Consider the following 57,671-nt stretch of genomic DNA (forward strand, 5'->3'; position numbering starts at 1 on the left):
GCTGATTGGCTTGGTGGCACACTGGTATGAGTCTGACCAATGGTATGGTTTTTTTTTCATGGCATTGATTTTTGCGCCATTTATCCGCTACCTCTGGTTGGCCGACAAACAGTACCATTATCGACTCACCACCGAGGGTTTAGTTACCACCTATCATGATGCGATTCCGGATGCCGCCTACGCGGTAGTGCGGGGGCTGGCTTGGTTTGGGGTAGTGGTTTGTATTGTCGGGGTGGCCTTTTTAGGCCCGGCAGCGCTGGTTGGTGCAGGTGGAATGGCTCTGGGGGCATTTTTCTTTACTGGTTTTAAAAATGTAGAAACCACCTCAATAAGTGCTATCAAGCGTGGACACCCCCATATGATAAAAGTGACCCACAAGAGGCCATATATATCGTGTGATACAGACAGGTTTTATTTCGGATATTATTCAAATCTCGACTGTTATTGTCATCCCGAAGATATGCATAAAGTGTTGTCGCTACTGATGAAGCAATTACCGGGGTCGGAACTCTTTTTATTGAAAAATGAACGAATAGTTGGCCTCTCTAAAGTTGGCACCCGTGACGGCGAACCAGTCCAATTGTCAGATTTTGCCCCTGAGAATCCCCTGCCCAGTTAACGTTTTTTCTCGCGCCTGTTACTGGCGCTAATTACGACCATTATCTGGATGCAGGCTAACAGACCTTTAGCGGCGAGGTCGTCAAGGGTGAGAAGACATTAAGTACGAGCTGTGTGGGTAGGTTAACGATGACCGTGCAGTCGGTGGGCACAGCAAAGGGATAACTAAATGAATAAGAAAGCAACGGTGCAGCCGTCGGCGTCAACAGAACAAGCGCCCCCCCCATTGGACGACAGCCGGTATGAAGACCTGCCGCGCAGTGAGTTCCTGCAATTACCCAAAGAGGAGCAAGACCGGCTCTATCAGTTGCGTCAGCAGCGGGTGCGGGAGGCGCCCACGCTTTATGAGTGGGATATTCAGGTGGCGACTGTGTATGGCATGGGGTGGATCATGGTCCTTATTCCGTGCGGGATTACGGCTCTAGTTGGGTTGGTGACACGCTGGTATGGATTTGAACAATGGTATTATTTTCTCATCATAGTGATGATTTTTGGGCCATTTATGCGCTATCTCTGGTTGGCCGACAAACAGTACCACTATCGGCTCACCACAGAGGGGCTGGTCACCACTTATCATGATGCGATTCCGGATGCAGCCTACGCGGTAGTGCGGGGGCTGGCTTGGTTTGGGGTGGTGGTTTGTATTGTCGGGGTGGCCTTTTTAGGCCCGGCCGTCTTAGTCGGCGCGGGTGGTTTTGCCGTGATGGCATTTTTCTTCACAGGTTTTAAAAATATAGAGACAACTTATGAGAGTCCTATAAAAAATGGGCATCGTCATTTGATTAAGGTAACGCGGAATCGTCCATTTATTGCCTGCCAATCGGATGTACGAACAATGGGCTTACGTGCAAGTATCCGTCTTCATTGCCCATTGGATAAGATGCACATTATCTTGTCATTGCTGATGACGCAGTTACCTGATTCTGAAATCCGTGTATTTAAAAATGAGCGCGTGTTAGATGGCGTACCATTTGCGTCATTTGAGTCAGGCGAACCTGCCCAGCTGGTAGATTTCGCCCCTGAGAATACCCATGCCGTCTAACGCTTTCTTTCGCGCCTGTTATTGGCGTGAGATTCGGTGTCATCAGTGGCAGCTTTGCCACCAAGATGCTAACAGGCCTTATAGCGGCAAGATCGTCAAGAGTGAGAAGACATTAAGTACGAGCTGTGTGGATAGGTTAACGATGACCGTGCAGTCCGTGGGCACAGCAAAGGAATAGCTATATGAATAAGAGAGCAGCGCCGCTGCAGTTGGCGTCGACAGAGCAAGAGACACAACCGTTGGACGACAGTCGGTATGAAGACCTGCCGCGGACTGAGTACCTGCAATTACCCCAAGAGGAGCAAAGCCGGCTCAATAAGCTACGTCAGCAGCGGGTGCGTGAGGCGCCCACGCTTTATGAGTGGGATATTCGGGTGGCGACTGTCTATGGTCTATTTTGGTTAACCTTCCTGATCCCGTGTGGTTGCTTAGCACTTATAGGGTGCTATTTGCTATCTGGCGATACTAGCTTGGGTATAGGGTTAATCATCATGGCTTTAATTATGTGCTTATCTGCTCGTTACCTCTGGTTTGCAGACAAACAGTACCATTATCGGCTCACCACCGAGGGGTTAGTTACCACCTATCATGATGCTATTCCGGATGCAGCCTATGCGGTAGTGCGGGGGCTGGCTTGGTTTGGGGTGGTGGTTTGTATTGTCGGGGTGGCCTTTTTAGGCCCAGCAGCGCTGGTTGGTGTAGGTGGAATGGCTCTGGGGGCATTTTTCTTTACTGGTTTTAAAAATGTAGAGACAACTTACGAGAGTCCTATAAAAAATGGGCATCGCCATTTGATTAAGATAACGCGGAATCGTCCATTTATTGCCTGCCAATCGGATGTACGAACAATGGGCTTACGTGCAAGTATTCGTCTTCATTGCCCATTGGATAAGATGCACATTATCTTGTCATTACTGATGACGCAGTTACCTGATTCTGAAATCCGTGTATTTAAAAATGAGCGCGTGTTAGATGGCGTACCATTTGCGTCATTTGAGTCAGGCGAACCTGCCCAACTGGTAGATTTTGCCCCTGAGAATACCCAGCCTAGTTGAATAAAGCGTGGACACTTAACAATAATGGCGCGGTAGTTAACTTCCGACTATATAGGTGGTTTTTCTGCTGCATCCATGTTTAGTTTAGATCGGTTTTTAACCATCTATCTCTATTGTTGCTGTTGTCGCGGTGTCTGGCGTGCCTTCTCTGAATGATAAAAGAGTGGTTGGCGATGATGCCTATTTAGAGAACAACGCGATGATTGAATCAGAATAAAAGTTGTATATACCTTCAAAATACAAAAAGCCCCGATAGCGTTGCTATCGAGGCTTTTATATTTTCTGTATCAATTACATAAAGCGAGCTGGTTGTATAGCGCTAGCCATTACAGGCTGTAGTACATTTCAAACTCAAGTGGGTGAGTTGTACGTGCTACGCGCTCAGCTTCTGCTGTTTTCAGTACGATATAAGATTGGATGAAATCTTCACTGAACACGCCGCCTTTAGTCAGGAACTCATGGTCAGCTTGCAGATTTTCAAGGGCGTTTTCTAATGACGTTGCCACTTGTGGGATTTCAGCCGCTTCTTCTGGAGGCAGATCGTACAGATCTTTGTCCATTGCTTCGCCTGGGTGGATCTTGTTTTGGATACCGTCAAGACCCGCCATCAGCAGCGCTGCGAAACCTAAGTATGGGTTTGCATGTGGATCTGGGAAACGTGCTTCGATACGACGGCCTTTAGGGCTTGGTACCACTGGAATACGGATTGATGCAGAGCGGTTACGGGCAGAGTAGGCCAACATAACAGGTGCTTCAAAGTGTGGCACTAAACGCTTGTAAGAGTTAGTGCTTGGGTTAGTGAAAGCGTTCAGCGCGCGAGCGTGCTTGATGATACCACCTATGTAGTACAGAGCCGTTTCACTTAAACCTGCGTATTTGTCGCCAGCGAACAAGTTAACACCGTCTTTCGCCAGAGATTGGTGAACGTGCATGCCGCTACCGTTGTCACCAACGATGGGTTTAGGCATGAAAGTCGCCGTCTTACCGTAAGCGTGTGCCATGTTGTGCACTACGTACTTCAGAATTTGGATTTCATCCGCTTTCTTAGTCAAGGTGTTGAAGCGAGTTGCGATTTCGTTTTGACCTGCAGTCGCCACTTCGTGGTGATGCGCTTCAACCACTTGGCCCATTTCTTCGAGCACTAAACACATAGCGCTACGTAGATCTTGTGATGAGTCAACCGGTGCAACTGGGAAGTAACCGCCTTTAACAAATGGACGGTGACCTGTGTTGCCGCCTTCGTAGCTAGTGCCTGAGTTCCAAGCCGCTTCTTTAGCGTCGATCTTAACGAAACAACCTGACATGTCAGTACCGAAACGGACATCGTCAAATAGGAAGAATTCTGGTTCTGGTCCAATCAATACAGTATCAGCGATACCAGTAGAGATCAGGTAAGCTTCTGCTTTTTTAGCAATTGAGCGTGGGTCACGGTCGTAACCTGTCATGGTACCTGGTTCAAGAATGTCACAACGGATCAGCGCTGTGGTTTCTTCGGTGAAAGGATCCAGTACGAATGTCGTTGGATCTGGCATCAGTACCATGTCTGATTCGTTAATGCCCTTCCAACCTGCGATAGAAGAACCGTCAAACATTTTGCCGTCTTCGAAGAAATCAGCATCTACCTGATGAGAAGGAATAGATACGTGCTGCTCTTTACCTTTAGTGTCGGTAAAACGTAAATCAACGAACTTAACTTCTAATTCTTCAAGTTGCTTTAAAACTGATTCAACTGACATTCTCAAGCCTCCGGTAGGGTAAAGGGATGCCCCTTCTATAATCTTTTAACTCAAGTGATTTATCTTGAGCCAAACTTACGAGCTATAAAGCGATATCCATGCCAATAATTTAACTTACTGATTAACATGATTTAAAATCTTTGTTGCACTTAATTGGATTCGCGTGTGCACCATAATGGTGCTTTTGTCTGTGGCATTTTGGTGCATTACTCCATTTTGGTGCGCACTGAATTGATTCATGCAAACCTTAAGCTGGGATGCACAGCGATAACATGCACCGCTTATATGGCACTGAGATGGCAATAACGCTTTGGCTTTCACAGTCTCAGTAAGTACTGCCTCTGTGAAGCTTGCACATACTTGCAGCACAGAACGGGACTATTTACCACCGCATAACCGCCGCATAATTGTCATAAAACCACGCTAGTCTGTCCAACTATGCCACGCATTATCAATCCAATAGTGGTTTATTATCATATTATTAGGAAAGAGTTCGTTCTCATGTGCGAAATGTCTTTGCTGTTCACAGGCCAAGTGAAATCAGTGATGCGTAAGAAAGGTATCCCGTGACAATGAAGTGAGTCTTAATGTCATCGGGTGTAAACGCCAACATGAACGTTAGATTAAGTGTGCCGCAGAATTTATTGCAGTGTGTTCACGTGGTAATTTCTCTGTACCTAAGTCGATTTTGCTGATGCTTAAATCGACATTAGCAGGGCTAACATTGAATACGAAAAATAGCAAATTCAGCTGCTTAACTCAGATTTTTCCTATGAATATGGCAATTAAACAGAGCGTTAACTCTGGCTACAGAGGATTTCACTCAGTGGATGATTGGCGGAAATTACCCAAGGATTGGCGAATTGTTTTATAAGTGTTCAAAAATAATCCTGTGCGCCAAGGCCGCTCTGGAGTAGAATGGCACGCTTTTTATTGTGGTAGATCGAGCTCGATCACCATAACGAATTACTGAAATATCCCTATTTTTGTTTGATGGTAAGAGGTTTATCCGTGCTAGAGAATTTACGTAACATCGCCATTATTGCACACGTTGACCATGGCAAAACGACCCTGGTAGACAAGTTGCTGTCACAGTCAGGCACCCTTGCAACCCGAGGAGAAGCCACTGAGCGGGTGATGGACTCCAACGATCTTGAAAAGGAACGTGGGATCACGATTCTGGCAAAGAATACTGCCATCAAGTGGAACGACTACCGTATTAACATTGTTGATACCCCAGGCCACGCCGATTTCGGTGGTGAGGTTGAGCGTGTTCTGTCTATGGTTGACTCAGTATTATTGCTAGTTGATGCCGTTGACGGTCCAATGCCACAAACTCGCTTCGTAACGAAGAAAGCGTTTGCTCAAGGCCTAAAGCCAATCGTTGTTATCAACAAAATTGACCGTCCAGGTGCACGCCCAGATTGGGTTATTGACCAAGTATTCGACCTGTTCGATAACTTAGGTGCAACTGACGAGCAGCTAGATTTCCCAATCGTTTACGCTTCTGCGTTAAACGGTTTTGCAACTTTAGATCCGGATGTAGCGAGCGATGATATGACGCCGCTGTTCCAAACTATCGTTGAAAAAGTATCTTTCCCAGATGCTGACGCCGAAGGCGCGTTCCAGATGCAAATTTCGCAAATCGACTACAACTCATACGTGGGTGTTATCGGTATCGGCCGCATCAAGCGTGGTAGCGTGAAAACGAACCAACAAGTGACTATTATTGGCGCTGATGGCAAAACTCGTAACGGTAAAATGGGCCAAGTATTAGGTTACATGGGTCTAGACCGTACTGAAGTTGAAATTGCTAACGCTGGCGACATCGTTGCTATCACTGGTTTAGGCGAGCTGAAAATTTCTGACACTATCTGTGCCGTTGGTGCAGTAGAAGCTATGCCACCTTTGACTGTTGATGAACCTACTCTGACCATGACTTTCCAAGTTAATACTTCGCCTTTTGCAGGTAAAGAAGGTAAGTATGTGACTTCACGTAACATTCTGGAGCGTCTGCAAACAGAATTAGTCCACAACGTGGCACTGCGTGTTGAAGAAACAGAAAGTCCAGATCGCTTCCGTGTATCTGGCCGTGGTGAATTGCATTTATCAATCTTGATTGAAAACATGCGTCGTGAAGGTTACGAGTTAGCCGTATCACGTCCAGAAGTTATTCTGAAAACTATCGACGGTGAACTGTGTGAACCATTTGAAACCTTGACTGTTGACGTTGAAGAAGAAGATCAAGGCACAGTAATCGAGAAATTAGGTACCCGTAAAGCTGAAATGAAAGACATGCAGCTTGATGGTAAAGGTCGTGTACGTATCGACTTCATCATCCCAAGCCGTGGTTTAATCGGTTTCCAAACTGAGTTTATGACAGCGACTTCTGGTACTGGTCTAATTTATCACTCATTCGACCATTATGGTCCGCACAAAGGTGGCGATATCGGTCAACGCGCTAACGGCGTATTGATCTCTAACGCAACGGGTAAGGCTCTGACCTTCGCATTGTTCGGTCTGCAAGATCGCGGTCGTCTCTTTATCGGCCACGCCGCTGAAGTATACGAAGGCCAAGTGGTTGGTATTCACGCTCGCTCAAACGATCTGACAGTTAACTGTTTGAAAGGTAAGCAGCTGACCAACATGCGTGCTTCTGGTACTGACGAAGCCCAAGTGCTGACTACGCCAATCACAATGACACTTGAGCAAGCGCTTGAGTTCATCGATGATGATGAATTAGTTGAAGTAACGCCTAAGAACATTCGTGTTCGTAAGAGACACTTGACTGAAAACGATCGTAAGCGCTTTAACCGCGGTTAATGCCAGTCTGTTAATTCAGGTGACACGCCCTTAAGGTGAGTCAATCGGTTTAAAAAGCCCTGCATAGGAAACTGTGCAGGGCTTTTTGTTGGGATAAATTGAGTAATGGGTATTATACCAATCACATTAAATAGCTAATCAGTTCAGAGCCTCACAGGCATCTCAATCCAAGGCGCATTGACGCAGAAATGGTGATTCCCTTTTAAGTCAATGCAACACCGGAGTGGGATGCCTGTGTGGCTCCCGAAGGGCGGCTGATGTTAACGGCATGGCAACGCGCTTTATACTGCGTTCAAGGCTTTCGACAGAGCACCACTATGCCTTCAAGCCTTCGCCTTGTCTAAAGCGCGTTGAACTCCCGCTGAATGAACAGATATTTAATACGATTGGTATTAGTAGTCCTCATCCATCACCCGTATGCAATTGCGGCCAGCGGATTTTGCGCGGTAGAGGGCGGCGTCCGCTTGGCGAACGAGTTCTAACGCATTTTGTTTGTTAGAGGGTTGCAGATAGGCGACGCCTGCGCTCACTGTCACAATGCCTAGGTCGGTATTTGCATGCGGAATGGCAATGGCTTGGATCAGTTGATGAATGTGCTGTGCTGTCTCAAGTACGGTTTGATTATCGACATTTGGTAATAGAATGACAAATTCTTCGCCGCCGTAGCGAGCGACTAATTCGCCCGCTCTGCGACCGGACTGGGACAGTGTACTCGCTAATTGTTTAAGGCAATCATCTCCGGCGAGGTGGCCATAGTGATCGTTAAATTGTTTAAAGTGGTCAATATCGAGCATGATGAGGGCCAGTGATGAATTGCTCCTTTGTCCCCGACTCCACTCCGTTTGTAACATCATGTCAAATAGGCGGCGATTGCCGATATTGGTTAAACCGTCGGTATTGCTGAGTATTTCAAGTTGCCTATTGGCTTCTGCCAGTTCACTAGTTCGAGCTGTGATCATGGATTCAAGTTCGACGTTACGTTCCTCTAATCGCGCAATCGGGTAAATTTCCCCTTTGTGGGCTAAGCCGTAGGGGATGGATATGCCGCTGTGGACAATCATCCAGTCGTTGTTTTCTCGGTGAAATATCAACACTAGCCGTGCTGTCTCGCGGGAAAGCATAGGATTAGGGATCGGTAAGTGGATATGAAAAAAGGCAGTCACAACCACGAGGTTGTCGGCAAGGTCTTGTAAAGAAAGATCTAACATTTCGATGTGGATTCGCTCAGGCACTTGTGCAAAGTCCTGACGAGTGATTAGCACCCATTCTTCTCTGCTGGTGACAAGCTGATCACTGCTCCCTGCATAGCCGCTAAAGTTATCACTAAAGCGACGAGTTAGCCTGTCATCACGGGAGGCATACATCTCAATATATTCGTCAAATAACGAATGGATCAATTGCTGTCGGTCGGGTCGCATAGGTTAGCTCCGTTGGGGAACATAAAACCATTTTCCTAATATCCGTATAGGAATATTATCTGCGATAAAGTCTAGCTGTTGCCTGATTGTAATCAATTTTATGACGTATATATTAAAAATACTGCAGAGAGCGATGTAAGCCATTATCTGCAGTATGCTTTGGGGATATTATCTAGTGCCCAATTCTATTAATCACTTGGATCAATTCCATGCGGATGTTGTCTGGTGTTTGGCTATGCCAGAAACCTGCTAAGTAAGCGCCCAGCGGTAGGATAAATAATGCGATAAGCACTAATGCGAGCAATCCCTTATGACCGAGTCTGTGGCCGGATTTCAGCCCAAGGCCGAGGGCGGCAGATTTAGGGCAAGCCGCGACACAGCGCATGCAGGCTTGGCACTCGTCACTGCGAACCGTGGTTTTAGTGTGCACTATGATGTTTGCTGGGCAAGCGCGGGTGCACTTGTCGCATTTCATCCCTTTTGCTTCGATAAGGCAGTGCTGGGTATTGCGGCGGATTTTTAATGGGCTCGCAAAGCTTAAGATCCCAAGCATTGCGCCATAGGGACACAAGTAACGGCAGAATCCCTGACGACGCCATGCAGCTAAAGCGAGGATCAGCGCAAATACCAGTAGCGTGATTAGGCTGGGTGTTAGGAAGAACAATGCCATCTTCAAGTCGGCAATCTTATGATAATTACCTTCAAGATAATGGGGGATGGATTGTGCTGGCATACCAATGACTATGTAGCAAAGTGCTAGGAGTAATAGATATTTCAACATTCGCAGTGGCCAATCTAGCCAAGCAGGTGGTGTAAGCTCTGATTTAATAAAGCGTTTTCTAAAGGAATACAGATATTCCCCTGCCAGACCTAATGGGCAAGCCCAACCGCAAAATGCCCGCTTGCAGAGTAAACCTGTGAGTAATACCGCCGCTAGCATGACTGCTGCCGCAGGATGGGTTTGATCCCACAAATTGAGGCTGATAATGGCTTTAAGCTCAATGCCACCCGCAATCGGTAAAAAGGCATCGACTACGTCGGGGCGCATTAGCCAAGGTGTGATTCCTTGCTTAAGCAGTACGGTATTGATTGTGTATTGTATGGCAACCAGCAAGAGCGATAGCGCTAAGACATGTTGAGTCCCTTCGCGAAGGGTATTGATTTTAATTTCACCCTTGAGTGCATCAGGCGCAAATTTATGCCCAAGTAGCATCAGTGGTAGTGCAATAAGAAGCCCGAGAGCCAGTGGCCAATAAAGACTCATTGCCACCGCACCGATACTGAGCAACAGTGTGGCGACCGCGCCCCATTTCTGGCCGCTCCAATAGCTGAGGGAGGCGAGATACATGAGTGCCAACATCAGCGTGAGTGATTCGATAAAAGTCATAGTGATGAATACAGCTAATAAGTTACAAGTACAGGCTCTGAGTGGTGAACTGAGGATAAGTTTTTGAGTAATAAGTGAAATTGTGCGTCAGATCTAAGATTCGCGCTATCAATCAATTAAAGCGCGCCATAGCTCACAAAGCTAAGTGTTTTAGTCTTGCACAAATAAAGTATGGCTTGCAGGGACAGAGGGCCAGGTCACACAAAGAATAAAAAGCCCCAGCAATTTATTTTGCTAGGGCTTAGGAATTCAGTGGGGCATTTGGATTAATTTTTTGATTTTTCGAGTGCTTCGATAAATTTGCTCGATTCGTTAATCGAGGTGTTCATCTCTTTAATCAGGCCAGAAATATCGGTTTGCAGACTCGCAAATTCGCTTTTAATCGCACCAATGGCTTGGGCGTTCAAGTTATGCTTGAGATACAGCATATTATCTTTCATGGCGGTGAGTATCGGCGGCATTTTTGACTCGGCACGGCGCATACTTTTAATCAATTGTTCATAGGCGCGGCGCGTTTCTTTGAGTTTAGTTTCACTGTTGCGGCGTAGGTTGGCTTTACTGATCTCGCTAATTTCATTTTGCCACTCATCGAACAGGGCTTCGGCTACATCTTCGACTTTATTGATGCGGTTGCTGACGTTATCGGCGGCACTTTGAGCCGATTCGTATTCATCTTTGGCTCTGCTATAGGCTTTTTCTAAGTTGCCATCACTGTAATTGAGCAGTGCTTGCATTTCTTCTAGGGCTGAGCTGAACTCTTTTTGAGCATCCTGTTGGGATTTTTTCGCATCTTTAACTCTGTCGACCATAATATCGCGTTTATGGTAACCGACCTTTTCCATTGCGCCGTAGTAGGCACTCTGGCAACCACTAAGCAGGAGACTTGTGGCAATCAGCCCTGAAGCTATCAGTCTTTTCATTGGGTGTTCCGTCGCTGAATGAAATTAATTAATCGGCTTTAAATCGAGCCGCATCGATAATGCTCCACAGATGAAAGATAGCACCTATTACCGCGGGCACAATCAGCCACCAGAGGGCATAACCCACCACTGTGATAATGAAAAATAACAGTGCGGCCATTATTCTGCCTTGCAATAATTGGCCTAGCCCAGGAAAAAATAGGCTAGCAATAGCGGAAATAACGTTACCTGCAGATCCTTGTTGAGACATCAATTCACTCCTTAGACTTGTAAATTAAGTGTTTATTGTACGAAGATAACGAGTCTATACCAACAGAATCAAGAGAAACCCGTGACTAAGAAGATAGAACTGGCACAAATTCGCGCCTTATTCCTCGGGATCTGGCACTTCCTGCTGCATTTGAGACGGCGTTTAGTTGAAGATCAAATCAATATCCGCGCCGGACATTTAGCCTATGTCACACTGTTGTCACTCGTGCCTATGGTGGCGGTGACTATGTCTATGCTGTCAGCTTTTCCGGTATTTAAGGGGATACGTGGACAGATAGAAGGTTTCGTTTATCAGAATTTTTTACCCGCCGCTGGCGATACTGTGCAAGTGTATATCAATGAGTTTGTGGCCAATGCCTCTAAGGGGACTGCGGTCGGGATTGCGGCCTTAGTCGTGGTTGCCATTTTGCTAATTTCCGCCATTGATAAATCGCTCAATAACATTTGGCGTACTAAAGAGAAGCGTTCAGTGGTGGTGGCTTTTTCTATGTATTGGATGGTCATCACTTTGGGCCCGGTATTGGTGGGGGGCAGTTTGGTCGCCACTTCCTACGTGGTGTCACTGAAGGTCTTTGACGGTCAGTTGTCGGGTGTGGTGCCCGTGTTTCTTGAGCGTTTACCTATGCTTTTCTCTGTGGCGGCATTTTTATTGTTGTATATGGTGGTGCCTAATCAAAAAGTGAAGTTTCTACATGCACTATTAGGGGCGATTGTTGCCGCAATATTGTTTGAGTTAGGTAAAAAAGCCTTTGCTTTGTATGTCACTCAGTTTCCGAGTTATGAAGCGATTTATGGTGCTTTAGCCGTGATCCCCATTATCTTTGTCTGGGTGTATTTATCGTGGATGATAGTATTACTCGGCGCGGAAATTACCGCCGCTATGCCTGAGTATTTAGATTATGAGTCGAGCTCAGATGATGACGAAACCGCTCTGAATGCTAAGCCCCTAGAAAATGCCTCCCAAGATAATTCCGCTGCGGTGTTAACTTCGGCTGAGGTGACGGCACTCAAGGCGGTGGCTAAATCTGAATGACCCCATTAGAGGATTATTAATGGCGATGACACTCAATGCCTGAATCCTTCCCATCTTTTATCCGTCGCGACTGGTTTAACGTTGGCAATGGTCAGCAATTGCATCTGGCGCAATACGGTAATCCACAAGGTATCCCACTGCTGTATTTGCACGGCGGTCCGGGAGCGGGTTGTGATATCGGTGATTTAGCTTTATTTAATGGCGATCAATATTGGATTTTGCTTTTAGATCAACGCGGTTCTGGACAATCTTTACCCTTTGGCGATTTAGCCAACAACCATCTCACTGGTTTGATTAGCGATATTGAGGCGATTCGCCTCGCATTGGGTATTGAGCGTTGGTGTTTAGCAGGTGGCTCTTTTGGGGCCACATTAGGCTTAATTTACAGCGGATTATTCCCAGAGCGGGTGATTGCACAGGTACTGTGGGCGTTATTTATTCCATCCAAAGAAGGTCTCGACTGGCTCTATGGCGCTGACGGCGCTGCAAAATTGCAACCTGCTGCTTATCGACTCTTCAATGACATTTTTCCGGTTCAGTTATCGCTGACTGAACTGCTGGATTCGTACCATCAAGGTTTGGCATCGGCAGATGAAAATGTGCGATACCATTTTGCGCGGCGTTGGGTACAGTGGGAGTTGCAGCTTGCGGGGGCGAGGTTAGTGCTACCAAGGCTGTTACCCGAATCCGTATTAGCATTAGCCAATATCGAGTTACACTTTGCTCGACATAATTACTTCAATGCGATGAATGTGTTACAGCGCGTGACGCCTAGAGTGAAGGCGCGTAGTGTGTTATTGCAAGGAATGCAGGATGCAATTTGCCCAGCGACGCTATTACGCGATTTTTTGGCTGGGTTGGAGCATGCTATTACAATTCAATCTGTTGTCGATGGCGGACATATGCTCAATAGTGAGTCTTTGTTTTTGGCGGTTACAGCAGAAATCCATGCTATGTGGTCGTGGATACATCAAAGGGAAATACAATGAAAACATTGTTCATCAGTGCCAGTTTACTCGGATTAACCGCCTGTGCCGCTACGGCGCCCTCGCAAACCAGCGCGATTGACCCAGTGGCGACTCAGGAGGTCGTGAGTGCCCCTGTCGCGCCCAAAGTTGTTGAACTCGGTGGGTTGACCAATGAAACTGCCGCTGATCGCTTGTACCAAGCGTTGATTGACGCAAATTATCTGGCCACCCAAGTTGCGCCGACGAAAGTCGCGGTGCAGTTTGGCAATAACCAATTCTTGCTTGAGCCGAGTATCAATTCAGCGGGTATTGACCGTATTTTAATGAATCGCTTCTATGCTGTGCACCCGCAATTGCAGGCTAGCCAAGAGTTGCCTGCCGTGATTGGCACCTTAAATCAGAAGCTTAATTTTGCCAAGTTTGTGTTGTTGGACCAAGGCGCGGTGATCCAAGTACAAGGTACAGTGACCTTTGCCGACCGTATTGAAATAGAAGAGTTACGTCGTTTTATGCTGTGGACTAATGGCGGCTTAGCGCAGGTCGTACAATCTTTGCCTGATGGCGTAGAGCAATATATCCGCCCGCTCCCGCTAATGCCGCAAATGGTTCCCGTTAAGCCTTAATCTAAAAGGAAAAGTTGTGATTGCGTTAATTCAAAGAGTGAGTCACGCCAGTGTGGTGGTTGATAACCAAACCTTAGGTGAAATCAACAAAGGCTTGTTGGTTCTGCTCGGTGTCGAGCAAGAAGATACCCGCGAGAAGATGGAAAAGTTGGCGACTAAAGTCATGAGTTATCGCGTTTTTTCCGATGAAAATGGCAAGATGAATCTCAATCTAGAACAAGTCGGTGGGTCTTTATTAGTCGTGTCACAATTTACCTTGGCCGCTGATACAGGCCGAGGCTTGAGGCCGAGTTTTTCAGGGGCGGGTACGCCGGAACAAGCTTTAGGCTTGTATGAAGAGTTTGTCGCATTCTGCCGCGCTAAGGGCGTTCACACAGAAACCGGACAGTTCGGCGCCGATATGCAAGTGTCCTTAGTCAATGATGGCCCAGTGACCTTTAATCTGCAGGTGTAGCTTCTATCGTGATGTTTATCTAGGGGTCTAGGTGATGGGGGCTAGGCATAATCAATGTCGCTTGTACCAAGAGGGAGTATTAAGGGAATGCACATGGATCAATTACTCATTAAATTACGCCAGACTTGGCACAGTACGATCCCCGTTAGCGAGTTTATGCAGATAATGCCACTCGATTACAGCGAGGGAGAATTTCGAGTCACAGCGCCGATGATGCCCAATATTAATCTGCATCAGACCATGTTTGCGGGCAGCATTTATACCTTGATGACCTTAACAGGCTGGGGTGCAGTCTGGCTAAATCAACAGTTGGTGGGCGTGGCGGGTGATATTGTGCTCGCCGATGCCCATATTCGTTATCTTGCTCCTGTGACTTGTGACCCTGTGGTAAAAGTACAATGGCCAGATGTGGATCTCAGCCCGTTACAAAGGGGGCGCAGGGTTAAGGTGAAGCTGGAAGTGCAATTGTATTGTATGGATTCACTGTGTGCGGTTTTTGAAGGCCTGTATGTTAGTACGTCGAAAGTATGAATGCGTTGAAAACAACTTAGTGTATTTGTATGTCGAAGGTGACGTATAACCTTTCTAAAAAATCGAAGCTAATCTCAGATTTTATCCGCTTTATTTCTTTTTTATGGGCTAATACACTAGCGTCATAGAGTTGAGATATTCCATCTGACTCTGAGTCATTTACCTATTTTCGGAGCAGATTATGTCTAAAGTCTTAATTTTAAAATCAAGCATTCTTGGCGGTTATTCACAATCTGCCGTGTTAATTGACCACTTAGCGAGCCACTGGGGAAACCAAGGCGCCGCTATTACAGTACGTGATTTAGGCGGTAAAGACGTACTGCCTATGGTAGACGGTGAAATCGCTTCTGGGTTACGCGGTGGTGCAGAATTATCGGCACGTCAGCAAGAAATGCTCGCCTTATCAGACACCTTAGTCGCTGAATTAAAAGCGAACGATACGATTGTTATCGCTGCACCTATGTACAACTTTACGATTCCGGTTCAACTTAAAAACTGGATCGATTTTGTCGCCCGTGCTGGTGTGACTTTTACTTACACTGAAACGGGTCCAAAAGGATTAGTGGAAGGTAAACGCGCTGTGTTAGTGACGACCCGTGGCGGCGCTCACAAAGATGGCCCAACGGATCATGTTGTACCTTACTTGAAAACGGTTTTAGGCTTTATGGGGATCACCAATGTTGAAGTGGTTTACGCCGAAGCGCTGAACATGGGTCCTGAAGCCCACGACAAAGGCATGGGCGAAGCGAAACACAGTATCGATCAGCTGAAAGCTTAATTGTTCCGTTGATTAGCTGAGTCATTTGATTTAGCTGAATAAATAATGCCAGCCCTTAATAGGCTGGCATTTTTGTATGTGCATTTCAGCTAAGCACGCTTGGCTTAAGTGGCTAGGTTTGAGCGACTAGACTCGAGCGGCTAGGTTTAAGTCGCAGATTTAGCTCTTATTCGCAAAGGCTGCAGCCTTTGGCGAGGGTGCTTGTCTCAACATAACGCACCTTAGTGCTGGCTTGGTCGCGGTTACGACTGATGCTAAAGCGTGCATGGCGTTCAGTTTCAAGCGGCTTTTCAGCAGGGTTAACCAGTGTAGCTTCAAGCTGTAACGCTTTGGCATAATTCGTTTTATGCATACATCACCTCGCAGATATCTAAACCATCACAACATACAGATTGGTAAGATTGGCGCCGCACAACCAAGGCTTAAATTAGCTCGGTTGGCAGCAGACTAAATCTTTAAGCGAACCGCCATTCACCACGCAACTAAAACCATTGGCCTTGAGAATGTCGCAGCCTTTTTGCGCTCGAATACCCGCGCCACAATAGAGTACGAAGGGATGTTGCTTATTGTCGACTTGGTGTAACCATTGGTCGAGTGTTGGCAGCGGCACATTAATGGCTTGGGGCAAATGACCTGAGGCAAATTCCTCCGGCGAACGCACATCAATCACCCGTGCGCCTTGTTCAATCAATTGCCAACATTTTTCGCCCGAGTGGCTGCCGGATAACTTAGCCAGTAAAGATTGAAACATAGCATTGTCCCTACCATTAGAAAATTTTCAATAAGTTTATTCTAATGAATTGGCGAGTGCAAGCGCTGCAGATTATCGGCAGTGAATGGTTTTTGGCATTGCTGACACTAGACAAATAGTTAGAGGCTAGACACATTAGCTCGTTGATAGTGAATGATGTCGTGGAATACCACGGCTTGCTCGTTTAGATTGCGATAGCCGTGGGGTTTGTCGGCCGTAAATCGTACTGCTTCACCTTGCTTGAGTGTTTGCCACTCGCCATCGACTAGCACTTCCATAGTACCGCTCAAGACAATGACATGCTCAGTGACACCCGTTTCATGGGGCTCAGAAAGCCGCTCATAGTTTGGCAGCAGGGTCAGTTCAAACATCTCGAAACCGAAGCGCTCTTCAAAGGGGAAGAGTGAGGCGACTAGCATGCCGTCGGTGGCGGGTTGTTGGCGTAAGTCGTCGGGCTTACGGAATACTGCGCCTTGGCTCTGGGGCGTGGGTTCGAGAAAGGTCGACAGCGAGATATTGAATCCACTGGCAATTTTCCACAGCGTCGCAATGGTTGGGCTTGATTCACCGCGCTCGATTTGTCCTATCATGGCCTTACTCACGCCCGTCTCTTGGGCGGCTTTATCTAAACTCCATCCCTTTTGGTTGCGAAGTGCTTTAAGCGTGGTGGCGAGATAGCTGTTTATCGTCTGCACAATGGCCCCATCATTTTTATGAAAATTTAGTTTGTACGTTATAACGCACAGGTGTTATCTTGTCCATCTCGTACGTTATAGCGCACAAGAAGCTATCTTGTTCATTTTATAAGTTATAGCGCACAAAGTAATGGCGACATCAATTGCAGAGAAAGGGAGTGGATATGTGGCGAGATGCAGGGAGTTTATCAAAAATATCAGCGGGTTTTATTGCGGTATTAGTGGGTTATAGCAGCTCGGCTGTGATCATCTTTCAAGCGGCGGAGGCTGTGGGGGCGACACCAGCACAGATCAGTTCATGGCTGTGGGCTTTAGGTGTGGGCATGGGTGTGACCAGCATAGGGTTATCGCTTTACTACAAGAATCCTATTCTAACGGCTTGGTCTACACCGGGCGCGGCGCTGATGGTGACAAGCCTCGCGGGATTGAGCGTCAATCAAGCCATAGGCGCTTTTCTGGTGAGTTCTCTGCTAATCACACTTTGCGGGGTGGCGGGCTGGATGGATAAGCTTATCCGCATCATGCCGCAGTCGGTGGCTTCCGCCATGTTGGCGGGGATCTTATTGCAATTTGGGCTAGGGCTATTTCAGGCGATGCAAACCCAGCTGAGTCTGATATTGATCATGCTGTTGGTGTTTGTCATCGTTAAGCCTTTTGCACCACGTTACATCATCTTGCTGACGTTGCTGGTGGGCATAGGCATGAGTTTTCAATTAGATTTGCTCAAGCTAGATGCCGTTCAGTTGCAACTGGCGATGCCAGTGTGGACTACGCCTGAGTTTTCGCTGGCGAGTGTTATTGGCGTAGCATTACCGCTGTTTGTGGTCACCATGGCCTCGCAAAATATGCCGGGTGTCGCTGCGCTGCACGGTAATGGTTACAGGCCGCCCATTTCACCTTTGATCACGAGCACAGGGCTAATCGGGGTTATCCTCGCGCCCTTTGGCGGTTTTGCCTTTAATTTATCCGCCATCACAGCCGCTATTTGTATGGGTAAAGAAGCAGACCCGAATCCGGCGACCCGTTACTGGGCGGCGGTATGGGGCGGCGTATTTTACTTTATCACTGGGTTACTCGGCGCCACTGTGGTTGGCCTGTTTTCCGCTTTCCCGAAGGAACTAGTACTGGCCATCGCCGGATTAGCCCTGCTCGGCACTATTGCCAATAGTCTGACCGCTGCATTAGCTAAAACGGAAGATCGCGAAGTAGCGGTGATCACTTTCTTGGTCACTGCATCGGGTTTTAGTGTGCTGGGTATCGGCAGCGCATTTTGGGGGCTGTTGCTTGGGTTTATTATCCATTGGTGGAACGGGCACAGAACTGCATCAGTAGTTAAGCGAGCGAATACTTAACTGCAGCAAAGCGCCTTAGAGATGAATTTAAAAGACTAAGGCGCATGTGTTTTAGATTTTCTTCGTCATAAACACGCTATTGGGATCGAGTCGATAATCGGCAAAGGGGCCACAGATTTCAAAACCAAATTTGCAGTACAGCAGGCGAGCTGGGTTGAAGAAGTCCATCGAACCTGTCTCTAGACTCAGACGTTTGATACCTGCGGCTTTAGCATCGTTAATCAAGTGCTGCAATATTTTAGACGCTATACCTTGCTGCTTATAGGGCGCGGCGGTGCGCATGGATTTGATCTCGGCGTGCTGCGCATCTAACCATTTTAGTGCACCGCAACCCGCGAGATTATTGCCATCCCATAGGGTCCAAAAGCGAATATTGGGCTGACGCAGGCCGTCAAGATCTAATGCGTGAACGCTTTCAGGCGGTGAGGTTGCCCGCATATCGTCGAGGTGTTCTGTTAAAAGTGCTGCAATTTCAGGCCCTTTTAGATCATCTAGTATAATTTTCATCGTCTTTCTCAAGATTGAAACTCCCTCTGTTGTTGCTTATCCATCATAGTGTTATCGCGTTTAGTTCTTTTTAGGGGTAAACGCTGTGGTGGATAAGCAAAGGGTAGGCCAAGAGTTTTTATCTTTAGCTAAAGCTAAACCCAGAATCAAAGTCGTGGGGTTCACCCCACACCCGACCAAAAGGGGAAAAGCGCCTGTTCCCCTTTTGGATATCCCCCGGCGTCCCCAACGGAGTTGAAAGCCCCTTGTGCTCATTGACAAATTTGCTATCGCTTCCGAAGGATGCGTCCCTGCACCTGCGAAAGCTAGCTCGGCATCCATGCCGAGACTCACGCAATTTGCCTACTCGCCCTGCGGCAACTCCTAGGGGATGGTGTATTCCTTAGACTCTAGTGTTATTGGTCAATTATTAAGGAGTAAAGTTATATCCCATCTTTTTAAATGACAGTTTTATTTTCTATAGCCAAAATTTACCGTGCCAAAAATTGACGCGGTAAATATCTTCTTGCTTTCTTTCTTTGTGTCGCAAATAGTTGAACATGATGCGATAACGGTGATAACTTGCTGTCATGTTTAAAGAAGTTTGCCCTAAAAGTTCAAACCCTAATGTATTTTTATTTGGGTTTAACGAGAAGTCTGGGTAAAACCCAGTAGGCTCAGTAGGACATAATGACTAAACCCTATACCAAAACCTTGCAAGACGAACTTGATTGGAAGCTTCTCGATCAACTGCACGGGGCTGTCGCACAAATAAGCAGCTTTTGCTTCGAGATAAAGAAATTTTGTGTTACTACATTATTTATAGTGCTAACCCTCATGGCAAAGTTCACATCAGACAAGCTTGATCATTCGCTATTTGTTGCCGGCCTCATGATACCTTTATGTTTTTGGTTTCTAGATGCGACCGGTTATTTCTATCAGGTCAAACTACGAGGAACAATGCAGGCAATTCGCACTCGTCTTGCCTCGCAAAATGATCAGAAGCTAATTGTTACTACTGAGGTGCAAATTATCGAACCATCTCGAGTATCAGCCTCTACATACAGACGAATTGTCGCCGCGGGGTTCAATCACTCTATGTGGCTCTACATATTGCTAGTGGTTATCAACCTATCGATCTGGTTTCTATACTCAGAGGGATTTATTAAATGAAACTTTTCGTTAGCTACTCGCGTAGAGACGGAGTAGTTACCACAGAATCCCTTCGAGCTCTGGATGCGCATCTACGACAAGTGTGTACACCGTTCATACATTGCTTGCATGACTCGGGCTCACGCTGGGAACAGGTGCGCGTAATGATGGCGCTGCTAGCTTCACACGCCGTTCTTCTAGTGGAGTCGCCTGCGGCAGAAGCCTCAGGCTGGGTACGTTTAGAACTATTCGTCGCACGATTACTTGGTCTACCGTTAATGCGCCTGCAAGCCGGCGACCTAACAGATTCCCAATAAATTCAGTCGCATAAGGCGGCTTGCTGACGTGGTAAAGCCTAATAAGTGGTTTAAGTCGCTTGTACGTTCACTAGGGACTGACTGAAGCCGGCCTCTTAACCCAACGCGATAGGGCAAAAATGGATAACCTCGAAAAAGTCCGAAAACTTATTCCGCTGTGGTATGCACACCGGAAATGGGCAGAAGAACTTCTTGTCCGTGTATTTGATTTGGAATCTGCTGAAGAAATATTGAAGTCAGAGATCCGAGGAAACAAACCAATTCCTGGTACAAATTGGATGTATCGAACTCACGGAATTGGAGTTGATATATACCGAACTGCAGATGTCGGCGGAATTGACTTCGATTTCAATAAATCAGAGCCTGATGCATGGCGTTTGCAAATATTCTTTGAAAAGCAATATAACGAAGGAAATCTACCTTTCGCAGAGTATCGAGAGCTTTATGAAGATGAAGAGTTACTTCAATGTTTCATAAAAATGGTATTAGAGGAGTATGTACTATAAAAATGGTTCAAACCCTTCGCTTCGCTCGTTGAGACCGACTAAAGCCTGTCTCTTAGCTTAAAAATTGTAATATTATGAACCATTAAGCTTTTATTTAACAAGATATCTATTGTGATTTTTTCAAAGGGATTGGCGAAACCTGCCATCGCTAAATGTTAGCTCTAGTCTTTGAACCTAAGGTTACGCAGATGCTCGAAAGGCAAACCATGGTGATTGGTGAGACGACCGTCCGCCCCATGGACGGGGCGGTCGAGCATCCAGGGATGGACTTGCTGCGTGTCGTCGAGCCGGTACCATGGTTGGCTTCACTCTGAACAATATCTATGTTTAACTGCCTCTTCGCCTTCGGTAACTTTCGTTTATCAACTTAGATTCCCTAGGTTTCTTTCACAGTGTTGTGAGTGAATGTCATGGCAAGCCTGTATAGGCGAATATCAGCAAATGCTAAGGACAATAGCAAATTTTCTTTTAATTTAAAAAGTGATCCAAACGGATATAAAAATGGCCGAGTATAAGCTCGGCCATGATTTGTTCTATTAAGCTTAAACGGGTAGGTTTAGTAGTATTTCTTCAAATAACTCTCGGCGTAGTTTTTGAGTTTTTTGTTTGAGCTCGCGGTTGCCATATTTTCAATCACATCGCGGTAAGCGGTATTCCCCGAACTAGCTAGCGCTTTTGCCATGTTGGCATAAGTATCGATGGCGAGTTTATCATCGGCCATTAAGCGTGGTGTTTTCAATTCGTTACTGAGTACGGCTAGGATAAAATCATCGTACTGGCGGTCATCCATGATGCGTTTAGCCGCGAGACGCATTAATTCTAAATCATTGCTGCGTAGGGCATTGGCAAAGGCATTATTTTGCTGACTTTGATCGGCAGTATATTGGCTTTTATCCGCAAGAATCGCATTCCATTTTTTATATATCGTTATGTTTTCTAAAGCTTGACCTGCGTATTTTTTGAGTTTTTTAGGATAATCACCATTAACAATCTTGTTGATGGTTTCGCTGTACTTATCATTGCCTGAATAAGCTAAGCCTTTGACTAACCAAGCACTGTAGTCAATGGCATTTTTTTCAGTGGCTTGGGGCAAAGATGCGAGTAGTTTTGCTTCGAGCGCATCAAAAATGGCAGGATCGGATAAACCAGCGATGGTGAGTGATTCAATGGCTTCTTTTTGCTTGAATTGGTTATCACCCTTAAAGATTTCTTGATAGGTTTCAACCGTATATTCCTGAGCCAATAAAGGCGAGCTTAATAAACTGATGCTAAGCAGCATACCTGCAAAGAGTGGTTTCATGGTGATGTCCTTATGTGGTTTTTATATGTTGTTATTGGCCCAGCGTTTAAAAATCAGCGAGGTATTAATACCGCCAAAGGCGAAATTATTACTCATCACATAATCTGTATCGATTGGACGTAAATCACTACGGATATAGTCCAAATCGGCGCATTGTGGGTCGATACTTTCAAGGTTGAGTGTCGGCGCAAACCAGCCCGCATTCATCATCTCAATACTCACCCAAGCCTCTAACGCGCCGCATGCACCTAAGGTGTGGCCCGTGTAGCTTTTAAGGGATGAAATCGGCATACCAGCACCAAAAACTGCATGGGTCGCGTGGCTTTCGGCGATGTCACCGCGATCCGTTGCCGTACCATGGGCGTTCACATAACCTATGGCGCTAGGCTCAAGCTGTGCGTCTTTGAGGGCCAACCTGATGGCGATTTCCATGGTCTGCGCGTTTGGTTGGGTGACGTGTTGGCCATCTGAATTCGTGCCAAAACCGACTAACTCAGCGTAAATCTTGGCACCGCGCGCCTTGGCGTGTTCTAGCTCTTCGAGTACCAGTGTACAAGCACCTTCGCCAATCACGAGGCCATCACGGCTCACATCGAAGGGGCGTGGCGTGAGTTCGGGGGTGCTGTTTTTAGTGCTAGTGGCAAACAGGGTATCGAACACGACAGCTTCTGTGGGGCAGAGTTCTTCGCCGCCGCCCGCCAACATTAAGGTTTGATGACCGTATTTGATGGCTTCATAGGCGTAACCTATGCCTTGGCTCCCCGAGGTACAGGCGCTGCTAGTGGTGTGAATTCGGCCTTTTAAGCCGAAAAATACCCCCACATTCACCGCTGTGGTGTGTGCCATCATGCGGATATAACTCGTGGCGGTGACGCCCGACATATCACCGGTTTTCAACATATCGCCAAAGGCGATGATGGCATCGGTACTGCCAGTGGACGAGCCATAGGCGATACCCATTTCACCCGAGGACACGATAGGATCGTCCAACAATCCCGCATCGATTAATGCAAGTTCACTGGCGCGGGTCGCCATGATAGAAACCCGACCCATAGAACGAATTTTCTTGCGCGAATAATGGCTTGGCACTTCAAAGTCGTTAATGGGCGCGGCTAAGCGGGTATTGAGGCCATCGTATTTATCCCAGTCACCCATAGTAACGACACAGTTTTTCTGCGCCTTAAGGCTCGCCGCTATCGCCTCCCAATCATGGCCCAGGGCGGTAATGCCGCCAATGCCAGTGACAACCACTCGTTTCCCTAAGCGGGTTTGATTTGTCGGCTCGCTCATTTAGATCATGCCTCCATTGACCGATATCACTTGGCGAGTGATATAGGCGGCATCGTCAGACATTAAAAATGCGGCTAAGGCGGCGATTTCACTCGGTTTACCCATGCGGCGCATCGGCACTAATTGCTCGACCATATCCTTAGGAATATCGGCCACCATGTCGGTTTCAATCAAGCCGGGAGCGATACAGTTGACGGTAATTTTGCGTTTTGCTAGTTCTAATGACAATGCCTTAGTTGCGCCGATAATACCCGCTTTTGAGGCGCTGTAATTGACTTGGCCACGGTTGCCCGCAATCCCAGAAACCGAAGCTAAGGTGATGATGCGCCCGCCCTTGCGGCCTTGTACCATAGGCATGACGCAGGGGTGGATGACATTATAAAAGCCGTCTAAGTTAGTGTGGATGACGCTGTCCCACTCGCTTTCTGTCATGGCGGGAAAGGCGGTATCGCGGTTGATGCCAGCATTGAGGATCACGCCATAATAGGCACCATTGGCCTCGATGTCGGCTTCAATGGCGGCTCTGACGCTGGCGCGGTCGGCGACATCAAATTTCAGCAGGCTCACATTCACCCCAAGCGCGCGGATTTGCGCGGCAGTGTCATCGGCAGCCGCTTGGTTACAGTGGTAATGCAGGGCGATATCGAAACCTGCCGCGGCGAGTTTTAGGGCGATGGCTTTACCAATGCCGCGGCTCGAACCGGTAACTAATACTCTGTTATTCATCTGTTTTCTCCACCCCATTTTATCGTTATGTGTCGGTATGGGGTTTCATGTATTTATGGTAAAAAGGTCGCTTGTTAAGGCGCTTTAAGGCTTTTTTATCTACATTATTGCTTTAGTGCCCAAGGCTTCTATTTGCCGCGTCTTGATTGCCTGCAAGATAGGCTTGTGTGTCCTGAGGTTGGAACACGTTCACATTGGCTTGGGCCACTAAGCTCTTTTCTAGCTCAGTGCCGGCTTCGGGCAGCAGATAAATTTGGCAATCGAATACCGCTAATCCCGATTCCTCTTGATAGAGGCGGCTGACTTGGGTGCGATAGGTGCGCCCGAGCTCATATTGCTTTGCATACAAGGTTAATTTGCGCGAACCCAATAGAAACCCGACGCGGATTTTATCATTGCGAAGCTTTGCCTCAACCCCAGCAAGGGCGGCAATACTTTGGGCCATATATTCGATACCCACATAATTGGGTACGGCTCGATGTTTGTCATCGAAATAGGGGCTCTTGGCCGTGATAGTGACTTCGGTCTCTAGGTTATCGCGCCGATAGCCAATGATTTTATCGAGCAAAATCATCGGTGCCCTATGGGGAATAAAATCGGCAATATTCTGTTCTGCAAAGGGTTTATTGCATTGTATAAAGGGCATCATTTTAGGCCTCGTTACGGCAGAAAATCAGGCTGGCATTACTGCCGCCAAAGGCGAAGGAATTGCTCATCACATAATTAAGCGCGCCCTTAGCAGCGACTTGATGGCGCTCGACCAATGCAATGGGCGGATCCTGTGGATCGACTTGTCCGTCCCATTGATGGGGCGGCAGGGCTTGGCGGTGATTATGTGCTGAAAGTAATAAATAACAGAAGGCGGCTTCAATGGCGCCAGCGGCACCTAAGGTATGGCCGACTAAGGGCTTGGTCGAGCTACAAGGAGGCGTGTTCACGCCAAACACTTCAACCACGGCGCGGCTTTCCATCGCATCATTTTTAGGCGTGGCTGTACCGTGTAAGTTTATGTAACCAATGTCTTTTGCTGCAATGTGTGCATCTTGCAATGCCGCGTGCATGGCAGTGATGGCGCCTGCGCCTTCGGGGTGTGGCGCCGACATATGGTGCGCATCGCTCGACTCGCCAATACCCGCTAGCATGACCTCTGACTCGCCCAAAGTGAGGGTGAATAACGCCGCGCCTTCGCCGATATTGATGCCATCACGGTTGATACTAAAAGGATTGCAGTGGCCTTTCGAGACAGATTCTAAGGCGTGAAAACCATTGACTGTGAGTTGGCATAAACTGTCGACACCGCCGACAATCACCATATCGCAGAGGTTAGCCTGTAATAGGCGTTTGGCACTGGCAAACACTTTGGCGCTGGATGAGCAGGCGGTTGAAATTGTGTAGCAAGGGCCATCTAGCTCAAAATATTGGCGTAAAAAGTCGCTGGTGCTGCCGAGCTCTTGCTGGAAATAGTGGTAATCCGCCGGAAAGTATCCGTATTGATTGCGGTAGCTCAGCGCGGCTTCACCTTTTGAAATCCCTGATGTGCTCGTGCCTAGCACAACACCAATACGGGCATGACCAAAATCCCGTTTCGCTTGTTCAACTGTGGTCGCAATTTGCAGTGCGGCGCACAGCAGTAATTGGTTGTTACGGCAATCGAACTGAATGAGTTTTTCGGGAATGGTTGGTAGCGCTGTCGTCACGGGGGCAACTAAGGTTGGGTGCTCGAACAGGAGAGTGTCACTGCGCAGCATCGCACTGGTATCACCGGCGATCAGGCGGTCTAAAACCTGCTGGGGATCTTGCCCTAGCGGGGTACACAATCCAATCTGTGTAATAGCTACTCTGTTCATCATTGTGTGTCTTTTTACCATGGCACAGTTAAGTGCGGATGCTAACAGATTAAATAGGTTCGATTTCTAGCTCAAATTTAGCTTGTGGCATAGTTAAGCTGATGTGGGCTTGCCAAAGAGCATCGCCGATATTTTGCTGATAACGGATTTGCACCACATGGGTTTGCTGGCCGCTTTTACTGATCAAGGTATCTTGACTATAGATCTGGCGACAGGGGATTGTATTCACTCGGGTGCCTTCAAGCGTATCGCCCTGATTTCCCCCAATCGTATCGCAAAGACCTGTGACTAAATGACCACCTTCTAAATGGGCGCGAATGCTCTGCTCAGGCCAATAGATCAGTTGCATCATCGCCATTAAGTACTCAGCTTTAAAATTGTCCCCTAGCAGCACGCTTTGTTCACTGCTGAGTGTATTACCATCATAAACTAAGGTAAACAAAGCCTGTCCGAGTGGCGCTAAGCCAACGAGTGTCATGCGCTCATTCTCTAACTCTAATTGAGTGAGCAGCTCGTGGGATTTATCACCCACTTTAATGCTGACCTTTTGGCTAAAGGACTGGGGTGAGGATACGCCCGTTTTGCTCTCGGTTTGCTGGCTGCTAATGTCGGCGGGTTTGGCCGTCGGTTTAATCAGAGGCTTATCGGCTGCGGGGGCAAAATCATGGGGCAGTGGCGCCAAGCAATAACGCATGTCTTTAGCGAGGCCGACACAGGTTTGCCTGAACAGCAGTTCGCTACATCCCGTCAGCCCTAGACTGATGATCAGTAGCGCGGGGAACACTCGCCATTTCGCGTCAAAGTTAAGCGACATGCGGTTACGCCTCTGCAAATTCAGGAATGGAAACTTGGTTTTGGCACAATTCGACCACCATATTCAGGCGGCGCTCCGAGTCTTTAACGAAGGGATTATTGAGGTCCCAAGCGTAGCCCGCCAGAATCGAGCAAATCATTTGCTTGATGCGTGGATTCGGTTCTTCATAGAAGATCACATCCTGAAAGCGGCCATCATACCAAGCTTGCACATAGGTGCGGAAGGTATTCACCCCCTGCATTAAAGGTGCTGAGTAATCGGTTTGCCAGTCAACCGTTTCGCCATTGAGTTGTTTGGTCACACATTTTGCGGCCATCGATGCCGATTGCATGGCGATAGTGACGCCGGAGGAAAATACCGGATCAAGGAACTCGCCGGCATTACCCAGTAGGGCGAACTTGTCGGTCGCAAGCCGTGACACATTGGCTGAATAGCCCTTGAGCGTGGCGCATTCTTGCACCACCTTAGCGTTTGCCAGTAGGGCTTTTAGTCCTGGTTCTTCATTGACTATGCTCATCAATTGTTGCTCAAGCGAACCTTGTAAACGCGCAAGTAATTGCGGTTCTGCCACTACGCCGAGTGAACAACGGCCATTGCTAAAGGGAATGAGCCAATACCAAATGTCTTTATGCTCAGGGTGGACGCTGATTAAAATCTTATTACGATCGAAACTGGGATCGCTGATGTTATCTTCCACATGGGTGAAGATGGCGCTTCGCTGTGGTAGGCAAGACGGACTTTCTAAGTCGAGCAAGCGGGGTAACACACGGCCAAAACCACTGGCATCAAGTACATATTGGGCGCTGATTTGATAAAGCTCGCCCTGTTCATTGCGCACCATTAAGCATGGATTCTCGGTTAAATCTATCGCCTCGACGGTTTCGCCGTAGCGGATGTCGACCCCTTGGCTTTGGGCTGTATCGGCTAACAGTTTATCAAAACTGGCGCGCTGCACTTGGAATGTGGTGCCCGGTCCTGGGGTAAATTTATCGGTAAAATCGAAGGTAGTATAAGTGCCATTGCGACGAAAGGCTGCGCCATTTTTATGTTGGAATCCGGCGGCATTGAGTGCGTCTAACATGCCGGCTTCTTCGATGAATTGCATGCAGCAGGGCAGTAAACTTTCACCGATGGAAAAACGGGGGAAATGTTGTTTTTCTAACACCAGCACGCGCTTGCCTTGTTGGTGTAGCAAGCTGGCGGCAATGGCGCCTGAAGGTCCTGCGCCGATAATAGCCACATCGACGGCAAGTGAATTTGGCATAGCCGATAAATCGTGAGCGGGTGTAGGCATGTAAAGTACGTTCCTTGTCGTTATCAGGACTTTTTAGTCGTTAAAATCAGTGGCGAAAGTAAAAAGGTTAAACCTATACCTAGCGACAGGGTTAAACCAAAATAATGAATCGCTTGGGTCTGGCTAAAGGCGAGTAAACCAAAGGCTAATAGGGTCGAGCAGGCGGACATAAATACCGCCATCATCACTGCCTTGCCGTGGTTTTGAGCAGAGGCAAAGAACAAGCTGTAGTCTATCCCAATTCCGAAAACTAAAATGAGCGCGAGTGCATGGAACAGACTCAGCGGCGAGCCCGTTAAGCCTAAGGTTGCAAGCGTTAGCAAGGCCGCAAGGGCTGGAACGGCAACGACAACCGCGGCTTTTTTAATGCCAAAATTCAGGCTAAACAACAAGAGTGCGATACCGAGTGCGAGCGCTAACAGCTTTAGGGTTAACAGTCGGTAATGGCCCATGACGGCGGAGATATCCGCGACTTTATCGATAAGTTGTACGCTTTCATCATGGGCAAAGCGCGCCTTGATCGCGTCGATCTGCTGAATGCCGCCAAGCAAGACAATGGCACCATGCTCAGCGCTCGCGCCGCCATCATTTAGCGCGTCATAGTTGGTGGCCTTGCCATTTGGTGCTAGCCACAGCGGTGCGAGTTGCTTGCCTGCCTCTAGCTTAAAGAAATCTGCTGGGGCGATATATTGCTCTTTAGCTGCTAAGTAGCTTGCTTGCAACTCTGGCTTTAAGTTCTCATCCAACCCAAGGCTTGTGAGCACAGTATCTATCTGAGTTTGATAAATTTCACCCTGTAAGCGATAAGCCGTGTCTTGCCTTTGATGGCTGGGAATATATCGGCTGAGGCTGACGTAGTTGCCTAACTCTTGGTTCGCAATAGCGGCATCGAGCAGTGGCGACACTCGCTCAAGCTGTTGTAGTAGTGCTTCTTGACTCGCGGCGCGTACCAGTAAGAATTGATTATCTGTGCCGCCGCTGAGTAGCTGCCTGAGCTGATTTTCAGGTTCAGTCACGCTCGCAGGGCTTTGCTGCAAATGGCGAATATCGTCATCGACGGTTAACTTGGTTACGCCAACCAGACACCACATCACTATCACTAAAGCAAACATGCTCATGCCTAAAGGTGAGGTCAATCGGTTGGATAACTGAGTGAGGTTGGCAAGGTACTTCCCCGCTAACGCTAATGGGCGGGAGCCCGATGGCAAACGACTTCCCGCTAACAGTGGGTAGGCGAGAATGAGGGTGAGATAAGCCCCGAGCAGCCCCGCGGCGCAGAAAATCGCCACTTGCTGCATTCCTGGAAACGGCGCTAAACCTATGCCCACATAAGCTAAGGCACTGGTGATAAAGGCAAGCGTCACAGTGGGGAAGATATACGCGACCGTCGCCTTTGCGTTGCGCTCGGTATCGCTTAAGCGCTCGCAGTAAAAATGAAAGCTGTAGTCGATGGCAATGCCAATCAAGCTAGTACCAAACACTAAGGTGAGTAAATGCAGCTCGCCAAACACGCTTAAGGTAAAAGTTACGGCCAGCAACAGTCCGCTGGAAATGGTAACGATTGCCAACAGTAGTGGCATCACAGAGCGAAACGCCAGCCAGACTAAAGCTATTACCCCAAGTAAGGATGCAAGACCGAGAATCGAGATTTCACTCTTAGCCGTTTGGGTCGCCGCAATCGCGTGAAACAGGGCACCAGCCTTAAGCAGGGTAATATCGGGATAGCTTTGTTTAACCGCATCCAATCCTAGGGTTAATGCCGTCATCTGCGCCAATTGCGCATTGGGATTAAAAGCGCTTTCTCGCCCTTTTGCCATAACAACAGCTGCAACATGATCGCCTTGATTAGCCAGCAGAATACCTTGGCTGACCCTGACTTTTGAACTCGGCGCGAGGGAGAGTAAATTGGCGGGGAATAACAGCAGTGGATCTTGGACAAGCAAGTTGCTATTGGCGTAACTAAAGGCGTTGTAAAGCTGCGCTGTGGCCGCTTCAATCAGATTACCAATGTCTTTCGTTGCTAACGCCTCAGCTTGTGGCGCTGTCAGTAATTTAAATCTGTGGGGGAAATAATATTGCCCCAACGCTTCACCGAGCTGCATATCTGCGCTGCGAATATCTGTGAGTGCAGCATTTTTGCCAGTAGCAACAAGGTCAGTTTCAAGCTTTTGCATCAACAGCTTAGCCGCGGCTATTGCCGTGGTTTCATCCTTGGCGACAAGCGCAATATAGACTTGATCGGCGAGCGTGGCTTCAACTTGGTTAAGGGCGCGCTCTGTGAGTTTGTCCTGCTGTAAATGGGGCAGCATGGCGAGAATATCACTCTGCACCCTTGCGCCGTTTTGCCAGAGTTGCAACGTCCACAGACTGGCAGACAGCATCAATAGCAACCAAATGGCGAGGCGCCATTTAGGGGATGATTGTATTAGCGCTTGATTGGCGCGCGCGGTGAAATTGGCGGCCATGGTTAAGGTTTATTCGCCTCTATCGCCACAGCATACTGCGTCAATTCGGTTTCGCTGAGTTTACCTTGGGAAAGCGCACTAAAGTCGATGCGGGTCATATCCTGTTGTGCCACACTCGGCGCCGCGCTCAGCAGCACTAAGGATTGCAACACATCGCTCCCCTCTAACACCATATTGGCGATGGCTTTTTTCATTAAGGGATCTTTGGGCGTTAGGCCTAATTGCCATTGGCCGTCTGTGCTCAACCTGTCTGCGATGAGGAAATGCAGTTCGAAGTTCTCACTTAAACCGGAAATATCACCGCCGAGCATAGCGCGCACTAGGCTGGGTAATAAATCGCCTATCGCGGCAGCGCTCGCCGAGGCATCGGCTTTGCTGACTTGGACTCGACCTTGGCTATCGCGCTGAATAAGCTGCTTATCTTTTAAAATCAGCAGGGATTCGAAGGGCTTTATCTGCTGCCAAATCAGCCCTTGGGTCTGATCGAAGATAAACTGACCTTGGCTGATTAACGGCTTTTTGAGCACCTTTAGTTGCCGAGATTGTACAAACTGGCCTCGCACCGTTTCGCCCAAGTTAAGCTTTTGGCTTAAGGCCACAAGCTGCGCGGTATCCGCACTTTGGCTAAAGAGTGTTTGATAAACACCGGGCTCAGCTAAGGTTTCTGCTTTGAGTGGCAGGGTTATCAAAGCACAAGCCAAACCGCAAGTAAGGCTGAGGAATAATGCACACTTCGCCAGCACAGGATTCTTCGTCAGCGCAGAGCTCTTGGCGAGTACTGAATTCATTAGTCTTCCACCTTAGCGAGCAGGGTGGCGATTTTGTCACGGAACACCTCTGGGGTGACAAAACACAATTCTTGGGTGCTCATGTCGACTGCTGCCTGAATGGTATAACCCTTAGTGATGCGCGCACCCGTTTCAACGTCGCGAATTTGATAATTGATTTTTAAGCGGTTTTCCCACTCGACTAACTCGGCGCGCACTGTGATTTTTTGCTCGAAGGTGCTGGCTTTGACGTATTTAATCTGCAAATCGATAATAGGCCACGCATAGTTAGATGCTTGCATTTGGCGGTAGTTATAGCCCAGCTCATCGAGCAGTTTGCAGCGAGCAACCTCGAAATAACGCAGGTAATTGCCATGCCAAGTGATCCCCATGGAATCCACATCGTGGAAGGGGATTTGCATTTCCATATCGATAGTGAGCAATGATTTCATCGGCACACTTCCCATTCACCCGCTTGGATTTTAGCTATGGTTTGGCGCAGCACGGCTTCAAGCGGTCGGTCTTCGATTAAGGTCTCAAAATCACCGCGCACTTGGGCGAGGGTTTTCGCCAATGAAGGGGTGAGCGAGGCTTCGTCTAGTTCATTTTGGGCGATACGCAGACCAATACCTTGAGTCATGGCGAGCAGAGCTGCCGCCGCGACTTGTTCGGTCAATTGCAGCACGCGCATACAGTCGCGGGCAGCAATAGTGCCCATGCTCACCTTGTCTTGGTTGTGGCATTCGGTCGAGCGTGAGAACACGCTGGCGGGCATAGTGTGCTTGAGCGCTTCTGCTGTCCACGCTGATACGCCAATTTGCACCGCTTTAAAGCCATGATTAATTGCGCGGCGTGGGCCGGTTGAGCCGGATAAGTTAGCGGGTAAGCCATTATTAAACTTAGGGTCCATTACCAGTGCCATTTGGCGATCGATAAGATCGGCCAAGTTAGCCACAGTATTTTTCAGTGAATCCATCGCAAAGGCGATATGGCCGCCGTAAAAATGGCCACCGTGGAGAATGTGCTCGCCTTCGCCGTCGACAATCGGGTTGTCGTTGGCGCTGTTGACTTCGGTTTCGATAAACTGACGCATAAACGGCAGCGCATCCTGCAACACGCCGATAATGTGCGGTGCGCAGCGGATGGAATATCTGTCCTGCAGCCTGTCCGAATTGCGCGGATGTTCGTGGTGATTTAAATCTTCCCGTATCCAAGTGGCGATTTGGTTTTGCCCCAGATGCGGTTTAGCGGCAAATAAGATTTCATCAAAATGGTTCGAGTTGCCCTTCAGCGTCAACGAAGCCATAGCGGTAATGCGGCTACTTAAGCGGGCAAGATATTGGGCGCGATCGAAGGCTAAACAGGCCAAGGCCGTCATTACAGCCGTGCCGTTCATCAGGGCTAAGCCTTCTTTTGGCCGCAGGACATGCGGGGTGATGTTGAGCTTTGTGTACACAGCTTGAGTCGCTTGGCGTTCACCTTGGTAGATTACTTCGCGCTCACCGACTAATACGGCGGCTAAATACGACAGCGGTGTTAAGTCACCGCTGGCGCCGACCGAACCTTCTTCTGGGATTACAGGGACTATGTTGAGATTGAGCAAAGTTTCGATGCGCTTTAATAGTTCATAGGTCACGCCAGATTTGCCAATAGCTAAGGAGTTTAAACGGCAAGCCATCACAGCGCGGGCCTGCATTATGCTTAAGGTCTCGCCTAAACCGCAGCCGTGGAAGCGGGTTAAATGCAGTGGTAATTCGTGGACCAGATCTAAGCTCACATTGACTGTGCAAGAGTCGCCATAACCAGTTGTTACACCATAAACCACGCCTTCTTCGTGCAGCAGGCTATCGATAAAGCGCGCACCTTTTTGAATGTATTCTTGATAATCCGCATCGTCACAGAGCTTGACTGGTGCGCCCTTGGCGACGGCAACCACTTGTTCTAAGGTAAGAAATTGACGGCCGAACTCAACAGTCTTTAAGTCTGATTGATTCTTTGAGTCGGCGGCTTGGGTGTGGCTCATGAATGACTAGTCCTGTCTGTCTTATGATCCTGCTCTGGGATCTGCGGTGATGTTGACTCTGCTGTTACAGCATCGGCTTGTACTGAATTGGCTGATACGCGTCCTAACTCGCTGTCTTTACGCCAAAAATCGAAGAAGTTAAACCATTGCAAAGGCTCGCGTCTGGCAAAGTATTCTAAACGTTCGCTGTAGCGATTTACCGCCTGCTGTAATCTGTCCATTCTGCCCGGCCTTGGGCCTTTAAGTGTTTCGGCGAAGTGCTCTAAATGCACCCGATAACGGCCCTGTTCCCGCAGGCAAAACATTAAAAACACAGGGCAATCGAGTAAGCCTGCCAAAATAAACGGCCCTTGGGGAAACGCTGCATCTTGCCCCATAAACGGCGCGTACATGACGCGACCTTGGGTATTCGGCGAGGTTCTATCGCCCGCGATCACCACCAGTTCACCGTCTTCTATTTTTTGCTGCAACAGCATAGACGTCGCGGGGTTAAGCTCGGTCACTTGAATAAGATTAAGCGTGCTATCAGGGTTTAACTGCTTAAGTACCTTATTGAAATTTTCAGCATGGCTAGTTAACACCATGACGTTTACTTTGACCTTGCGCTGGTGGATGGAAATGGCGCGGCAGAGTTCTAAATTGCCAAGGTGCGACACCAATAACACCGCGCCTTTACCGCTTTCGAGCTGGTCGGCCAGCACTTGGCGATCGGGGAAATCCACTTGGCTCAATTGGATGCGATCGCACCATGCATCGATTCTATCGAGAGCGGCATTGCCAAAGGCTAAAAAGTGATTCAGGCTATCGCGCCAGCCTATGGGCTGATTGAGCTTAGGATGTTGCGGCTCAAGCGTTTGCACGCGGCGCAGGAAATCTAACGAGGCTTCGCGGGTGACTTTGCCCGTGAGAAAGAAATAGCAAATCACAGGATACATGATGGCGCGGCACAACCAATGGCCGCCAATACGATAGCTCTCGGCTAACAGTTTGATGCCCCAGTAACTGCCGCGCTCCTTCATGCCCGACCAATGGGTGGCTGAAGTTGATGAAGTCGATTGTGTTGCTGACGAGCAATGGGAGTTTTGCGCGGCTTGTTGCTGTGATTTACGCTTCAATAGCCAAGGCAGGCGTTTGAGCATGCCGAAAAATAACTTGGTATGCAGTTTAGTGATGCGCACATTGTCGGCCACACCTTGAAAGTGACTAACACCACCTTCGGGATAAATCACCTTAGTCGGCTGGAATAAAATTTCCACCCCTTGCCAGTAGAGTTTGACGAGGATTTCAATATCAAAATCCATTCGTTCCGTTAATGCTTGCTGGCACAGTAATCGCTCGGTGGCGGCGAGGGGATAAACGCGAAAGCCACACATAGAATCTTTAATATCAAAGCTTAATGTTTCGACCCACACCCAAAAATGGGTGATATAACGGCCATAGAGCCTGCCCTTAGGCACGGATTCATCGTACTCGGGTTTGCCTGAAATCAGCGCATCGGGTTTAGCCTGCGCCCTTGCTACCATAGCTGGAATATCGGCCAGATTGTGTTGACCATCGGCATCGACCTGCAGTGCATGACTAAAGCCATCGTGGTAGGCTCGGCGTAGGCCCGTCATCACAGCAGCGCCTTTACCACGGTTGTAAGGATGCAGCAGCAAAGTCACCCAAGGATAGGTTTGGGCTAAGGATTGCAGTAGATAACGGGTTTCGTCATTGCTGCCATCATCAATCAAATAACAGGGCAGATTAAATTGGGCGAGTTCGGCCAAGGTCTGGGCAATTGCGGCACTGTGATTGTAATTGGGGATCACTAAGGCGAGCTTGATGGGCGCCGACTCAACTAAGTCGCTGGGAGGTGTTAGCACTGGCTCGCCCCATCGCTGCTGTTAACTGGCGAGATATCGAAGGCGATACGACCTGACGCGTAGCGGTTTTCACCATCGCTATAGGCGAAGGTGAGTTTTCCCTTAGCCGCATTGTTGCTAATGCTTAAGGTGACTTCTTGCCCCGGCAGTATGAGTTGCTGAAACTTAAGCACTTCTAAGTTGGCTACGGCTTCGCAATAGCCGAAATATTGGCAGCCTAAACGCACCGCCCAATCTAATTGTGTCACGCCCGGTAGCACGGCTTGCTCGGGAAAATGTCCCTTAAAAGATTCAAGGTCGGCCGCCACTAACAGACGTAATTCAATGTTATCCATGCCGATATTGGAATGCAGGATCGGCGGTAAACTCGATTTAATCATGATCAAATAACTCGACTAACTGGGCAGTGACACGCTTACCCTGAGTGTTCAGCGGCAAAATATCGGGATAACGCCAGCGGCGTGGCAGGGTGACTCGCTCAAATTGCGTCAGTAAATGTGCTTTTAACGCATTGTTGATACTGAGTTTTCCCTGCTCTTGATGCACACTGCGGCCAAGCGCGGAGAGGGTCACGACCGCGCCCAGTTGGGATTTAAACTGCGGCAATACGACAAGTGCGGCTTGCTCAACATAGGCGTGACTGCCTAACAGCGTTTCCATTTGCGCCAGTGACAGGCGTTTCTCTTCAATCTTAACGATGCGATCGAGTCGGCCCTTGAGCCTAAACTGGCCATTTTCGGTTGGTTCGATTTTATCTTCGCAGCGCAACCATTCATCGTCGGCTAAATAAGGTGATTTAAGCAGCAAGGCTCCGTCGCTAGGATCTTGATCTATCGATATTCTGTCAAACACTTGCCAAGGTTCATCGGCCTCATGCTGACGGCGATAGGCGATGCCGCCCGTTTCTGTGCTACCAAAAATCTCGATGGGCAAATGGCCATAGCATTGGCTGATCCCCTGAGCCGCTGCAAAACTTAAGGGCCCGCCGGAGCTAAACACTAAGCTGGGTGAGCGCAGCTGCCGCTCGTGCTCTAAGGCCTTAGGTAAACGCGATAACTGGGCAGGGCTACTGATCAAACACAGGTTTGGCAGTAAGGCGGTGTAATAGCTTAAGGTTTCTGGGTATTCAATCTGCTCGCTTAAAAATGGCCGACTGGCGGCGAGTGGCCACAAAATCTTGAATAACAGGCCATAGATATGCTGGTGGGAAACCGTTGAAACCACACTGCAATGGGGTAAATGTTCGGCAAAGGTATGTTCGAGCACTGAGACTTCAACGTCTAATTGCTGAAGTGTTTTACGGATCGCCTTAGGTTCGCCACTGCTGCCGGAGGTAAATAGCACAAGTTCGCCGATAGCCTCGCTCGCCGGCCAAGGCTTGCTCGGTAGGCTCAGCTCTTTTCTCAGTAGAATAAAGGCCTGACTTTCACACAATGGCTTGTCCGACAATATGCCTTCAAACTGGTGGGTTAATTCGCTCAGCGTGCCCGTTTGGGTGTTGGCTGGTAAGATAATTTCCTTGCCTGCTAACAGCGCCGCACATAAACCGACAGCAAACAGATCGCTGGTATCACTCGCGAGCAGCCATTTTTTCTCTGGCGCGGCCAGCAGTTGCTCATAAAAATACGCCACCTGATTGGTAAATAATGCACCTGTGACTATGTCGTGGTGATTAAAGCTGATCAGTTGTTGGGCAAAGGGCCCTTGGGTTAACCAGTTTTTGAGTAGCTGTGTCATGTTTTCTTCAACCAAAAGCTGCGATATAACCATTCCCCACCGAGGAGCAGTCCCATGAGTACGTATGCAATCAAACCGTTATACAAGGTCCAGGTTGCTAAGCTAGTAAAGCCAGCGGTGTAAGCCGCCATAGTGCCATTGAAGATAAATAAGCCGCACCAAAGTAGCGTGACTTTTTTAAGATACCCAGTGGCTTCATCCGGTAAATCGGGTTCTTTCAAACGGGCTAAACGTTCGATCATGCTAGGGCCAGTGTGCAGTGAATAACTGAACAGCGCCAGCATAGTGAGATTTATCACTACTGGGTAATACAGCAGCCAATCACTGCGCTTGGCAAGATAACTGCCTGCCGTGAGCACAATCCCCACCAATAGTGGTAAAACTAATGTCTTAACCCTTTGCTTTTGTAGCATTAGCCGCATTATCAGCAATAAACACAGCACGAGCGCTATGGTGCCAGCAGGCAAGTAACTGAGCCCTAAATACACGGCAACGGGGTAGGCCAGCAAAGTTAGGGCGGTTAAGACCTGTAGCAAGGCTCGCATTAGGTTTTAACTAAACCTTCGATAGCATTAATCACATCGTTGATTGTGCGAACTGATTTAAATTCATCGGGTTGGATCTTTTTACCTGTCAGTTGCTGCAGTTTTATCACTAAGTCGACTGCATCAATACTGTCGAGATCGAGCTCTTCATACAGGTTGGCCTCAGGCGTAATCGCCTCGGCATCAATTTCGAATTCGTCCACTAAAATAGTGGTCAGCATAGCGAGGATTTGTTCACGATTTTGCATATTCCTCTCCTATGGACGCTGTGATTCGATAAAGCGAGCTAAGCTGGCAACACTGTGGAAATGGGCCTTAGTGGCATCCGAATTGGCTTCGATTTTGACATCAAATTTTTTCTTGATGGCTAAGCCGAGCTCGAGGGCGTCGATAGAATCTAAGCCTAAACCTTCGCCAAATAGCGGTGCATCGGTTTGGATATCATCAATGCTGACGTCTTCTAGATCGAGACAGTCGATGATTAACTGCTTTATTTCATTGTTTAAGTTCATAATTATTTTCGAGTTGTTGTTTATAGTAATGTTCAAGATCCCGCGTCAGCTGCCGGGCCATTTTTGCATGCTCACCTAAAGCCGCTTGGTACTTCTGGTAAGAAACGATTGTGCCGATTTCAACGGCCATTCCCATGGTTTGCCTTGGGATTTCATACCAAGGTTGCTCCTTTGTCAAACCACGCACATTGGTACGTAGCACCACAGGTAAAATATCCGCTTCGGCCCTTAAGGCTATATTGGCAGCGCCGCGGGCAAAGTGGTTAATGGTCGCACCGACCACCGTACGCGTGCCCTCGGGGAAGATAATTAAATTGGTGCCTCTTGCGAGCACTTCGCGGCAATCCTCTAGCATGAGTTCGGCGCCGCGATTGGGAATATAACCCGCGCAGGACACCACACCACGCAAAAATGGATTACGCCACAAAGCTTGTTTGACTATGCAGCCCGCATTGGGCATGAGACTTATCAATACCACCACATCGACTAAACTGGGGTGGTTGGCAATGACGATAACGCCTCTGGCATCATGTAATTTTTGGGCATCGTGGCTGCTGACCTTAATCACACCTGCCCAAGTGAGCATGGCGACAAAGCCTTTGAACATTAAATGCACGGCCTTTTGTACCCGAATAATCCGCGCCTCTGGTGTGCCTGGCCAAAAACGCAGTAGTGGCAGAATGGTCAAGGAGCTTAATAAGCCGCCTAAGCCAAAGGCGATATAACAACTTACACCGCCTAGCCAACGTGGCACATAATTCAGCCCTTCGCGGCGAGTTTCCGGCAAGGTATAAGCGGCATTGAGCATTGAATCTTCATGGCCCTTAGCGGCGTCATGGCTGTGGGCTGCATCAAACATGCTCAAGTCTCCAATGCCATTGGGATAAGCAGCCTGAAATATTTTGCGCCGTTGCTAGGGCGTGGATAAATGCACCATAGGTCAGCGGATTTAAAGCTGTTGCCTTAGAAATGCGGCTCACCGTGAGCTTGGCCGAAGCGGGCGTATCGAAGGGCGCGAGCTGTAGGCCTAGGGCCAAAGGTAATTCAAATTCTTGGGTAAACTCATCGTACACAGGTGGCACTGGATCATCACCGAAGACTAATAACAATGGTTCTGGCGATTGATGTAATTGGGCGAAGGCTTCGACCATAGCTTGGGACAGGGTTTCTGTGCCCGCCGCAACTGAGGTTGAAGGCGCGGTATTGGCCGCCACTATGCCAAAAATGCCGCTGGCGGTGTTGTGCACCGACTGACTAAAACCTAAGGGCGATAAGGGCTGTTTGGCGATAATGTCTTCGAGCAGGCCAATGGTGCGCTGTAACTCTCCATGGCGCGAGGCAAAAATAGAGCGACAATTTGCAGGCATTTCGCACTGAAAACTCACCTCTAACATCATCTTAGTCAAGCGACTAAAACGGCGGCGCTGCATGGCGGGAATTTGTTTGAGTGCGGGAGCGGTGGTATCCGACTGTGGTGGCGTATCGAGATTGAGCTCAGCCGAACTCTCGCACCAAGTTTGCCAACTTTGATGGTACTGATATTGGGGGGCCCAAGCGCCCCAAGAGAGAATGCTGAATGTTAGTTGCACTACTTTGCCTCGACACTAAATTTAAGCTGTCTTAGTTATCCCTAACTAAGTTAGAACATTAATGGATTGCCATACCATAGTGAGGAGTATACGCGTTAGAAGAATGACGCTCGAAATGCCCTCTACAGCGTGGTCATTCTACACTATGCCCTTTCTTTTTATGAAGCCATTTGCATTGTGCGGGTTAACGGAATGGGATCAAGTGCTGTGATTTGCAGCGCTTATTCGACATTGAGTAACAAATATCGCAGTGGCTATCTGATTTCGCAGATGCTTTAACTTACAGGTTAAAATGAAAAAAGGCGCACTGAGCGCCTTTTGGCATGAGCTTGATAACCTATTGCGACAATTGATTCTCGATTTTACGCAGCGCTACTTTCAACTTGCGAGTATTTTCTGGACCCATACGGATCAACAGTTTTTGTGCACTGGGTAGTGCCTCTAAGTTAGGGTCAACGAATTGATAGTTAACGCTAATTGAATTCAGCTCAATCGGATCTTCAATAATAGGTGCTGCGAGTAACATTTTAATTGCTTGCAGCATTCTGTCGTTAAATTTGGCGTTGCTGTAGCCGAGTTCGGTAAAAGCTTCCTCTAGGAGCGGCGTCAGTTGCTTGTAAGTTGTGATTAAGCTCTGTTCGTCCATTTTGGCAATCGAGTCAACATAGGCATCGTATCTGTGGAAACCCTCAGGATTTAAATACACTTTGTTGGTGATTTCTGAGACTGAGAACAGCTTCTCTGGTCCTTTAAGTGGGCTAACTTTACGGGTTAATTCACCCTGAGCTAGGTTATCCACGAATACCACAAATTGGCGGACGAGATCTTGCTGCACTAACGAAGAACTCAGCACATTGTTATTGATCATGGCGAGAGCTTTTTGTTGCACAAATGCATCACTTTCAGCCAGCACAGGCACAGGTTCTACGACAACTTCAGGCTCTGCCACTGCAGTGGTTTCAGTGCTATTGGTGTTCGTTTCTGTAACGGCAGGCGTCGTCTCTGTGGTTTCAGGCTCTGGCGCACTTTCGAGCGTCATAGGTTCAGATGGCGGTGTTTCAGGCAATACAATAGGGGCGTTAGGGATGAGTTTAGGTGAGTCAGAATCACCGCTGTAGTAATAATATCCTCCGGCAGAAAGTAGCACGACGAGCACTATCGCAAAAAGCGCAAAGCGATTGCTGCTAGAAGAAGTCTCTTGAGGTGTTATTCTATCATCTTGATTAACTTGCATTTTACATCCTTCGCTTGAGTGTCAAGGTAACTTGGTGAATACATGCAGCTAACATTAAAGTGCAAGAGCGGGCTATTTGAAGGCCGCAGGTTCATTTTGCAAGTTTCCATGCGCTTGTCTATAGCGCTTAGCTGAACATAAACAATTTATTTCGAGTAAAGGCAGATGTTACGCCTCGTTCTTTACCCTTTAATATTTGCGGCCTAAGCCTGCACATAGTGCTGTCTGTGCCCGAGCCAACGTAAAATAATTGCATCGACCTTTTCGGGGGCTTGCGCCATTACATGGCTCGCTAATTTCTGAATGTGTGGGATCAAAGCTTGATCGCGCACCAGATCGGCAATTTTGAGCTCAGCCAGTCCCGTCTGCTTAGTGCCAAGCACTTCACCTGGGCCACGAATTTCTAAATCTTTCTGCGCTATGATGAAACCATCATTGCTTTGTCTGAGTACACTCAGTCTTTGGGTGGCGGTATGGCTCAACGGCGCCTTGTAGAGTAACACACAATGGCTTGCGATGGCGCCTCGACCGACTCGTCCGCGCAGTTGATGTAGTTGTGCTAGACCTAAACGTTCAGGGTTTTCAATGATCATCAGGCTGGCATTAGGCACGTCGACGCCCACTTCAATCACGGTTGTCGCTACCAGTAGATGAATAATGCCTGCCTTAAAGTCGGCCATGATTTGCTGTTTCTCGGCGCTCTTCAATCTGCCATGAACTAGGCCAATATTGAGCTCGGGCAGGGCGAGGCGCAGTTCTTCGGCTGTGTCTTCGGCGGCTTGGCATTCGAGCACTTCGGATTCTTCAATCAGAGTACATACCCAATAGGCCTGACGTTGGTCGCTGATGACAGCGTTGTGGACCCGTTCAAGCACTTCGTTACGGCGTAAATCTGCAATCGCCACAGTGGTCACTGGAGTTCGCCCCGGCGGCAGTTCATCGATAATGGACGTGTCGAGATCTGCATAGGCCGTCATCGCCAGCGTGCGGGGAATAGGTGTGGCTGTCATGATCAATTGATGCGGGTGGAAACCTTGGTTCACGCCCTTTTCCCGCAGGCCTAAGCGTTGGTGTACGCCGAATCTGTGTTGCTCATCGATAATAATTAACGCGAGTTTGCTAAAGACTACATGCTGCTGGAAGATGGCATGGGTGCCAATCACCATCTGGGCTGCGCCAGATTCAATATCCGCAAGGGATTGGGTTCTGGCCTTGCCTTTAAGTTTTCCCGCCAGCCAACCTACCTTAAGTCCGAGTGGCTCAAACCAAGCGGCAAAGTTAGTTGCATGTTGCTCGGCCAATAACTCGGTCGGTGCCATCATGGCAACTTGATAACCGTTTTCAATCGCTTGTAATGCCGCCATCGCCGCGACTAAGGTTTTGCCAGAGCCAACATCCCCTTGCACTAAGCGCATCATAGGGTGCGGTTTTTCTAAATCTTTGCCTATATCAGCCACGACTCTTTGCTGGGCGCCAGTCGGCTTAAAGGGCAAAGCCGCGAGGAAGGGATTGAGCAACTGCCCCGTGGCCTGCATGGTGACAGCGGCATCTAAATTACTGCGCTGCCTTAGGCGTAACATGCTGAGATTGTGGGCGAGTAATTCTTCCTGCACGAGTCGTTGCTGGGCTGGGTGTTGACCTAGCTCTAAATCGAACTGAGAGATCCCCGCAGGAGGGCGATGTAGCGTCTGTAGCGCTTGTTTAAGGCTGATGTTATTAGGTTGCAATTGTGGTGGCAGAAGTTCAGTTAAGCCACCCTCTTCTAGCAATACCAAGGCTTGCTCGGTCAGCTTTAGCCAACTCGCCTGTTTTAAGCCCTCAGTCGTGGGATAAATCGGCGTTAGGGTATCACTCAGATGAACATCTTCACCGGGATAGACGACTTTATATTCTGGATGCACTATCTCAGCTTGATGACTACCACGGCGCACTTCACCATAGGCGCGGATCATCAAACCATTTTGCATGGCATTACGCTGAGCAACGGAAAAGTTAAAGAAGCGCAGACTTAAGCTGCCCGTATCGTCGCGCACATTGCAGACCAGCATGCGCTTGCGGCCTTGGATGATTTGTGTCGATTGGATTTCAGCTTCTATAGTGCCATAACCGCCTAGGCTGAGGGCGGCAATGGGATAGATTTGGGTTCTATCTTCGTAGCGCAGGGGTAAGTGAAACAGCAGATCTTGTACTGTTGTGATGCCGAGCTTTGCGAGTTTCTCCGCGACCTTTTTGGCGACGCCTTTGAGGTCGGTGATCGGAACAAGATCCAATTGCTGCAAGTCGTTAGCACTCAATCACTGTGAATTTATACATATATTAACAGAGAATAAGCGTAAGGCAATCTCAAGGGGAATTAGGGTGTTATCAAATTTTGTTTGGAAGCATAGCTAATATCCTTCTGTGGCCTTAAGACCACAAAATTGTTGATAAGATATCGTTAGGCTGAAAGCGTGGTTAACTGTGAGTGTTATTACAACCAGCCTTTTTGCTTGGCAATGCGGGCTGCATCGATTCGATTACTGGCATTGAGCTTGGCTATGGCTTCTGAGAGGTAGTTGCGAACAGTCCCTTCGGCGATAAAAAGAGTTTCGGCGATGTCGGAGGTGGATTTGCCTTCGCTAGCGAGGCGAAGAGCGCGGCGTTCTTTGTCGTTGAGCGGGTCGACATCGCCAATCGCCATCATGGCAAGTTCAGGATCGATCACTCGTTTTCCCGCCATCACTTGTTGAATCGCGTTGACTAAGGTTTCCGAGGGCGCATCTTTAAGCAAAAAGCCGCCCACACCCGCTTCGATGGCACGTTTTATATAGCCTGCACGGCCGAAGGTGGTAATGACCACTATCTTGGTTTGGCTATGTTGCTCCTTTAACCATGTAGCCAGCTCTAAGCCTGTGCGGCCGGGCATTTCGATATCCGTTAGCAAGAGATCAAAGCTTTGCTGTTTGAGTAAGCTTAGAGCTTCGTCGCCGTCACTCGCTTGGGTGATACTAAAACCCCCTGCAAGCGTAAGGAGTGCGGCGAGTGCTCCTCGCACCATAGCTTGATCTTCCGCCAATAAAATCTTCATTAATGTGTTGCTCCCTGCAAAGGTAAACTGACGGTAAATCTATATCCCTGTTCGAGATTATAGCTCAAGCTGCCGCCTAAACTGTCGAGACGCTCGCGTATACCAGTGAGGCCATTACCTTCTATAAAAGGTTTGGCCGCGGCATTGTCTTTGACTTCGAGCAGCAGGCGGTCTGATTGCTTAGAAAAGTGGATAGAGCATTCACTTGCACCGCTATGGCGAAGAATATTATTAATGAGTTCGGTGAGGATCAAACTCAGTTGGCTTTCTGTGCTTGCACCTAGCTTGGGTAGCTCACCACTGAGCTCGACACTTAAGCCTTTATCCCTTAAGGATTTACAAAGCTGCGTCACGCAACTCTCTAGGCCCTTGTGTTTGTAGTCTGACACTGTGTGGCGGATCTGGCTTAAACTTTCCCTCGCAATTTGTCCTAGCTCAATCAGTTGGGTTGATGCGAGTTCATATTCTTGTTTTGCGATAAGTTTTTCGGCTAGCTCAGCCTTAAGGGCGATGGAAGATAGGCTATGCCCCATAATGTCGTGTAGATCCCGCGCGATACGTTCACGCTCAAGCATAGTGGCCAAGGTGGCAATTTCTTGGGCACTTTGCTGTTCTTTCAATTTATGCCGATAACGTCTGCGTTCGGCGACACCAAACATGCCCACGCCGAGCACTAATCCCGAGCCGTAAAGCGGAAAGTAGTAACTGTTAAAGTGGTAAATCTCATTGAGGGCAAACAGCAGGCTGATGAGGGCTGCAATAGCCAACAGACAGGTCCGGAGAGGATAAAAAAAGCCAATGAAGAAGGCGGCAAAGGTAAATAGCGAGATAGAGCCTGGGTTGATTGGTGTGATCGCTATTGCTATTGCCACCATAATGAGAATGGGCAGATAGGCGCTACGGCTATTGCACTTATAGGTCCAAAAATAACTGGCAATAAAAGGGATTAACACGGCAAAACTGAGGGCGATTTTCCAGCTTGGATAGGGATTTATGGCAAGTGGGATCAGATAAAACACTAAGTTTATCAAATACACCCAAGCAAGTTTTCGTTCGAGCTGAAGGGGAGTGCTTATCATGATGCCTCTGTGTCACTGAGTTGGTTGTTGAATGCCCACCGATGGCATCTGTTTTAATTTATTCTTTTTAGGGATTGGCGCTATCGTCAGCGCCATAGATCCCCGTTAACAACTTTGTCTATTTTGCACTTAATTGCTGATTTTGTTGAAGCAAAAATTTTGCCCAACCATAATCTGCTTGTACTTTGGTCGCTTGTTGCCAATCTTCAATCGCGCCTTGGCTATCGCCTAATTCCTGTTTAGCGAGCCCGCGCCACGTGTAGGCTTCGGCTTCACCCCAGCAAATGTTGTCGCAAGGCTGGGCGAATCTTTCTATGGCCGTAGTGGCTAAGGTCTTAGCATTTTGCATGCTGCCGCCAAATATGGCTGGCGTGTTATAGGCTGCGATGGCTTTAACAAGTGCTACCCGTGGATTTTGTGGTTCTAATTGTTCGGCACTGGTAATCGCCTTGGCGGATTTCATACTGAGCGTTGCACCTTTGCTATTGTCTAAGGCGATTTGCATGCCATAAACCGACGATAACAGCGCGAGGGATTCTGCATTCGCTTGGCTGGTTTCGAGTGCTTCTAATGTGGTTTGCGCTGTAGTCAGTGCGCTGCTAGCGAGCGTTTTCTGCCCCATTACATTGGCACTGATGGCTAAGCGATAGTTCGCATAGGCTTTATCATAATCTTGAGTGCTACCGCTCAGTTGTTGTAATTGCGTTAGATTCATCGCATTCGAGGCCGCGTCTACATTGGTGATGTTAGTGTTTGATGGTGTTGCTGCAAACGAGTGAGTACTGATAAGCAAAAAGCTGGAGGCGAGGAGTAATGTTTTCATGGTATTTCCTTATTGAGTGAGTTTCCCAATGTTTGGGTACGGGCTCATTATCAGAAATTCGATAGAAGAAGTGCAGACACAAAGGTCATGGCTTTGGCATGACAAATGTCATCAGTTGAGTTGTGTGCTTATATTTTTTATGAGGTGTGCTTTAAAGAAGGTGCGTGATGAATAAAGGACTGCAATACCTAGAGAGCAAAACACCGGAGAGGCTCCGGTGTTTTTTTATCGTAAATGAGCAGCTAAGTGTTATACCACAGCTTGAGTGCTCGCTTGGTTTATTAGGTAGCCCAAGTAACCTAAGTAGCACAGTAGTAATACTGAACCTTCGCGGCGGCCAATACGAAATCCTGTCCAAGCGAAAGGTAAAATCATGATGGCAAATGCCAACATCACGATGAAATCAAAGGGTTGGAAGCCAAGTGATGATACTGGCTGTACTATTGCAGTAATACCTAAAATACCCAAAATATTGAATATGTTAGAACCGACAACGTTACCTATGGCTATGTCACTCTGACCTTTCAGTGCCGCGAGAACAGAAGTTACTAACTCTGGCATACTGGTACCAATCGCCACGATCGTTAAGCCGATAATGACTTCACTGATACCGAAGGTCTTGGCTAAATCTACTGCGCCGTTGACAAACAAAATACCGCCACCGACTAACATACCAATACCGACTAAGATAAATAGGGCTGAAAGTAGCGGATTATTTGGACCTGCTTCAATCTCTTCCTCTTCATTACCATTTTTCGAGCTGATGTAACTAAAGGCTAAATAACCGAACAGTAGTGACAGCAATATCACACCGTCAATTAGGCTGAGCTCGCCATCTAACAAGAGTGCCCAGAACAACATAGAAGCCAATATCATCAAAGGGATATCACGCTTTACGACTTGAGATTGCACTTGAATAGGGCGGATAAGTGCGGTGATGGCTAAAATCAAACCTATGTTAGCAATGTTAGAGCCAATAACGTTACCTAAGGCGATACCGCTGTTTCCTGCTAGAGCAGACTTTACACTCACAGCCAGTTCTGGTGCGCTAGTACCAAAGGCTACAATAGTTAAGCCTATGATAAGTGGCGTAATACCTAAACGTAGAGCGATTGAACTCGCGCCACGAACTAGGGCTTCAGCGCCTAAGGTTAAAATAATAAAACCGCCAATAATCGATAGTGTAATTAGCATCGTTAGACTCTGTTAAACCTAATATTGAATGGAAAAGTACAAGGGAATTGCCCCTTGGCCGACTGGCGTACATGATACGTGGTTTTATCGGATTTTGACAGAATATGTCATAAAAAAGCACACCCTAGGCGTGCTTAGTTTTAGCTGATGACCATACTCGCCAACAGATTGTTTGGCCTAGTTATTTTTGAGTTAATTCATCTTCCCAGCGGACTTGGGCGCCACGAATGCCGTCAACTCGTTCGCTAAAGGCTTTTTCAAGCACATGGCGTTTGATTTTGAGGGTAGGCGTGAGCGCATCATTCTCAATCGTCCAAGGATCACTGACCACGACAATCGCATCGACATGTTCGTGTGACTCTAAGTGCGGATTAACGCTATCGAGTGTCGCTTTGAGTGAGGTGCGGACTTCTTCACGGGCTTGTAGATTGGCCCCTTCGGATAACTGCACTAGTGCGACGGGATGTGGCAGACCAGAGCCAATCACACAAATCAGTTCAACATGGGGATCCTGCGCCAATTTACGTTCGATAGGCACGGGTGCTACATATTTGCCCTTGGCGGTTTTAAAGTTGTCTTTCACTCGGCCAGTAATAGTGACACAACCATCGGCATCAATTGAGCACAGATCGCCTGTGTGGAAGAAACCATCGGCGTCGAAGGCTGCTGCAGTAGCTTCAGGCTGCAGATAATAAGCTGTCATTAATCCCGGACTCTTGAGCAGTAGCTCACCATCCTCGCCTTGGCGGATCTGGCAATCCTCAACTGGGCGGCCAACAGTACCAATTTTACGCGCATCAAAAGGATAGTTGATGATCGAATAGGCACAGTTTTCTGTCATACCCCAAGCTTCGCAGATATTAAGACCAATACTGTGATACCAGTGGATCAGTGATGGCGGAATAGGCGCCGAGCCAGAGCCGAGTAGACGACAATGGTTCAAGCCTAAACCCTTATGGATTTTGTATTTCACAAAGCTGCTAAGCAGTGGGATTTTCAGCAATAGATTAAGTTTACTGACCCCAATTTTGTCGATAATGTTTTTCTGAAACAGGCTCCATAACCGTGGTACCGAGAAGAATACCGTTGGTTTTGCCCGTTGAACATCGACAACGAAGGAGTCGAGACTTTCAACGAAAGCCACCACACTACCTGAGTAGAAGGATGAGCCTTCAATCGCAACGCGCTCTGTGATGTGGGCTAAGGGTAAATAGGATAAAAGTCTATCGTCGCCATCGGTGCGCAGGTCACGGACGACCGCTTGGCAAGTCCAGCCATAGCTGGCGAAGGTTTGAATCGCGCCCTTAGGTTGGCCAGTCGAGCCAGAGGTATAGATGAGTGTCATCACTTGATCTGGAGTCGGCAGCGGGGCATTAATTAAGGGGTAGCCTAGCTTAAGTAATTGTTCCCATTGATATTGTGCTGGCATCGTATCATAGGGCATGGCAAGGCGTAGTAGCTCGCCGCCGACACCGGCTTCTTGGTCAGCCCAATGGTCAAGCTTGCCGAGAAAAATGGCTTTTGCGCCACTGTGTTGCAGCACATAGCGAATAGTATCTGTGTTGGCGGTAGGGTAAATAGGTACGCTGACATAGCCGCCGTGCATCAACGCGAGGTCGGTGATAAACCATTCGGCACAGTTTTTAGAGAGAACGGCAATTTTATCACCACGCTCTAAGCCTAAGTGATGTAAGGCTCCGGCAAGTTGTTGAACTTTTTCTTGAACTTCAGCCCAAGTAAAATCAAGGAATTGACCCTTGATCGGTTGGCGTAAATAGACTTGGTCCCCCTGAGTATTAGCCCAGTGCGCCAGCATTTCAATTGGCGTCTTAATCGCTGTATCCATTGGCAATTCCCTGTTATTTATTGTTCTTTTGGCTGTACCCAGTATGGCGAGTTTTGTGAGCTCGCGCAAATAGTTTACAAGATTGTAAAATATGAGAATGGAGCGCAAAGCCTACAAGTTGAGTGTGAAAGCAAGATGAAGAGAGTGGCGAGCGGGGGGTTGGATTGTGTTGGCAACAAAAAGGCGCCGTAGCGCCTTTTCGTTTATAGAAGGTGAAATGCTAGCGCTTACAGCTCCATCACGCCGTCCATTTCAACTTGAGAATCCTTCGGCAATTGCTTCACGCCGATAGCAGCACGGGCTGGGTATGGCTGGCTGAAGTAACGGCTCATGATTTCATTCACTTTAGCGAAGTGGCTTAAATCAATCAGGAAGATGTTGAGCTTAACGATATCGTTGATTGAACCACCCGCAGCAGTACAAACTGCCGTCAGGTTTTCAAATACTTGCACGACTTGCGCTTCAAAATCATCGCTGACAATTTGCATTGTGCTTGGCACGAGCGGGATCTGGCCAGATAAATACACTGTGCTGCCGACTTTAACCGCTTGTGAATACGTGCCTATTGCCGCTGGGGCGTTTTCGGTCGCTATGATGATTTTTTCTGCCATGACGCTCTCTCTAGTGTTGAGTTAATTAACGATTACGGGATGTGCGCAGTACTTCGGGCAGTACCCTAATTCGGCGCATCACGTTGGCTAAATGGATCCTATCTTTCACCGAAATCCGCAGGTTGATCAAATACACGCGACCATCACGTTCTTCAGTGCTGAGGTTGTGAATGTTTGAACCTTCGGCGGCAATGATCGAGGTGATCTTCGCCAGTGCACCTTGGTGGTTAACGATTTCGACCCGCAGATTGGCTTGGTAATCAACGCCTTCAACATTATCCCATTGTACGGGAATATACTTGTCTGGCTCGCCTTGATAACCACGAATATTGGCGCAGTTTTCCATGTGTACCACTAAGCCCTTACCTTGGCTCACGTGGGCAATCACGGCATCACCTGGGATAGGGCGGCAACAGTTCGCGAAGGTAACGAGCATGCCTTCGGCGCCACGAATTGGCATCATGTGGCCGTCGCGGCTTTCTTGATTCTCAAGATTATCGCCAATCAAACGCTGGGCGATAACAATACTCATGGCATTGCCAAGACCGATATCGGCGAGCAGCGAATCGAGCGTCGTATGTTTAGTATCGCGGATCACTTTTTCAATCTGCTCAGGCGCAATGCTGTCGAGTTTAGTTTTGCCTAGCGCATGGTTGAGCAGGCGGCGACCGAGTGCAATCGCATCATCACCTTTAAGGCTTTTCAGCACTTGGCGGATTTTAGCGCGAGCTTTACCGGTTACCACAAAGTTCAGCCAAGCGGCATTAGGACGGGCGCCTTTAGCGGTAATGATTTCAACGGTTTGGCCTGAAATTAACGGCTGGCTAAGCGGATACGCTTGGCGATTAACACGGGCGCCGACGCAAGTATTACCTACGTCCGTATGCACTTCGTAGGCAAAGTCTACCGCGGTGGCATTCACGGGTAATTCCAGAATGCGACCTTCAGGGGTGAACACATAAATCTCTTCAGGGAAGAGTTCAGTCTTCACGTTTTCAACGAATTCGAATGAGGTGCTAGCGCTTTGTTGTAGCTCCAACAAGCTTTGCATCCACTTACGGGCACGCACTTGAGTCGTCGTGCCTTGGCCTGTTTGCGCACCGCCTTTGTAGGCCCAGTGTGCGGCAACCCCTTTGTCGGCCATCTGATCCATATCTTCGGTACGAATTTGGATCTCAACGGGCACGCCGTGTGGACCAAATAAAGAGGTATGGAGTGACTGATAACCGTTGGCTTTAGGGATGGCGATATAATCTTTGAAACGACCGGGACGAGGTTTGTACAGTCCGTGCATGGCGCCGAGTACGCGATAACAAGTGTCGATGGAATCGACTATCACCCTAAAGGCGTAAATATCCATGACTTCTTGGAATTGCAGCTCTTTACTCTGCATCTTGTTATAGATGGAGTAGAGGTTTTTCTCGCGACCTTTAACTTTCCCTGGAATACCTGCATCGTTTAAGCGCGTATACACAGCGGCTTCGATGCCTTGGATCAATTCTTTGCGATTGCCACGGGCGGCTTTAACGACTTCTTTAAGCACCCGATATCGCATTGGATAATAAGCTTGGAAACCTAAGTCTTCTAACTCTGTCTTGATGTTATGTATACCAAGACGGTTAGCGATAGGTGCGTAGATTTCTAAGGTTTCGCGGGCGATACGGCGACGTTTGTCGGGACGCAGTGCACCTAAGGTACGCATGTTGTGGGTTCTATCGGCAAGCTTGATGAGGATAACGCGGATATCCTGCGTCATCGCCATCATCATTTTACGGAAGTTTTCAGCCTGAGCTTCTTTCTTGTCGCGAAATTTAAGCTTATCGAGTTTTGACACGCCTTCGACGAGTTCGGCCACCGCGACACCGAATAGTTCGGCTAAATCGTCTTTGGTGACATGGGTATCTTCGATGGTGTCGTGGAGCAGTGCTGCCATCAGCGTCTCATGATCAAGACGCATGTCAGCAAGGATGCGGGCAACCGCAACCGGATGAGTAATATAAGGTTCGCCACTCGTGCGCATTTGCCCTTCGTGGGCATCGCGCGCAATCTGGTACGCCTGCTTGAGCAATTCTACCTGTTCAGGTTCTAAGTAACCGGAAGCAGACTCCTTTAGACCTTCAAACAGATACAAGTGGCAGCTCTCCTTTTACCTAAATAGGTTTTTACTCAAAAACTATAATGAACGACCTTCAGCAATGGCTGCAACCGCTGCAATTTCAGCGGCTTCACGTTCACGTACCGTTTGACGCTCATCGGCATCTAAGGTGTGAGCATTAACTAAACCTAGTTCGATTTCACGCAGGGCGATAACCGTGGGTTTGTCGTTCATCTCTTCAACCATAGGGTCTTTACCCTGCACGGCGATTTGGCGAGCACGACGCGCCGCAACCAAGATCATATCAAAACGGTTGCCGATTTGTTCTACGGCGTCTTCTACAGTTACGCGAGCCATGTGTTGAAACTCCAGTTTATCTAGGGAAAAAATGACGCAAAATTGTACACTATGACAGCTATCCTGCCAACAGATCGTGAAGCATATCATTTTGCGCGTGGATCTGACTAGCACCTGTTAAGCGCTGACTGCGAATGATGGCACGCAAATCGGCTAAGGCAGTGTCAAAATCGTCGTTGACGATAATAAAATCATATTCTTTATAGTGGGACATTTCCGATACGGCTTGTGCCATACGGCTGGCGATAACATCGCTACTGTCTTGTCCGCGACCAGTGAGGCGGCGTTCTAGCTCGGCTTTAGAGGGTGGTAGAATAAACACACCAACGGCTTCTGGCATCACGGCTTTAACTTGTTCGGCACCTTGCCAGTCGATATCGAGGAAAACATCGATACCTTGGGTGAGCGTATGCTCGATCACATGGCGCGAGGTACCATAATAATTGCCAAACACTTCTGCCCATTCAAAAAAGGCATTTTCAGCAATTAAGGCTTTGAATTGCTCAACATTAACGAAGTGATAGTGTTGACCATCAACTTCACCTGGGCGTGGTGCGCGGGTGGTATGAGATACCGAAACCTGCATGTCGGCTGGCTTGTCTTTAAGCAAGGCTGAAATCAACGAGGATTTACCTGCGCCACTTGGCGCCGACACAATAAATAAATTTCCGCGTGCGGTCATGAGCTAAATATCCAATGGGTTAACGCAAGAAGGGCCCAGAAAGCCGAGTATTATACCGATTTTGACCATAGAAATACTAGGGCTTGTTGGCTGGCAATTTAAGCCTATTTTAGATTTACTTCGATATTATGTGCATTTTTATCCGACTTGGGTCGTAGGCACTGACAATTGCGGGTAAATTGGTTACGCTCGTGCGAATAAGGCAATGAGTGTCTTTTTGTATCTCGTTTTTACAACAATAAAGGAAGGGTCGTGCTGTTAAAATCTCTTTTCTGCCTTCACGGGCGTGATTCTCGTCCCCGTTTTGTCGCAATCAGTGTTGGCGTTTACGTCTGTATTGCATTTGCAGCCGCTGCTTTTGGGGCTAATTTTCTGATGTATTTGCTGGCATTGTTGGGTCTACCTTTATTAGGGCTCACCAGTTTGCGTCGTTTGGCCGATGCCGATAAGTCAAAAGGCTTGATTGGCGTATTTCTATTGCCGTTAATAATTTTTATCGGCCTGTTAGCGGCCGGTGTGCATATTGCCTTAATTGGATTGAGTTTAGTGTTAGCCGCGGGACTGACATTTTGGGGCTGGCGCTTTCCTGCACCAACGATAGTGGATTATCGCTACGGTTATTTCGGTCCTGAGCTGGATGCACCAACATCACAGGCCATGCCTAGGCGCCGTGTGGAACCGACTATCGTTCCTAAAACCATCGCACCTAAAACCATAGATCCTAAAATCGTAGATCCTAAAACTATAGACCCTAAAGCCATGGCATCTAAAACTGCCATAGATCCTAACATCATTGACCCTAAACCTATTGTTGATCAAGACGTTGCCGTAAGACAATCGGCAAAATCTACCTCTCATATTCAAGCACAACCTCAAGCTGAAAGGCATGAGCCGCATGTTGAGCAGCTTCATGCCCAAACCATTAGCGCTGAGACTGTGTCTGAGCCAGAGGTCGATTTATCGAACCATGTTGAATCTGTTTTAACATCGGCGAGGGTTGAGCCGAGTGTTAGCGCGGCGGAGGCAGAGCGAGAGGCGTTGCGTCAAGATGAGCTGCGCTTTGATGCGTTAACTCGAATGACGCAGAATCCTGCCGATTTTGTGATACCAGACAGCCATGCAGATTTCCGTCCTGCTAATACTAGCCGCGTTGAACAGACCCACATTGAGTTGGTCGATGTCGATGTGGACAATGTTAATTTGAAACATGTCGACTTTACTGCGGCGCAATTAGATCCTGCCGAGCGTAGTACTGAACCCGGTTGGCGTTTTACCGCCGAAGAAGATGACGAGCCTGACAGCTTTAACGATAGAGATCATGCCGAAGAAGTGCGTCAGCGCCGCGCCGAAGCAAAAGATTCTGGTTCGATGACTGAGCTATTTCGCGGTTTATTTGAGTTTTTGGCGCCACTAAAGCGTTTCTTGGTGTTGCCTAAGATTAAACTGCCGAAAGTGGAACGCCGTTATTGGCGCCCAGCAGGAATTGGCTGTGGCGTGGTGCTCTTGATTGCCTTGGTGTGGGGCCTTTGGCCAAATGGCGACTCTGAGACAGGTGATGGTGCAGAAGTTGTCACGGTTAACGCGATTGCGCCCTATGCGGGTGAGCGGGTGACGCTCGCGTTACCGGACGGTTTTTCTGTGGCGCTGGAGGATGACATCTTGATCATGCGTTGGCTCGGTGAGAAAGGTAAAGCACAAAATCTGTGGTCCTTAGCGACGGCAAAGGGAGATAAAACTTGCAGCGTCTTATCCTTTAACAATGGCACTGACTATCGCCCTGTGACTGTGGATCTGAAAGCGGATTCCGCTTCAGAGGCGCGATTCTCACCACTCGATACTCAGGCCATCATTATTGATCTCGCCCGTCGAGGTAATATTAGCCTGTGTGGTTATAAGTTCAGTCTTAAGGGCAGCCAAGCGATATTGGAACAAAATCGCACCTTTGGCGATTATATTGCTCGTTAAAAAAGTCTGCAGCTAAGTCGATAAAAATTCTGCTTAAATGCTAGTCACAATTAGAGGGGTAGATTACACTTTTGCTCCTCTTTTTCTCAAACCGTACTTTAGGTTGTTTAGGTCGCTGCGGTTTGGGGAAACACCTTTAAATTTGAACTGAATATATCAATCCAGCATGAATACAGAATTGACCTTAGTCATTATGGCTGCGGGGCTAGGTAGTCGTTTCGGCGGCGATAAGCAATTGGCGGCACTCGGCCCCGCGGGTGAACCCATGTTGGTGCTATCAATCATGTCGGCCATTCGCAGTGGTTTTCAGCGTGCTGTGCTGGTGATCCGCCCAGAATTAGAAAGTGAATTAACTGAGATCCTGACACGATTTTTGCCAGCCGATTTTGAATATCATTTTTGCTATCAAGTCTTAACGGATTTACCCGAAGCGGCGCAGTTGGCGGATCTTAGCCACAGGCTTAAACCTTGGGGCACGGCCCATGCACTCTGGAGTGCGCGCCATCTCGTTAAAGGGCCAATGGCCGTTATCAATGCCGATGATTTTTATGGTGATAGCGCTTTTGCTTCCTTAGCCAAAGGCTTAAGCACTAGGCCAACTGAGTGGATGATGGTGGCCTATCCCATAGAACTCACGTTGTCGGAACACGGTGGCGTTAATCGTGGTTTGTGTCAGGTTGAAAATGGTCAGCTTAAATCGGTCGCCGAATGGCTCAATATCGCCGAGCAAGCTGGCCACTTAATGGGTGATGGCCCGCAGGGTCATGCTAATTTGCCGGCGCACTCCTTGGTCTCTATGACATGCTGGGGCTTCTCCCCAAACATATTTGATGTTATTAAACGTGAATTAACCGAATTTATCGGGCAACAGGGGCAACAACCTAAGTCTGAATGCTATTTACCCGCCATAGTACAAGCGGGAATTGAGCAAGGTTTGCCTGTGTATGTCGATGTTGCCTGTGAGCCATGGCTTGGCGTGACTTATCCGCAGGACACTGTCTGGGTAAAACAAAAATTAACGGAGTTATTGAGTGATTAAACTCATCAGGCAGTCAGTGTTGCCTCATTTTGGTATTGAATCTGCCGAGGCGAAAATTTCTGCCCTCGGTAATGGCCACATCAATGACACCCTTTTAGTGCGTTGGCCTGCGGGCGAATTGGTATTGCAGCGAATTAACACTGAGGTATTTAAAACACCCAACGCTTTGGTCTGCAATGCCGATAAAATTAGCCATCATTTATGCGCTAAGTCATTGCAGCAACAATACGGCCTTAAAGTCGTTAGCCCATGTTTAACCCAAGAGGGTGAGCTGGCTATCGATTTAGGCGAGCAAGGATTTTGGCGCGCGATCAGTTACTTGCCCCATAGTCTTAGTATTGAAGTGGTTAAGTCGGAACAAGAAGCTGAAATGGCGGCTAAGGCCTTTGGGCATTTTGCCTCAGCCTTGAGTGATTTTGATGCGACAGAGCTTGAAGATGTGATCCCTCAATTTCACCATTTACCGGGACGCATGGCCTTACTAAAGCAGGCCGCTGAACTCGATAGTCAACATCGTTTAGCGCTCTGCCGTCATTGGGTCGATTACGCGTTATCTCAGCAGGCGTTGCTTGATGAACTTGCAGAAATATCGCCAAAGCTGCCGCTACGAATTTGTCATAACGACACTAAAATCAATAACATGCTTTTTGATAAACGCGACATGTCCAGCATGGCGATTATCGATTTAGATACCTGTATGAAAGGTCATCTTATGTATGACTTCGGCGACATGGTACGCACTTTCTGCTCGCCAGAGGAGGAAGACTCTACGGCCTTGGATAAAGTCCAAGTGCGCCAAGATATCTTCGCCGCGATTTGCCGTGGCTACTTGAGCGAGTTGGGTGACGTCTTAACGGAAGATGAAAAACGCAGTCTATGGCTCGGTGCGCGGGTGATCTGTTTGATGATAGGCGTGCGTTTTTTAACGGATTATCTTAACGGTGATGTGTATTTCCATATCCACCGTGAAGGCCATAATTTAGACCGCGCCGCCAACCAGTTTACCTTGTACCAAAGCTTGCTCGACCAAGAGACTGTGCTTAAAGCTAATTTCTAATTCAGCGCTTGGATATCTGTGTATTGGTATTTGTGTACTGATCCAATGCATTGTTAAAGCGTGTAGTCGAAAAACTTACGGCTTTGTGGGCCTGCGCTATTGGTGTTGACCTTGTTGGGGTGTTTATATTCACCCCAACTTGCCACGTTGCGGCCCACGTTAAGTTTAGGGAAACTCAGCGGCTCGCTTAAACCTAATGCGACATCGCTATTCTCCGCGTTTGCTTCCATTCCCAAAAATTGCAGTAACTGACTTAAGCTTCCTGCATGGCTAACATCGATTGAAATAAAGTCTTCCCGCCCATTAAAGTAAGCGAATACTTCTTGCTGATGCTTTTGATAACAAGCAATTAAGTGCTCACTGCTGGCAGGTTCCGCCACTTTATCTATGGCGAAAGTATGCCTAAAACTGCGCTTTAATATTGGATGGAAACGGCCCGTTTTTTCATCTAAATGGGGTGCCATTTTACCAAGTAACATCTGCATTGAAGGCAACCAAGTATTGATATCGCGGTCGAGATAGACAAACACAGCCTCGGGAAATAATAAATCCAACTGCTGATAATCGCTGAAACAAGGCGTGTCAGACACTGCATCGGCCAGCATAAATGCCTGTTTAGTAAAGGCCATGTGTGCCACTTTTAGCCCTTGCTCCAACAGCGCCACACTTACACTCGTGGTGCCCGTGCGTGGCAAACCTATGATAAAGACTTTCTGCTTTTTCACCTTTATCTGTTCGTCACTGAGCGCATTCGACTGGACTGGATGCATTGCATCTTGCGTCGCAATCGGTGAATGACCAGTAGGTTGAACATTGCCGATACGCTGTGCATTAGCAGTACATTGTACGTGAGTAGAGGTTAGTGAATTGTTGGCGTTATCAGGCATAGGTTAGGCTCAGAATGTGTGTCAGCGGTGCAGTAAAGCCGTAAGT

At 48.1% G+C, this 57,671-nt stretch carries 56 protein-coding genes; 16 read left to right on the forward strand and 40 right to left on the reverse strand.

The genetic code is table 11. The features are described 5' to 3' along the window. The 3 genes from L5L77_RS12950 to L5L77_RS12960 form a co-directional block, all read left to right on the forward strand. Nucleotides 1-619: hypothetical protein (locus L5L77_RS12950; protein WP_263222888.1), on the forward strand; the 619-nt coding region annotated here is incomplete at its 5' end. Between the two features lie 168 nt (nucleotides 620-787). Further along, the gene (locus L5L77_RS12955; protein WP_263140799.1) at nucleotides 788-1,660 is read left to right on the forward strand and encodes a hypothetical protein; all 873 of its coding nucleotides are present in this window, start codon (nucleotides 788-790) and stop codon (nucleotides 1,658-1,660) included. Between the two features lie 182 nt (nucleotides 1,661-1,842). After that, nucleotides 1,843-2,715: a hypothetical protein gene (locus L5L77_RS12960; protein WP_263140797.1), complete on the forward strand. Its 873-nt coding sequence runs from the start codon at nucleotides 1,843-1,845 to the stop codon at nucleotides 2,713-2,715. Between the two features lie 326 nt (nucleotides 2,716-3,041). Here L5L77_RS12960 and glnA read toward each other — a convergent pair whose 3' ends face one another. Then, nucleotides 3,042-4,451 carry a glutamate--ammonia ligase gene (glnA, locus tag L5L77_RS12965; protein ID WP_113941334.1) on the reverse strand — a complete coding sequence of 470 codons (1,410 nt, stop codon included), beginning with the start codon at nucleotides 4,449-4,451 and terminating at the stop codon, nucleotides 3,042-3,044. Between the two features lie 1,011 nt (nucleotides 4,452-5,462). On the opposite strand from glnA, the gene typA reads away from it, so the two are divergent. After that, entirely contained in the window at nucleotides 5,463-7,274 is a 1,812-nt protein-coding gene (gene typA / locus L5L77_RS12970) for a translational GTPase TypA (RefSeq protein ID WP_105251119.1), read from the forward strand. A 392-nt stretch (nucleotides 7,275-7,666) separates the two neighbouring features. On the opposite strand, the gene L5L77_RS12975 is transcribed toward typA, so the two are convergent. From L5L77_RS12975 to L5L77_RS12990, 4 genes are all read right to left on the reverse strand, one after another. Continuing rightward, nucleotides 7,667-8,692 carry a GGDEF domain-containing protein gene (locus tag L5L77_RS12975; protein WP_263185241.1) on the reverse strand — a complete coding sequence of 342 codons (1,026 nt, stop codon included), beginning with the start codon at nucleotides 8,690-8,692 and terminating at the stop codon, nucleotides 7,667-7,669. A 172-nt stretch (nucleotides 8,693-8,864) separates the two neighbouring features. After that, a complete protein-coding gene (locus tag L5L77_RS12980) occupies nucleotides 8,865-10,079 on the reverse strand; it encodes a 4Fe-4S binding protein (protein ID WP_105251123.1) in 1,215 nt (404 codons plus the stop codon). Between the two features lie 266 nt (nucleotides 10,080-10,345). Continuing rightward, a complete protein-coding gene (locus tag L5L77_RS12985) occupies nucleotides 10,346-10,999 on the reverse strand; it encodes a DUF2959 domain-containing protein (RefSeq protein WP_168826470.1) in 654 nt (217 codons plus the stop codon). 28 nt (nucleotides 11,000-11,027) lie between these two features. Then, nucleotides 11,028-11,249: a hypothetical protein gene (locus L5L77_RS12990; protein WP_006079786.1), complete on the reverse strand. Its 222-nt coding sequence runs from the start codon at nucleotides 11,247-11,249 to the stop codon at nucleotides 11,028-11,030. Nucleotides 11,250-11,330: 81 nt separating this feature from the next. Between L5L77_RS12990 and L5L77_RS12995 the strand changes: the two genes are divergently transcribed. The 6 genes from L5L77_RS12995 (at nucleotide 11,331) to azoR (ending at nucleotide 15,656) form a co-directional block, all read left to right on the forward strand. Continuing rightward, nucleotides 11,331-12,302 carry a virulence factor BrkB family protein gene (locus L5L77_RS12995; protein WP_263185240.1) on the forward strand — a complete coding sequence of 324 codons (972 nt, stop codon included), beginning with the start codon at nucleotides 11,331-11,333 and terminating at the stop codon, nucleotides 12,300-12,302. Between the two features lie 35 nt (nucleotides 12,303-12,337). Next, on the forward strand, nucleotides 12,338-13,291 hold the full coding sequence (locus L5L77_RS13000; RefSeq protein WP_168826472.1) for an alpha/beta fold hydrolase: 954 nt from the start codon (nucleotides 12,338-12,340) through the stop codon (nucleotides 13,289-13,291). Beyond that, the gene (locus L5L77_RS13005) at nucleotides 13,288-13,893 is read left to right on the forward strand and encodes a hypothetical protein (protein WP_263185239.1); all 606 of its coding nucleotides are present in this window, start codon (nucleotides 13,288-13,290) and stop codon (nucleotides 13,891-13,893) included. The genes L5L77_RS13000 and L5L77_RS13005 overlap by 4 nt, the downstream gene beginning before the upstream one ends. A 16-nt stretch (nucleotides 13,894-13,909) precedes the next feature. After that, nucleotides 13,910-14,347, forward strand: coding sequence for a D-aminoacyl-tRNA deacylase (dtd, locus tag L5L77_RS13010; protein WP_263174584.1), 438 nt, complete (start codon nucleotides 13,910-13,912; stop codon nucleotides 14,345-14,347). Between the two features lie 93 nt (nucleotides 14,348-14,440). Beyond that, complete coding sequence (locus L5L77_RS13015; RefSeq protein ID WP_212600267.1) at nucleotides 14,441-14,878, forward strand: thioesterase domain-containing protein; 438 nt, start codon at nucleotides 14,441-14,443, stop codon at nucleotides 14,876-14,878. A 181-nt stretch (nucleotides 14,879-15,059) separates the two neighbouring features. Further along, nucleotides 15,060-15,656 carry an FMN-dependent NADH-azoreductase gene (azoR, locus tag L5L77_RS13020; RefSeq protein ID WP_212600268.1) on the forward strand — a complete coding sequence of 199 codons (597 nt, stop codon included), beginning with the start codon at nucleotides 15,060-15,062 and terminating at the stop codon, nucleotides 15,654-15,656. Nucleotides 15,657-15,822: 166 nt separating this feature from the next. On the opposite strand, the gene L5L77_RS13025 is transcribed toward azoR, so the two are convergent. The 3 genes from L5L77_RS13025 to L5L77_RS13035 form a co-directional block, all read right to left on the reverse strand. Then, nucleotides 15,823-16,008 carry a hypothetical protein gene (locus tag L5L77_RS13025; protein ID WP_105251131.1) on the reverse strand — a complete coding sequence of 62 codons (186 nt, stop codon included), beginning with the start codon at nucleotides 16,006-16,008 and terminating at the stop codon, nucleotides 15,823-15,825. A gap of 75 nt (nucleotides 16,009-16,083) precedes the next feature. After that, nucleotides 16,084-16,407 carry a rhodanese-like domain-containing protein gene (locus tag L5L77_RS13030; protein WP_105251132.1) on the reverse strand — a complete coding sequence of 108 codons (324 nt, stop codon included), beginning with the start codon at nucleotides 16,405-16,407 and terminating at the stop codon, nucleotides 16,084-16,086. A 119-nt stretch (nucleotides 16,408-16,526) separates the two neighbouring features. Beyond that, entirely contained in the window at nucleotides 16,527-17,102 is a 576-nt protein-coding gene (locus tag L5L77_RS13035) for a helix-turn-helix domain-containing protein (protein ID WP_263185238.1), read from the reverse strand. A gap of 164 nt (nucleotides 17,103-17,266) precedes the next feature. Between L5L77_RS13035 and L5L77_RS13040 the strand changes: the two genes are divergently transcribed. After that, entirely contained in the window at nucleotides 17,267-18,454 is a 1,188-nt protein-coding gene (locus L5L77_RS13040; RefSeq protein WP_263140771.1) for a benzoate/H(+) symporter BenE family transporter, read from the forward strand. 51 nt (nucleotides 18,455-18,505) lie between these two features. Here the strand turns inward: L5L77_RS13040 and L5L77_RS13045 are convergent, their stop codons facing one another. Beyond that, nucleotides 18,506-18,961, reverse strand: a complete 456-nt coding sequence (locus tag L5L77_RS13045; RefSeq protein ID WP_263185237.1) for a GNAT family N-acetyltransferase — start codon at nucleotides 18,959-18,961, stop codon at nucleotides 18,506-18,508. Between the two features lie 1,295 nt (nucleotides 18,962-20,256). Here L5L77_RS13045 and L5L77_RS13050 point away from each other — a divergent pair. Both L5L77_RS13050 and L5L77_RS13055 read left to right on the forward strand, forming a co-directional pair. Then, complete coding sequence (locus L5L77_RS13050; RefSeq protein ID WP_007651688.1) at nucleotides 20,257-20,409, forward strand: hypothetical protein; 153 nt, start codon at nucleotides 20,257-20,259, stop codon at nucleotides 20,407-20,409. A gap of 119 nt (nucleotides 20,410-20,528) precedes the next feature. Then, on the forward strand, nucleotides 20,529-20,915 hold the full coding sequence (locus tag L5L77_RS13055) for a DUF6896 domain-containing protein (protein WP_037459586.1): 387 nt from the start codon (nucleotides 20,529-20,531) through the stop codon (nucleotides 20,913-20,915). A gap of 556 nt (nucleotides 20,916-21,471) precedes the next feature. On the opposite strand, the gene L5L77_RS13060 is transcribed toward L5L77_RS13055, so the two are convergent. From L5L77_RS13060 to gmk, 30 genes are all read right to left on the reverse strand, one after another. Beyond that, nucleotides 21,472-22,215: a hypothetical protein gene (locus L5L77_RS13060; RefSeq protein WP_263140763.1), complete on the reverse strand. Its 744-nt coding sequence runs from the start codon at nucleotides 22,213-22,215 to the stop codon at nucleotides 21,472-21,474. A 21-nt stretch (nucleotides 22,216-22,236) separates the two neighbouring features. Next, nucleotides 22,237-23,505 carry a beta-ketoacyl-ACP synthase gene (locus L5L77_RS13065; protein ID WP_263147785.1) on the reverse strand — a complete coding sequence of 423 codons (1,269 nt, stop codon included), beginning with the start codon at nucleotides 23,503-23,505 and terminating at the stop codon, nucleotides 22,237-22,239. After that, a complete protein-coding gene (locus L5L77_RS13070) occupies nucleotides 23,506-24,231 on the reverse strand; it encodes a 3-ketoacyl-ACP reductase FabG2 (protein WP_263147783.1) in 726 nt (241 codons plus the stop codon). A gap of 112 nt (nucleotides 24,232-24,343) precedes the next feature. Beyond that, nucleotides 24,344-24,880, reverse strand: a complete 537-nt coding sequence (locus tag L5L77_RS13075; RefSeq protein WP_411569236.1) for a hotdog family protein — start codon at nucleotides 24,878-24,880, stop codon at nucleotides 24,344-24,346. A gap of 1 nt (nucleotide 24,881) precedes the next feature. Continuing rightward, nucleotides 24,882-26,081 (reverse strand): beta-ketoacyl-[acyl-carrier-protein] synthase family protein, encoded by a 1,200-nt coding sequence (locus tag L5L77_RS13080; protein WP_263222890.1) that lies wholly within the window; start codon nucleotides 26,079-26,081, stop codon nucleotides 24,882-24,884. 46 nt (nucleotides 26,082-26,127) lie between these two features. After that, complete coding sequence (locus L5L77_RS13085; protein WP_263185231.1) at nucleotides 26,128-26,892, reverse strand: DUF3261 domain-containing protein; 765 nt, start codon at nucleotides 26,890-26,892, stop codon at nucleotides 26,128-26,130. 4 nt (nucleotides 26,893-26,896) lie between these two features. Next, nucleotides 26,897-28,186: an NAD(P)/FAD-dependent oxidoreductase gene (locus L5L77_RS13090; RefSeq protein WP_263185230.1), complete on the reverse strand. Its 1,290-nt coding sequence runs from the start codon at nucleotides 28,184-28,186 to the stop codon at nucleotides 26,897-26,899. 23 nt (nucleotides 28,187-28,209) lie between these two features. Continuing rightward, a complete protein-coding gene (locus L5L77_RS13095) occupies nucleotides 28,210-30,651 on the reverse strand; it encodes an MMPL family transporter (RefSeq protein ID WP_263222892.1) in 2,442 nt (813 codons plus the stop codon). Between the two features lie 2 nt (nucleotides 30,652-30,653). After that, nucleotides 30,654-31,439 (reverse strand): outer membrane lipoprotein carrier protein LolA, encoded by a 786-nt coding sequence (locus tag L5L77_RS13100; protein WP_263185228.1) that lies wholly within the window; start codon nucleotides 31,437-31,439, stop codon nucleotides 30,654-30,656. Further along, nucleotides 31,439-31,870, reverse strand: a complete 432-nt coding sequence (locus tag L5L77_RS13105) for an acyl-CoA thioesterase (RefSeq protein ID WP_168826507.1) — start codon at nucleotides 31,868-31,870, stop codon at nucleotides 31,439-31,441. Before L5L77_RS13105 ends, L5L77_RS13100 begins: the two co-directional genes overlap by 1 nt. Further along, nucleotides 31,867-33,441: a histidine ammonia-lyase gene (hutH, locus tag L5L77_RS13110; protein ID WP_263222894.1), complete on the reverse strand. Its 1,575-nt coding sequence runs from the start codon at nucleotides 33,439-33,441 to the stop codon at nucleotides 31,867-31,869. Before hutH ends, L5L77_RS13105 begins: the two co-directional genes overlap by 4 nt. Further along, entirely contained in the window at nucleotides 33,438-35,306 is a 1,869-nt protein-coding gene (locus L5L77_RS13115; RefSeq protein ID WP_263222895.1) for a glycosyltransferase family 2 protein, read from the reverse strand. Before L5L77_RS13115 ends, hutH begins: the two co-directional genes overlap by 4 nt. Next, nucleotides 35,300-35,686: a thioester dehydrase gene (locus L5L77_RS13120; protein ID WP_173242763.1), complete on the reverse strand. Its 387-nt coding sequence runs from the start codon at nucleotides 35,684-35,686 to the stop codon at nucleotides 35,300-35,302. Before L5L77_RS13120 ends, L5L77_RS13115 begins: the two co-directional genes overlap by 7 nt. After that, nucleotides 35,679-37,043, reverse strand: a complete 1,365-nt coding sequence (locus tag L5L77_RS13125) for an AMP-binding protein (protein WP_113941116.1) — start codon at nucleotides 37,041-37,043, stop codon at nucleotides 35,679-35,681. Before L5L77_RS13125 ends, L5L77_RS13120 begins: the two co-directional genes overlap by 8 nt. Then, on the reverse strand, nucleotides 37,040-37,588 hold the full coding sequence (locus L5L77_RS13130) for a hypothetical protein (RefSeq protein WP_263140735.1): 549 nt from the start codon (nucleotides 37,586-37,588) through the stop codon (nucleotides 37,040-37,042). Before L5L77_RS13130 ends, L5L77_RS13125 begins: the two co-directional genes overlap by 4 nt. Then, on the reverse strand, nucleotides 37,588-37,836 hold the full coding sequence (locus L5L77_RS13135; RefSeq protein WP_011787696.1) for an acyl carrier protein: 249 nt from the start codon (nucleotides 37,834-37,836) through the stop codon (nucleotides 37,588-37,590). Before L5L77_RS13135 ends, L5L77_RS13130 begins: the two co-directional genes overlap by 1 nt. Before the next feature lie 9 nt (nucleotides 37,837-37,845). Beyond that, nucleotides 37,846-38,100, reverse strand: a complete 255-nt coding sequence (locus L5L77_RS13140) for a phosphopantetheine-binding protein (protein WP_113941114.1) — start codon at nucleotides 38,098-38,100, stop codon at nucleotides 37,846-37,848. Further along, a complete protein-coding gene (locus L5L77_RS13145; RefSeq protein WP_173242769.1) occupies nucleotides 38,084-38,959 on the reverse strand; it encodes a lysophospholipid acyltransferase family protein in 876 nt (291 codons plus the stop codon). The genes L5L77_RS13140 and L5L77_RS13145 overlap by 17 nt, the downstream gene beginning before the upstream one ends. Next, nucleotides 38,952-39,689, reverse strand: coding sequence for a beta-ketoacyl synthase chain length factor (locus L5L77_RS13150; RefSeq protein WP_263222896.1), 738 nt, complete (start codon nucleotides 39,687-39,689; stop codon nucleotides 38,952-38,954). Before L5L77_RS13150 ends, L5L77_RS13145 begins: the two co-directional genes overlap by 8 nt. Nucleotides 39,690-40,026: 337 nt before the next feature. Beyond that, nucleotides 40,027-40,923 carry a DUF3014 domain-containing protein gene (locus L5L77_RS13155; RefSeq protein WP_219255063.1) on the reverse strand — a complete coding sequence of 299 codons (897 nt, stop codon included), beginning with the start codon at nucleotides 40,921-40,923 and terminating at the stop codon, nucleotides 40,027-40,029. A gap of 203 nt (nucleotides 40,924-41,126) precedes the next feature. After that, nucleotides 41,127-43,202: an ATP-dependent DNA helicase RecG gene (recG, locus tag L5L77_RS13160; protein ID WP_263222899.1), complete on the reverse strand. Its 2,076-nt coding sequence runs from the start codon at nucleotides 43,200-43,202 to the stop codon at nucleotides 41,127-41,129. A 191-nt stretch (nucleotides 43,203-43,393) separates the two neighbouring features. After that, the gene (locus tag L5L77_RS13165) at nucleotides 43,394-43,990 is read right to left on the reverse strand and encodes a DNA-binding response regulator (RefSeq protein WP_113941110.1); all 597 of its coding nucleotides are present in this window, start codon (nucleotides 43,988-43,990) and stop codon (nucleotides 43,394-43,396) included. Then, on the reverse strand, nucleotides 43,990-45,069 hold the full coding sequence (locus L5L77_RS13170; protein ID WP_263185220.1) for a sensor histidine kinase: 1,080 nt from the start codon (nucleotides 45,067-45,069) through the stop codon (nucleotides 43,990-43,992). Before L5L77_RS13170 ends, L5L77_RS13165 begins: the two co-directional genes overlap by 1 nt. 118 nt (nucleotides 45,070-45,187) lie before the next feature. Beyond that, entirely contained in the window at nucleotides 45,188-45,892 is a 705-nt protein-coding gene (locus L5L77_RS13175) for a hypothetical protein (protein ID WP_263185219.1), read from the reverse strand. Nucleotides 45,893-46,141: 249 nt separating this feature from the next. Next, on the reverse strand, nucleotides 46,142-47,086 hold the full coding sequence (locus L5L77_RS13180; protein WP_105251158.1) for a calcium/sodium antiporter: 945 nt from the start codon (nucleotides 47,084-47,086) through the stop codon (nucleotides 46,142-46,144). Nucleotides 47,087-47,267: 181 nt separating this feature from the next. Next, nucleotides 47,268-48,932: an AMP-binding protein gene (locus L5L77_RS13185; protein ID WP_168826527.1), complete on the reverse strand. Its 1,665-nt coding sequence runs from the start codon at nucleotides 48,930-48,932 to the stop codon at nucleotides 47,268-47,270. A gap of 227 nt (nucleotides 48,933-49,159) precedes the next feature. Further along, complete coding sequence (locus L5L77_RS13190; protein WP_006079838.1) at nucleotides 49,160-49,543, reverse strand: RidA family protein; 384 nt, start codon at nucleotides 49,541-49,543, stop codon at nucleotides 49,160-49,162. Between the two features lie 25 nt (nucleotides 49,544-49,568). Beyond that, nucleotides 49,569-51,674 carry a bifunctional GTP diphosphokinase/guanosine-3',5'-bis pyrophosphate 3'-pyrophosphohydrolase gene (gene spoT, locus L5L77_RS13195; RefSeq protein ID WP_105251161.1) on the reverse strand — a complete coding sequence of 702 codons (2,106 nt, stop codon included), beginning with the start codon at nucleotides 51,672-51,674 and terminating at the stop codon, nucleotides 49,569-49,571. A 42-nt stretch (nucleotides 51,675-51,716) separates the two neighbouring features. Further along, nucleotides 51,717-51,995: a DNA-directed RNA polymerase subunit omega gene (gene rpoZ, locus L5L77_RS13200; RefSeq protein ID WP_007651394.1), complete on the reverse strand. Its 279-nt coding sequence runs from the start codon at nucleotides 51,993-51,995 to the stop codon at nucleotides 51,717-51,719. A 58-nt stretch (nucleotides 51,996-52,053) separates the two neighbouring features. After that, the gene (gene gmk / locus L5L77_RS13205; RefSeq protein ID WP_105251162.1) at nucleotides 52,054-52,677 is read right to left on the reverse strand and encodes a guanylate kinase; all 624 of its coding nucleotides are present in this window, start codon (nucleotides 52,675-52,677) and stop codon (nucleotides 52,054-52,056) included. 252 nt (nucleotides 52,678-52,929) lie between these two features. On the opposite strand from gmk, the gene L5L77_RS13210 reads away from it, so the two are divergent. The 3 genes from L5L77_RS13210 (at nucleotide 52,930) to L5L77_RS13220 (ending at nucleotide 56,738) form a co-directional block, all read left to right on the forward strand. Beyond that, nucleotides 52,930-54,642 carry a hypothetical protein gene (locus L5L77_RS13210; protein ID WP_263185218.1) on the forward strand — a complete coding sequence of 571 codons (1,713 nt, stop codon included), beginning with the start codon at nucleotides 52,930-52,932 and terminating at the stop codon, nucleotides 54,640-54,642. A 166-nt stretch (nucleotides 54,643-54,808) separates the two neighbouring features. Further along, nucleotides 54,809-55,681: an NTP transferase domain-containing protein gene (locus L5L77_RS13215; protein ID WP_263168710.1), complete on the forward strand. Its 873-nt coding sequence runs from the start codon at nucleotides 54,809-54,811 to the stop codon at nucleotides 55,679-55,681. After that, nucleotides 55,674-56,738, forward strand: a complete 1,065-nt coding sequence (locus L5L77_RS13220) for a phosphotransferase enzyme family protein (RefSeq protein WP_212600297.1) — start codon at nucleotides 55,674-55,676, stop codon at nucleotides 56,736-56,738. The genes L5L77_RS13215 and L5L77_RS13220 overlap by 8 nt, the downstream gene beginning before the upstream one ends. A gap of 53 nt (nucleotides 56,739-56,791) precedes the next feature. Here L5L77_RS13220 and L5L77_RS13225 read toward each other — a convergent pair whose 3' ends face one another. Beyond that, entirely contained in the window at nucleotides 56,792-57,625 is an 834-nt protein-coding gene (locus L5L77_RS13225; RefSeq protein ID WP_263185216.1) for a sulfotransferase, read from the reverse strand. Between the last annotated feature and the right edge of the window lie 46 nt (nucleotides 57,626-57,671).

This window comes from Shewanella sp. SM29 (assembly GCF_025654245.1).
Classification (GTDB): Bacteria; Pseudomonadota; Gammaproteobacteria; order Enterobacterales; family Shewanellaceae; genus Shewanella; species Shewanella oncorhynchi.

Excerpts from the sequence above, each read along its gene's own strand:
- L5L77_RS12955 (WP_263140799.1), top strand. The coding sequence starts at position 788 with ATGAATAAGAAAGCAACGGTGCAGCCGTCGGCGTCAACAGAACAAGCG.
- L5L77_RS12960 (WP_263140797.1), top strand. The coding sequence starts at position 1,843 with ATGAATAAGAGAGCAGCGCCGCTGCAGTTGGCGTCGACAGAGCAAGAG.
- glnA (WP_113941334.1), bottom strand. The coding sequence starts at position 4,451 with ATGTCAGTTGAATCAGTTTTAAAGCAACTTGAAGAATTAGAAGTTAAG.
- L5L77_RS12975 (WP_263185241.1), bottom strand. The coding sequence starts at position 8,692 with ATGCGACCCGACCGACAGCAATTGATCCATTCGTTATTTGACGAATAT.
- L5L77_RS12980 (WP_105251123.1), bottom strand. The coding sequence starts at position 10,079 with ATGACTTTTATCGAATCACTCACGCTGATGTTGGCACTCATGTATCTC.
- L5L77_RS12985 (WP_168826470.1), bottom strand. The coding sequence starts at position 10,999 with ATGAAAAGACTGATAGCTTCAGGGCTGATTGCCACAAGTCTCCTGCTT.
- L5L77_RS12990 (WP_006079786.1), bottom strand. The coding sequence starts at position 11,249 with ATGTCTCAACAAGGATCTGCAGGTAACGTTATTTCCGCTATTGCTAGC.
- L5L77_RS13000 (WP_168826472.1), top strand. The coding sequence starts at position 12,338 with ATGCCTGAATCCTTCCCATCTTTTATCCGTCGCGACTGGTTTAACGTT.
- L5L77_RS13005 (WP_263185239.1), top strand. The coding sequence starts at position 13,288 with ATGAAAACATTGTTCATCAGTGCCAGTTTACTCGGATTAACCGCCTGT.
- L5L77_RS13015 (WP_212600267.1), top strand. The coding sequence starts at position 14,441 with ATGGATCAATTACTCATTAAATTACGCCAGACTTGGCACAGTACGATC.
- azoR (WP_212600268.1), top strand. The coding sequence starts at position 15,060 with ATGTCTAAAGTCTTAATTTTAAAATCAAGCATTCTTGGCGGTTATTCA.
- L5L77_RS13025 (WP_105251131.1), bottom strand. The coding sequence starts at position 16,008 with ATGCATAAAACGAATTATGCCAAAGCGTTACAGCTTGAAGCTACACTG.
- L5L77_RS13030 (WP_105251132.1), bottom strand. The coding sequence starts at position 16,407 with ATGTTTCAATCTTTACTGGCTAAGTTATCCGGCAGCCACTCGGGCGAA.
- L5L77_RS13040 (WP_263140771.1), top strand. The coding sequence starts at position 17,267 with ATGTGGCGAGATGCAGGGAGTTTATCAAAAATATCAGCGGGTTTTATT.
- L5L77_RS13045 (WP_263185237.1), bottom strand. The coding sequence starts at position 18,961 with ATGAAAATTATACTAGATGATCTAAAAGGGCCTGAAATTGCAGCACTT.
- L5L77_RS13050 (WP_007651688.1), top strand. The coding sequence starts at position 20,257 with ATGATGGCGCTGCTAGCTTCACACGCCGTTCTTCTAGTGGAGTCGCCT.
- L5L77_RS13055 (WP_037459586.1), top strand. The coding sequence starts at position 20,529 with ATGGATAACCTCGAAAAAGTCCGAAAACTTATTCCGCTGTGGTATGCA.
- L5L77_RS13060 (WP_263140763.1), bottom strand. The coding sequence starts at position 22,215 with ATGAAACCACTCTTTGCAGGTATGCTGCTTAGCATCAGTTTATTAAGC.
- L5L77_RS13065 (WP_263147785.1), bottom strand. The coding sequence starts at position 23,505 with ATGAGCGAGCCGACAAATCAAACCCGCTTAGGGAAACGAGTGGTTGTC.
- L5L77_RS13070 (WP_263147783.1), bottom strand. The coding sequence starts at position 24,231 with ATGAATAACAGAGTATTAGTTACCGGTTCGAGCCGCGGCATTGGTAAA.
- L5L77_RS13075 (WP_411569236.1), bottom strand. The coding sequence starts at position 24,880 with ATGATGCCCTTTATACAATGCAATAAACCCTTTGCAGAACAGAATATT.
- L5L77_RS13080 (WP_263222890.1), bottom strand. The coding sequence starts at position 26,081 with ATGATGAACAGAGTAGCTATTACACAGATTGGATTGTGTACCCCGCTA.
- L5L77_RS13085 (WP_263185231.1), bottom strand. The coding sequence starts at position 26,892 with ATGTCGCTTAACTTTGACGCGAAATGGCGAGTGTTCCCCGCGCTACTG.
- L5L77_RS13090 (WP_263185230.1), bottom strand. The coding sequence starts at position 28,186 with ATGCCTACACCCGCTCACGATTTATCGGCTATGCCAAATTCACTTGCC.
- L5L77_RS13095 (WP_263222892.1), bottom strand. The coding sequence starts at position 30,651 with ATGGCCGCCAATTTCACCGCGCGCGCCAATCAAGCGCTAATACAATCA.
- L5L77_RS13100 (WP_263185228.1), bottom strand. The coding sequence starts at position 31,439 with ATGAATTCAGTACTCGCCAAGAGCTCTGCGCTGACGAAGAATCCTGTG.
- L5L77_RS13105 (WP_168826507.1), bottom strand. The coding sequence starts at position 31,870 with ATGAAATCATTGCTCACTATCGATATGGAAATGCAAATCCCCTTCCAC.
- hutH (WP_263222894.1), bottom strand. The coding sequence starts at position 33,441 with ATGAGCCACACCCAAGCCGCCGACTCAAAGAATCAATCAGACTTAAAG.
- L5L77_RS13120 (WP_173242763.1), bottom strand. The coding sequence starts at position 35,686 with ATGATTAAATCGAGTTTACCGCCGATCCTGCATTCCAATATCGGCATG.
- L5L77_RS13125 (WP_113941116.1), bottom strand. The coding sequence starts at position 37,043 with ATGACACAGCTACTCAAAAACTGGTTAACCCAAGGGCCCTTTGCCCAA.
- L5L77_RS13130 (WP_263140735.1), bottom strand. The coding sequence starts at position 37,588 with ATGCGAGCCTTGCTACAGGTCTTAACCGCCCTAACTTTGCTGGCCTAC.
- L5L77_RS13135 (WP_011787696.1), bottom strand. The coding sequence starts at position 37,836 with ATGCAAAATCGTGAACAAATCCTCGCTATGCTGACCACTATTTTAGTG.
- L5L77_RS13140 (WP_113941114.1), bottom strand. The coding sequence starts at position 38,100 with ATGAACTTAAACAATGAAATAAAGCAGTTAATCATCGACTGTCTCGAT.
- L5L77_RS13145 (WP_173242769.1), bottom strand. The coding sequence starts at position 38,959 with ATGTTTGATGCAGCCCACAGCCATGACGCCGCTAAGGGCCATGAAGAT.
- L5L77_RS13155 (WP_219255063.1), bottom strand. The coding sequence starts at position 40,923 with ATGCAAGTTAATCAAGATGATAGAATAACACCTCAAGAGACTTCTTCT.
- L5L77_RS13165 (WP_113941110.1), bottom strand. The coding sequence starts at position 43,990 with ATGAAGATTTTATTGGCGGAAGATCAAGCTATGGTGCGAGGAGCACTC.
- L5L77_RS13170 (WP_263185220.1), bottom strand. The coding sequence starts at position 45,069 with ATGATAAGCACTCCCCTTCAGCTCGAACGAAAACTTGCTTGGGTGTAT.
- L5L77_RS13175 (WP_263185219.1), bottom strand. The coding sequence starts at position 45,892 with ATGAAAACATTACTCCTCGCCTCCAGCTTTTTGCTTATCAGTACTCAC.
- L5L77_RS13180 (WP_105251158.1), bottom strand. The coding sequence starts at position 47,086 with ATGCTAATTACACTATCGATTATTGGCGGTTTTATTATTTTAACCTTA.
- L5L77_RS13185 (WP_168826527.1), bottom strand. The coding sequence starts at position 48,932 with ATGGATACAGCGATTAAGACGCCAATTGAAATGCTGGCGCACTGGGCT.
- L5L77_RS13190 (WP_006079838.1), bottom strand. The coding sequence starts at position 49,543 with ATGGCAGAAAAAATCATCATAGCGACCGAAAACGCCCCAGCGGCAATA.
- rpoZ (WP_007651394.1), bottom strand. The coding sequence starts at position 51,995 with ATGGCTCGCGTAACTGTAGAAGACGCCGTAGAACAAATCGGCAACCGT.
- gmk (WP_105251162.1), bottom strand. The coding sequence starts at position 52,677 with ATGACCGCACGCGGAAATTTATTTATTGTGTCGGCGCCAAGTGGCGCA.
- L5L77_RS13215 (WP_263168710.1), top strand. The coding sequence starts at position 54,809 with ATGAATACAGAATTGACCTTAGTCATTATGGCTGCGGGGCTAGGTAGT.
- L5L77_RS13225 (WP_263185216.1), bottom strand. The coding sequence starts at position 57,625 with ATGCCTGATAACGCCAACAATTCACTAACCTCTACTCACGTACAATGT.